This is a genomic window from Kitasatospora sp. NPDC029312, assembly GCF_055569215.1.
In genome coordinates, this window is sequence record NZ_JBVHXY010000037.1 from 34,137 (window position 1) to 77,709 (window position 43,573).

At 72.3% G+C, this 43,573-nt stretch carries 41 protein-coding genes and 1 pseudogene; 30 read left to right on the forward strand and 12 right to left on the reverse strand.

The features are described from left to right. Window positions 1–91: 91 nt before the first annotated feature. Both ACZ4WV_RS26420 and ACZ4WV_RS26425 read right to left on the reverse strand, forming a co-directional pair. Complete coding sequence (locus ACZ4WV_RS26420) at window positions 92–808, reverse strand: response regulator transcription factor (protein WP_350743285.1); 717 nt, start codon at window positions 806–808, stop codon at window positions 92–94. Window positions 809–1,128: 320 nt separating this feature from the next. Continuing rightward, a complete protein-coding gene (locus ACZ4WV_RS26425; protein WP_465750848.1) occupies window positions 1,129–1,791 on the reverse strand; it encodes a DUF3000 domain-containing protein in 663 nt (220 codons plus the stop codon). Between the two features lie 147 nt (window positions 1,792–1,938). On the opposite strand from ACZ4WV_RS26425, the gene hemE reads away from it, so the two are divergent. The 4 genes from hemE (at window position 1,939) to hemQ (ending at window position 5,886) form a co-directional block, all read left to right on the forward strand. Then, a complete protein-coding gene (gene hemE / locus ACZ4WV_RS26430) occupies window positions 1,939–3,042 on the forward strand; it encodes a uroporphyrinogen decarboxylase (protein WP_465750850.1) in 1,104 nt (367 codons plus the stop codon). Window positions 3,043–3,129: 87 nt separating this feature from the next. Then, the gene (locus ACZ4WV_RS26435; RefSeq protein ID WP_465750852.1) at window positions 3,130–3,699 is read left to right on the forward strand and encodes a Uma2 family endonuclease; all 570 of its coding nucleotides are present in this window, start codon (window positions 3,130–3,132) and stop codon (window positions 3,697–3,699) included. 34 nt (window positions 3,700–3,733) lie between these two features. Continuing rightward, a complete protein-coding gene (gene hemG, locus ACZ4WV_RS26440) occupies window positions 3,734–5,164 on the forward strand; it encodes a protoporphyrinogen oxidase (RefSeq protein WP_465750854.1) in 1,431 nt (476 codons plus the stop codon). Next, a complete protein-coding gene (gene hemQ / locus ACZ4WV_RS26445; RefSeq protein ID WP_465750856.1) occupies window positions 5,161–5,886 on the forward strand; it encodes a hydrogen peroxide-dependent heme synthase in 726 nt (241 codons plus the stop codon). Before hemG ends, hemQ begins: the two co-directional genes overlap by 4 nt. Before the next feature lie 87 nt (window positions 5,887–5,973). On the opposite strand, the gene ACZ4WV_RS26450 is transcribed toward hemQ, so the two are convergent. The 3 genes and pseudogenes from ACZ4WV_RS26450 to ACZ4WV_RS26460 all read right to left on the reverse strand — a co-directional run bounded on the left by ACZ4WV_RS26450 (window position 5,974) and on the right by ACZ4WV_RS26460 (window position 9,222). Beyond that, a complete protein-coding gene (locus ACZ4WV_RS26450) occupies window positions 5,974–6,756 on the reverse strand; it encodes a TIGR04222 domain-containing membrane protein (protein ID WP_465750858.1) in 783 nt (260 codons plus the stop codon). A gap of 69 nt (window positions 6,757–6,825) precedes the next feature. Further along, window positions 6,826–7,926 carry a TIGR04222 domain-containing membrane protein gene (locus ACZ4WV_RS26455; RefSeq protein WP_465750860.1) on the reverse strand — a complete coding sequence of 367 codons (1,101 nt, stop codon included), beginning with the start codon at window positions 7,924–7,926 and terminating at the stop codon, window positions 6,826–6,828. Window positions 7,927–7,954: 28 nt separating this feature from the next. After that, window positions 7,955–9,222: pseudogene (locus ACZ4WV_RS26460) on the reverse strand (MbnB/TglH/ChrH family RiPP precursor modification enzyme). A 270-nt stretch (window positions 9,223–9,492) separates the two neighbouring features. Here ACZ4WV_RS26460 and ACZ4WV_RS26465 point away from each other — a divergent pair. The 8 genes from ACZ4WV_RS26465 (at window position 9,493) to ACZ4WV_RS26500 (ending at window position 17,183) form a co-directional block, all read left to right on the forward strand. Next, window positions 9,493–10,416 carry a GNAT family N-acetyltransferase gene (locus ACZ4WV_RS26465; protein ID WP_465750861.1) on the forward strand — a complete coding sequence of 308 codons (924 nt, stop codon included), beginning with the start codon at window positions 9,493–9,495 and terminating at the stop codon, window positions 10,414–10,416. Window positions 10,417–10,529: 113 nt separating this feature from the next. After that, complete coding sequence (locus tag ACZ4WV_RS26470) at window positions 10,530–11,333, forward strand: hypothetical protein (RefSeq protein WP_465750863.1); 804 nt, start codon at window positions 10,530–10,532, stop codon at window positions 11,331–11,333. Window positions 11,334–11,453: 120 nt separating this feature from the next. Further along, window positions 11,454–12,464 carry an MBL fold metallo-hydrolase gene (locus ACZ4WV_RS26475; RefSeq protein WP_465750865.1) on the forward strand — a complete coding sequence of 337 codons (1,011 nt, stop codon included), beginning with the start codon at window positions 11,454–11,456 and terminating at the stop codon, window positions 12,462–12,464. A 162-nt stretch (window positions 12,465–12,626) separates the two neighbouring features. Further along, window positions 12,627–14,489 (forward strand): ATP-binding protein, encoded by a 1,863-nt coding sequence (locus ACZ4WV_RS26480; protein ID WP_465750867.1) that lies wholly within the window; start codon window positions 12,627–12,629, stop codon window positions 14,487–14,489. Beyond that, window positions 14,486–14,917 (forward strand): roadblock/LC7 domain-containing protein, encoded by a 432-nt coding sequence (locus ACZ4WV_RS26485; protein ID WP_465750869.1) that lies wholly within the window; start codon window positions 14,486–14,488, stop codon window positions 14,915–14,917. The genes ACZ4WV_RS26480 and ACZ4WV_RS26485 overlap by 4 nt, the downstream gene beginning before the upstream one ends. Before the next feature lie 25 nt (window positions 14,918–14,942). Continuing rightward, on the forward strand, window positions 14,943–15,305 hold the full coding sequence (locus ACZ4WV_RS26490) for a DUF742 domain-containing protein (protein ID WP_465750871.1): 363 nt from the start codon (window positions 14,943–14,945) through the stop codon (window positions 15,303–15,305). Then, window positions 15,283–15,990: a GTP-binding protein gene (locus tag ACZ4WV_RS26495; protein ID WP_465750873.1), complete on the forward strand. Its 708-nt coding sequence runs from the start codon at window positions 15,283–15,285 to the stop codon at window positions 15,988–15,990. The genes ACZ4WV_RS26490 and ACZ4WV_RS26495 overlap by 23 nt, the downstream gene beginning before the upstream one ends. Next, window positions 15,987–17,183 carry a cytochrome P450 gene (locus tag ACZ4WV_RS26500; RefSeq protein ID WP_465750875.1) on the forward strand — a complete coding sequence of 399 codons (1,197 nt, stop codon included), beginning with the start codon at window positions 15,987–15,989 and terminating at the stop codon, window positions 17,181–17,183. The genes ACZ4WV_RS26495 and ACZ4WV_RS26500 overlap by 4 nt, the downstream gene beginning before the upstream one ends. Window positions 17,184–17,308: 125 nt before the next feature. Here ACZ4WV_RS26500 and msrB read toward each other — a convergent pair whose 3' ends face one another. From msrB to ACZ4WV_RS26520, 4 genes are all read right to left on the reverse strand, one after another. Continuing rightward, entirely contained in the window at window positions 17,309–17,713 is a 405-nt protein-coding gene (gene msrB, locus ACZ4WV_RS26505) for a peptide-methionine (R)-S-oxide reductase MsrB (protein WP_465750877.1), read from the reverse strand. A gap of 22 nt (window positions 17,714–17,735) precedes the next feature. Beyond that, window positions 17,736–19,124, reverse strand: coding sequence for a UDP-N-acetylmuramate--L-alanine ligase (gene murC / locus ACZ4WV_RS26510; RefSeq protein WP_465750911.1), 1,389 nt, complete (start codon window positions 19,122–19,124; stop codon window positions 17,736–17,738). Window positions 19,125–19,295: 171 nt separating this feature from the next. Beyond that, on the reverse strand, window positions 19,296–19,757 hold the full coding sequence (locus ACZ4WV_RS26515) for an indole-3-glycerol phosphate synthase (RefSeq protein WP_350743251.1): 462 nt from the start codon (window positions 19,755–19,757) through the stop codon (window positions 19,296–19,298). A gap of 51 nt (window positions 19,758–19,808) precedes the next feature. Continuing rightward, on the reverse strand, window positions 19,809–20,600 hold the full coding sequence (locus ACZ4WV_RS26520) for a pyrimidine reductase family protein (protein ID WP_465750880.1): 792 nt from the start codon (window positions 20,598–20,600) through the stop codon (window positions 19,809–19,811). 112 nt (window positions 20,601–20,712) lie between these two features. On the opposite strand from ACZ4WV_RS26520, the gene zapE reads away from it, so the two are divergent. From zapE to ACZ4WV_RS26555, 7 genes are all read left to right on the forward strand, one after another. Then, window positions 20,713–21,759, forward strand: coding sequence for a cell division protein ZapE (zapE, locus tag ACZ4WV_RS26525; RefSeq protein WP_465750913.1), 1,047 nt, complete (start codon window positions 20,713–20,715; stop codon window positions 21,757–21,759). Between the two features lie 90 nt (window positions 21,760–21,849). Then, a complete protein-coding gene (locus ACZ4WV_RS26530; RefSeq protein ID WP_465750881.1) occupies window positions 21,850–22,200 on the forward strand; it encodes a type II toxin-antitoxin system RelE/ParE family toxin in 351 nt (116 codons plus the stop codon). Next, on the forward strand, window positions 22,197–22,505 hold the full coding sequence (locus ACZ4WV_RS26535) for a helix-turn-helix domain-containing protein (RefSeq protein ID WP_465750883.1): 309 nt from the start codon (window positions 22,197–22,199) through the stop codon (window positions 22,503–22,505). Before ACZ4WV_RS26530 ends, ACZ4WV_RS26535 begins: the two co-directional genes overlap by 4 nt. 44 nt (window positions 22,506–22,549) lie before the next feature. Then, window positions 22,550–24,646 carry an excinuclease ABC subunit UvrB gene (uvrB, locus tag ACZ4WV_RS26540; protein ID WP_465750885.1) on the forward strand — a complete coding sequence of 699 codons (2,097 nt, stop codon included), beginning with the start codon at window positions 22,550–22,552 and terminating at the stop codon, window positions 24,644–24,646. 277 nt (window positions 24,647–24,923) lie between these two features. Beyond that, a complete protein-coding gene (locus ACZ4WV_RS26545) occupies window positions 24,924–25,502 on the forward strand; it encodes a TerD family protein (protein ID WP_465750887.1) in 579 nt (192 codons plus the stop codon). A 194-nt stretch (window positions 25,503–25,696) separates the two neighbouring features. Continuing rightward, window positions 25,697–26,674, forward strand: coding sequence for a TerC family protein (locus tag ACZ4WV_RS26550; protein ID WP_465750889.1), 978 nt, complete (start codon window positions 25,697–25,699; stop codon window positions 26,672–26,674). A 65-nt stretch (window positions 26,675–26,739) separates the two neighbouring features. Continuing rightward, the gene (locus tag ACZ4WV_RS26555; RefSeq protein ID WP_465750890.1) at window positions 26,740–27,075 is read left to right on the forward strand and encodes a transcriptional regulator; all 336 of its coding nucleotides are present in this window, start codon (window positions 26,740–26,742) and stop codon (window positions 27,073–27,075) included. A 44-nt stretch (window positions 27,076–27,119) separates the two neighbouring features. On the opposite strand, the gene ACZ4WV_RS26560 is transcribed toward ACZ4WV_RS26555, so the two are convergent. The 3 genes from ACZ4WV_RS26560 to ACZ4WV_RS26570 all read right to left on the reverse strand — a co-directional run bounded on the left by ACZ4WV_RS26560 (window position 27,120) and on the right by ACZ4WV_RS26570 (window position 29,939). Continuing rightward, the gene (locus ACZ4WV_RS26560; protein ID WP_465750892.1) at window positions 27,120–27,875 is read right to left on the reverse strand and encodes a GntR family transcriptional regulator; all 756 of its coding nucleotides are present in this window, start codon (window positions 27,873–27,875) and stop codon (window positions 27,120–27,122) included. 627 nt (window positions 27,876–28,502) lie between these two features. Continuing rightward, on the reverse strand, window positions 28,503–29,156 hold the full coding sequence (locus tag ACZ4WV_RS26565; protein ID WP_465750894.1) for an MBL fold metallo-hydrolase: 654 nt from the start codon (window positions 29,154–29,156) through the stop codon (window positions 28,503–28,505). A gap of 48 nt (window positions 29,157–29,204) precedes the next feature. Continuing rightward, a complete protein-coding gene (locus tag ACZ4WV_RS26570; protein ID WP_465750896.1) occupies window positions 29,205–29,939 on the reverse strand; it encodes a maleylpyruvate isomerase family mycothiol-dependent enzyme in 735 nt (244 codons plus the stop codon). Window positions 29,940–30,206: 267 nt separating this feature from the next. Between ACZ4WV_RS26570 and uvrA the strand changes: the two genes are divergently transcribed. The 11 genes from uvrA to ACZ4WV_RS26625 all read left to right on the forward strand — a co-directional run bounded on the left by uvrA (window position 30,207) and on the right by ACZ4WV_RS26625 (window position 43,281). Beyond that, a complete protein-coding gene (uvrA, locus tag ACZ4WV_RS26575; RefSeq protein WP_465750898.1) occupies window positions 30,207–33,116 on the forward strand; it encodes an excinuclease ABC subunit UvrA in 2,910 nt (969 codons plus the stop codon). Window positions 33,117–33,232: 116 nt separating this feature from the next. After that, window positions 33,233–33,685, forward strand: coding sequence for a Rieske (2Fe-2S) protein (locus ACZ4WV_RS26580; RefSeq protein WP_465750900.1), 453 nt, complete (start codon window positions 33,233–33,235; stop codon window positions 33,683–33,685). 156 nt (window positions 33,686–33,841) lie between these two features. Further along, the gene (gene uvrC / locus ACZ4WV_RS26585; RefSeq protein WP_465750902.1) at window positions 33,842–35,887 is read left to right on the forward strand and encodes an excinuclease ABC subunit UvrC; all 2,046 of its coding nucleotides are present in this window, start codon (window positions 33,842–33,844) and stop codon (window positions 35,885–35,887) included. 118 nt (window positions 35,888–36,005) lie between these two features. Next, window positions 36,006–36,890 (forward strand): RNase adapter RapZ, encoded by an 885-nt coding sequence (rapZ, locus tag ACZ4WV_RS26590; protein WP_270143324.1) that lies wholly within the window; start codon window positions 36,006–36,008, stop codon window positions 36,888–36,890. 64 nt (window positions 36,891–36,954) lie between these two features. Next, window positions 36,955–38,040 (forward strand): gluconeogenesis factor YvcK family protein, encoded by a 1,086-nt coding sequence (locus ACZ4WV_RS26595; protein ID WP_465750915.1) that lies wholly within the window; start codon window positions 36,955–36,957, stop codon window positions 38,038–38,040. After that, window positions 38,031–39,011: a DNA-binding protein WhiA gene (gene whiA, locus ACZ4WV_RS26600; protein ID WP_350747551.1), complete on the forward strand. Its 981-nt coding sequence runs from the start codon at window positions 38,031–38,033 to the stop codon at window positions 39,009–39,011. The genes ACZ4WV_RS26595 and whiA overlap by 10 nt, the downstream gene beginning before the upstream one ends. Window positions 39,012–39,310: 299 nt before the next feature. Continuing rightward, window positions 39,311–40,318, forward strand: coding sequence for a type I glyceraldehyde-3-phosphate dehydrogenase (gene gap / locus ACZ4WV_RS26605; RefSeq protein WP_350747548.1), 1,008 nt, complete (start codon window positions 39,311–39,313; stop codon window positions 40,316–40,318). 152 nt (window positions 40,319–40,470) lie between these two features. Further along, window positions 40,471–41,673, forward strand: a complete 1,203-nt coding sequence (locus tag ACZ4WV_RS26610; protein ID WP_465750905.1) for a phosphoglycerate kinase — start codon at window positions 40,471–40,473, stop codon at window positions 41,671–41,673. 5 nt (window positions 41,674–41,678) lie between these two features. Continuing rightward, window positions 41,679–42,464: a triose-phosphate isomerase gene (tpiA, locus tag ACZ4WV_RS26615; RefSeq protein WP_465750907.1), complete on the forward strand. Its 786-nt coding sequence runs from the start codon at window positions 41,679–41,681 to the stop codon at window positions 42,462–42,464. Window positions 42,465–42,551: 87 nt separating this feature from the next. Then, window positions 42,552–42,788 (forward strand): preprotein translocase subunit SecG, encoded by a 237-nt coding sequence (secG, locus tag ACZ4WV_RS26620; RefSeq protein ID WP_465750909.1) that lies wholly within the window; start codon window positions 42,552–42,554, stop codon window positions 42,786–42,788. A 205-nt stretch (window positions 42,789–42,993) separates the two neighbouring features. Beyond that, window positions 42,994–43,281: an RNA polymerase-binding protein RbpA gene (locus tag ACZ4WV_RS26625; RefSeq protein ID WP_465750917.1), complete on the forward strand. Its 288-nt coding sequence runs from the start codon at window positions 42,994–42,996 to the stop codon at window positions 43,279–43,281. Window positions 43,282–43,573: the final 292 nt, after the last annotated feature.

Consider the following 43,573-nt stretch of genomic DNA (forward strand, 5'->3'; position numbering starts at 1 on the left):
AGCGGCGCGCTGGCTAGCCTAGCGCCTATGGGTACCAATACGCCTCCCTCCCTCCCCCCCCCCCCCCCCCCCCCGGTCCCGTCCGGTCGGCTCAGTGGATGATGCCGGTGCGCAGCGCGACCGCGACCATCCCGGCGCGGTCGCCGGTGCCGAGCTTGCGGGCGATCCGGGCCAGGTGGCTCTTCACGGTGAGGGCCGACAGGCCCATCGCCACGCCGATCGCCTTGTTGGACTGGCCCTCGGCGACCAGTCGCAGCACCTCGACCTCGCGGCCGGACAGCTCGCGGTAGGCGGCCTGCTGCGGGGTCGGCGCACCGGGGGCCCCGGGCGCACCCGGAGCGCCGGCGGCGCCCGGCATGCCCGGCATCCCGGGGCGGCGCATCCGTCCGGCGAGCCCGGCGGCACCGAGCGGCAGGCCCGGGCGACCGGGCATCGCGACGTTGGTGCGGGTACCGGTGACCACGTAGCCCTTGACGCCGCCGGCCAGTGCGGAGCGCACGGCGCCGATGTCGTCGGCCGCGGACAGCGCCAGACCGTTGGGCCAGCCCGCGGCGCGGGTCTCGGCGAGGATCGTCAGGCCGGAGCCGTCCGGCAGGTGTACGTCGGCGACGCAGATGTCGCGCGGGGTGGAGACCCGGGGGCGGGCCTCGGCGATCGAGGACACTTCGATGACGTCACGGACTCCGAGCGCCCACAGGTGGCGGGTGACGGTGTTTCGGACGCGGGGATCTGCGATGACCACCATGGCGGTGGGCTTGGTCGGGCGGTAGGCGACCACGTTTGCGGGGTGCTCAAGAAGGACCGACACCAGGCCTCCTGCGTGGAGTGGCGGACGGAACCCCGAGGGGGCGGTCGGAGTCTTCCGCGTTCGGAAAGGGTCACAGTCTGCTTCGGCAGCTACCGTGCCCGGCTTTAGCGAAAGATCACGATCTAGTGAGTAACAATACGGACAAATCGCGCATATGACTGATGAGACATGCCTTGAAATCGCACAAAATCGATCAGAATCGATGCCGAGTCGGTCGGTTTTGAGCGGTTAATTGACGCAGAGCGGGATCGAAGTCACACTCCGTCAGTCCTGGGGGTGGCGCCGGGCCAGGACGCGCCGTCCGGCCCCGGCGCCACTCGTCAGTGCGACCGCGGGCGTCGCCGGGCCGGCATCGGGACCACCCCACCGAGTGACGTGACCTCGGACGGCGACTGCGGGGCCGGAGCGGCCGGCGGCAGTCCGGCGCCGATGCAGAGCAGATCCCCCCAGGCGGCCAGGTGCCGCTCGAACCGGCCGTCGGCCGGCGTCCAGGAGGCCCGGATCTCGATCTCGGTCGAGGACGGGCGGTCCGCCAGTCCCCCGAAGTACTGCGACGCGCAGCGGGTCACCGTCCCGGACGGCTCCGCGTAGCCGGCGCCGTGCGCCTGCAGCGCGTCCAGCAGCCAGGCCCAGCCGACCTCGGAGAGCATCGGGTCCCCGGCCATCTCCGGCTCCAGCTCGGCCCGGGTCATGGTGACCACCCGGAACTCCCCGTTCCAGGCCTCCTGCCCCTCCGGGTCGTACAGCAGCACCAGCCGGCCGTCGGCCAGCTCGTCGCCGTCCACCTCCACGGTGGCGGTCAGCGCGAACGCGTGCGGGGCGAGCCGACGCGGGGCCGGCGCGGGGGAGAGTTGGACTTCCGGCCGGAGCCGCGCCCCGTTCAGGGCCTCCACGGCGGCCCGGAACTCACTCGGCGCCCCCTCCCGACCAGTTCCGCCACCTGCTCCGCCACCCTGCGCGGGGTGCCCGCCGACCGCTGCCATGACCCGAAGACTAGGTCGAAAACCCGGGTTATCGCCGCAACTTCCGTCCGAGCGGCGTGCCGGAACGGCAAACCCGGCCGGATGTCGGAGGAACCGACGAACCCCGCCCGAGGAGCACGGTCCGAGCCGCATGCGAAGATTTGACCCGTGAGCGAGACAACGGCAGACACCCCGGCGGCCCCCCGCGACGGCCGACCCACCCCCGCGCGCCGCGGCGCCGCGCACGACTCCGCGTTCCTGCGCGCCTGCCGGCACGAGCCGGTGCCGCACACCCCCGTGTGGTTCATGCGGCAGGCGGGCCGCTCGCTGCCCGAGTACCTGAAGGTCCGCGAGGGCATCCCCATGCTGGAGTCCTGCATGCGGCCCGAGCTGGTCAAGGAGATCACCCTCCAGCCGGTGCGCCGGCACAAGGTGGACGCGGCGATCTTCTTCAGCGACATCGTGGTGCCGCTCAAGGCCGTCGGCATCGACGTGGACATCAAGCCCGGCATCGGTCCGGTCATCGCCGATCCGATCCGGACCGTCGAGGACCTCAAGCGGCTGCGCCCGCTCGAGCCCGACGACGTCCCGTACATCACCGAGGCCGTCGGCCTGCTGGTGGACGAGCTCGGCGAGACCCCGCTGATCGGCTTCGCCGGCGCCCCGTACACCCTGGCCAGCTACCTGGTCGAGGGCGGGCCGTCCAAGAACCACGAGAACACCAAGGCCATGATGTACGGCCAGCCCGAGCTGTGGGCGGCCCTGGTGGACCGGCTCGCAGACATCACCTCGGCCTTCCTGAAGGTCCAGATCGAGGCGGGCGCCTCGGCGGTCCAGCTGTTCGACTCCTGGGTCGGCTCGCTCGCGCCGGACGACTACCGCCGCTCGGTCATGCCGGCCAGCACCAAGGTCTTCGACTCCGTCGCCCGCTACGGCGTGCCGCGGATCCACTTCGGCGTCGGCACCGGCGAGCTGCTCGGGCTGATGGGCCAGGCGGGCGCGGACGTCGTCGGCGTCGACTGGCGGGTGCCGCTGAACACCGCCGCCGAGCGGGTCGGCTCCGGCAAGGCGCTGCAGGGCAACCTCGACCCGGCGGTGCTGTTCGCGCCGACCAAGGTCATCGAGACCAAGGCCCGCGAGGTGCTGCACGCCGCCCAGGCACTCGGCACCAGCGGCCACATCTTCAACCTCGGCCACGGCGTCCTGCCGTCCATGGACCCGGACGCGCTCTCCCGGCTCGTCGCCTTCGTCCACGAGACCAGCGCGCGCTGACACCCGAACGCGGCGGTGGCGGGCGCGCCACCGCCGCGCCTCAGTGTGAGCGGACACGCAGCGCGGCGAACTCGCTACGCCGGCGTGGTGCGTGAGCTTCCCGACTGGATGTATGTGCCCCGAGAAGAGGGCTGGTTCGCCGACGACCTCGACCGTCTGCCGCAGGCGCCGTCGCACACCGAGCTCATGCACGGTGCGTTGGTGTTCCGGTCGGCGCCCCAGCGGTCGTGGCACCGAAGCGTTGTGGCGCGGCTGGCTGCCGCGCTGGAGGCGATCGCCCCGGACGACCTCCTGGTGGAGACCGGGATGGACGTGACGCTGGACGAGCGGAACCGCTTCGAGCCGGACGTGGTGGTGTGCGGCGCCGCCTTCGATCCCGATCGAACGGGGTACGCCGCAGCGGAGGTGGTGCTCGCCGTGGAGGTGGTCTCGCCGGAGTCGGAGTACCGCGATCGCACGGTCACGTTCCACAAATACGCAGAGGCGGGGATCCCGCACTACTGGATCGTGGACGAGGAGGACAGTCTGCCGGTGGTGCGCGTCTTCGAACTCGGGCGGGAGCCGTCGGCCTACGCGCCGAGCGGAATCTTCCGGGGGAGGCTCGAGCGGCGGGTGCCGTTCCCGATCGCCGTCGACCTCGGGCGGGCAGGGGATTGAGGGTTCGGCGTAAAGACCTGCGAGACTGCGGAGCATGTCGGATGCACGGGTCGTCGTCGTCGGTGGTGGGATCGCGGGGCTGGCTGCGGCCGCCTTCCTGAGCGGGGTGGCCGGGGGGCCGGCGCGGGCACGGGTGACGGTGCTGGAGGCGTCCGGGCGGGTCGGCGGGAAGCTGTGGGGCGGAGAGGTCGGCGGGGCCCGGGTGGACCTCGGGGCCGAATCGGTGCTGGCGCGGCGGCCGGAGGCCGTGGAGCTGGCGCGGGCCGTCGGGCTGGGGGAGGAGCTGGAGCCGCCGACCACCGCCAAGGCGGCGATCTGGACCCGCGGCGCGCTGCGGCCGCTGCCGGGCGGGCAGGTGATGGGCGTCCCCGGTGACCTGGCGGCGCTGGAGGCCTCCGGGGTGCTCACCGCCGAGGGCCTGGAACGGGCCCGCCACGAGCGGGCGACCGAGGTCGGCGCGGACGTCGCGATCGGCCGCTACGTCGCCGACCGGCTCGGCCAGGAGGTGGTGGACCGGCTGGTCGAACCGCTGCTGGGCGGCGTCTACGCCGGGCGCTCCGACGAGATCTCGCTGCGCGCCGCCGTGCCGCAGCTGCTGCCGATCGCCCGGGGCGGCGGGTCGCTGGTCGAGGGGGTGCACGAGCTGGCCTCCCGGCCGCAGGTGGTCGGCACCCCGGTGTTCCAGGGGCTGCGCGGCGGGCTCGGCACCCTGCCGGAGGCGGTCGCCGCCGCCTGCGCCAAGGCGGGCGTGGACCTGCGCACCGGCACCCCGGTGGACGAACTGCGCCGCACTCCCGAGGGCTGGCGGGTGGTCGCCGGCGGCGAGGTGCTGCACGCCGACGCCGTGGTGCTGGCCGTCCCCGCTCCCGCCGCGGCCCGGCTGCTGCGCGCGGACGCCCCGGCGGCGGCCGCCGAGCTGGACACCGTCGAGTACGCGGGCATGGCGCTGGTGACGCTGGCGTTCCGCCGGGCGGACCTCGCCGAGTTGCCCAGCGGCAGCGGCTTCCTGGTGCCGCCGGTGGACGGCCGGCGGATCAAGGCCTCGACCTTCTCCTCCAACAAGTGGGGCTGGCTGGACCGTTCCGCCCCGGACGCCTTCCTGCTGCGCACCTCACTCGGCCGCTACCGCGAGGGCGAGGTGCTGGAGCTGCCGGACGAGGAGCTGGTGGCCCGCTCCCTGGCGGACCTGGAGGAGGCGATCGGGCTGACCGCCCGGCCGTACGACACCTTCGTGTCGCGCTTCGCCGCCGGTCTGCCGCAGTACCCGGTGGGGCACCTGGACAAGGTGGCCCGGGTGCGGGGCGCGGTGGCGGCGGTCGGCGCGTTGGCGCTGTGCGGAGCCGCGTACGACGGGGTGGGCATCCCGGCCTGCATCGGGTCGGCGGCCGCCGCCGCGGCGGCCGTCGACGAACTGTTGACCCCGGCGACCGGGGAACGTGCCACGGAGAGGACAATGGGCGCATGACTGAGACCGTTGAGCGGCAGCCGGAGCAGCAGCCCGAGAAGAAGAAGGCGCGCGACCTGAACCAGGTCATCCGCTACACCATGTGGTCGGTGTTCAAGCTCAGGGGCGCCCTGCCCGAGGACCGCGCGGAGCTGGCGGCCGAGGTGGACGAGCTGTTCGCCCAGCTGGCCGCGAAGGACGTGACCGTGCGCGGCACGTACGACGTGTCCGGTCTGCGCGCGGACGCCGACATCCTCGTCTGGTGGCACGCCGAGGACTCGGACGACCTCCAGGAGGCCTACAACCGCTTCCGCCGCACCCGACTGGGCCGCGAGCTGGAGCCGGTCTGGTCGAACATGGCGCTGCACCGCCCGGCCGAGTTCAACAAGTCGCACATCCCGGCCTTCCTGGCCGACGAGCGCCCGCGCGACTACGTCTGCGTGTACCCGTTCGTCCGCTCCTACGAGTGGTACCTGCTGCCGGACGCCGAGCGGCGCGCGATGCTCGCCGAGCACGGCCAGATGGCCCGCGGCTACCCCGACGTGCGGGCCAACACGGTGGCCTCGTTCGCGCTCGGCGACTACGAGTGGCTGCTCGCCTTCGAGGCGGACGAGCTGCACCGGATCGTCGACCTGATGCGCGACCTGCGCCCCTCCCGGGCCCGGCTGCACGTCCGCGAGGAGGTCCCGTTCTTCACCGGGCGCCGCAAGCCGGTGAGCGAGCTGCTGAACGGCCTGGTCTGACCGCACGGCCGTGACGGCGGAGGCCGGCTTCCCCTTCGGCGGGGGAGCCGGCCTCCGGCCGTTGGCGGGGCCGCCGCTGTCCGGTCCTCAGGTCCGGTGGGGGCGGAGGGCGGCGCGCAGGCGGGGGTCGAGGAGGGCGGCGGGGCCGTTCATGGCGACGGCGGTGAGGAGCTCGCGCTCCTCGTCGTCGGCGAGCCCGCGCTGACGGGCCGGGCGGACCTCGCGCAGCACCTCCTGGCCGACGGGGGAGGCCCAGCGGGTGTACGGGTAGACGTCGACCCGGGCCATCAGCAGGGTGCCCGCCGTGAGCACCAGGGGCAGGGAGAACCAGGCGAGCGGGGCGACGGTGTCACCGCCGGTGAAGCCGCTGAGGGAGAGCGCGGCCGCGAGCAGAACCAGGGTCAGCAGCAGGGCGTGCCGGACCTGGCGGACCACCACCACGGTGTTGTGCTGCACCAGGGCCGGGGTGGCCAGACCGGCCACGGACAGCCGGGCGCCGATCTCCAGCACCGTGGGGTGCTCGGCCATCGCCCGGCGCAGCTCGTCCGTACGGCACTGGCCGTCGGGGCCGACGGTGGTGACGACCGCGCGCTCCAGGCGGCTGCGGCCCTTGGGATCGACCACGGTGGTCCAGCCGGTGTGCGCGAGGTGCAGGCGGCCCCGGCCGGCCATCAGGACGAGGGCGAGCTCCACCACCCGGGCCGGGCCGCCGGCCAGGTAGGCGGTCTCGTACAGGCCGATGCCGACGGCCTCGGGTGGACGCAGCCGCTCCTGGTCGACCAGGGCGTCGGCGGTGGCGGTCATCCGCACCAGCCGGAGGCAGGACAGCACCGCCGCGACGCAGGCCGGGATCAGGAACAGCAACCACATGGGCTTGTTCTATGCCGGGGCCGACGGCGCGGGGAACGGCTAGCCGGTCCGCGATACCGAACTGTGACGTCAGGAGCCGCCGCAGCTGGACCCGCAGCTGGAGGAGGAGCCGCAGCTGGACCCGCAACTGGAGGAGGAGCCACAGCTGCTGGAGTGCGAGGAGCCGCAGGAGGAGTGGTGCGAGGAGCCGCACGAGGAGTGGTGTGAGGAGCCGCACGAGGAGTGGTGCGAGGGGTGGTGCGAGGAACCGGAGTCGGGGGAGCCGCACCAGGTGGCGGAGCCGCCGCAGGAGGACGTGCTCGGCGAGTCGGAGAACGACGAGGACGAAGACGACGAGGACGAGGAGGAGAGGGAGGAGAACGACGACGAGGCCTGGTGGATCGCCTCCTCCTCGGCCGCCGCGGCCAGGATCGCGGCCTCCAACGGGTCGTCCAGGCCGGCCGCGGCCAGCCCGCCGAGGGCGACCGCGCCGAGCACCGTGATGCCCGTCAGCTTCGGTGCGACACCGGACTTGGGCGTCCACGGGCTGCCCTGCATCAAGGACAACTGGCGCTGACCGGCGGGGCTGATCCGGCCCTTGGGCGGGGCGGTCGCTGACAGCACGAGGGCTCCGGCGAACAGCAGGAAGGCCGGGAAGAACAGGTTGGGGCGGTCTGAGTGGAGGTCGTCGTGGTCCAGCAGCAGGGAGGCCGGGATGGCGGCCGCGCTGAGGAGCAGCGCCTGCCAGAGCAGCCGGCGGGCCTTGCGGGCGCGCTCCAGCCGCTCGGGGCGGCGCATCAGACCGCGATCGGCGAGCCGGTCGCCGATCTCCTGGACGGCGGCCGAGCGCTTCACCATGCGGCGCAGCGGGGCGAGTTCACGGCTGCCGGTCGGGCCGACGGCGTCGTGGATCGCCTGGTCGACGGCGTCGTACGGCTTGGTGCCGGTGAGGGTGACCAGGCCGGAGCGGCTGATCACGGCCTGCTCGCCGAGGTGCATCCGGACGATCGCGGTGTCGAAGACCCGGCCCGGGCCGCCGGCCAGGAACGCGGCGTCCAGCAGCGGCAGTCCGCGGCCGGGCAGGCCCTGCGGGTACGGGACGTGGCCGATCCGCTGCCGGGTCTGGACGGCGTACAGGATGGCGGCGGCCAGCAGGCCGGCCGGGATGAGGAAGTAGCTGTTGTGCCACATGGGCGGTTCCCCCGAGGTGACGTGAGGATCAGCGTCCGCGCAGTGCTCGGCGCAGACGGGTGAGCGGGCCGGTCGGCCGCTCGGGTGCCGGGTGGAGCCACTGCTCCAGGGCCCGGCGGCGGTCGGCGGCGAGTGGGCCGCCTTCGGTGCGCACCCACTCGGCGAAGGCCCGGGCGTCGGCGCGGTAGCCGCCGGTCTGCGGGTGGGTGCGGGCGTAGTCGAGGAAGAGCGGCCCGTACTGTGCCCCGAGCAGGCGGGGCAGGTCGGGGGCGACCTTCGCGGTGGTGTCGCGCCGTTTGGCGGTGAGGCCGGTGGACTGGGCGCGGACCTGGTCCGGGTCGAAGCCCGGCGGGACGGGCCCGCCGGCCACCAGCGCGGTCAGGAGCTCCTGCTGCCGCCGGGCGAGCCTCTCGCGGGAGGCGGACGCGGCTTCCAGGTCGTTCATCGCGGGGTGCTCCCCTCCAGCACCCGGCGGATGGCGTCCAGTTCACCGGCCAGCTCGGTGGGCGGCGGGAAGTCGGCGTCCCGTTCCAGCAGGACGCCGGGCGGTGCGACCCGCGCGCAGAGTTCGGCCAGCACTTCCAGCACCGGTTCGGTGACGGGGTGGGCGTGGGTGTCGTGCCAGACGCCGTCGATCAGGGTGCCGCCCGCGACGTGCACGTAGGCGAGCGCCTCCAGCGGCAGGCGGTCGAGTTCGGCGGCCGGGTCGATGCCCAGGTTGATCCGGTTGGTGTGCAGGTTGGCGACGTCGATCAGCAGCCGGACGCCGGTGCGCGCGACCAGCTCGGCGAGGAACTCGCCTTCGGTGAACTCGTCGTCTGGCCAGGCCAGTTGGGCGGCGATGTTCTCCAGGGCGAGCGGCACCGGCAGCTGCTCCTGGGCGATCCGGACGTTCTCGGCGATCACCCGCAGCGAGTCCCGGGTGCGGGGGACGGGCAGCAGGTGGCCGGCCTCCAGGCCGCCGGCCCGGACGAAGGCCAGGTGCTCGGTGACCAGGGGGGAGCCGAGCGCGAGCGCCGTCCCGGCGAGCTTGTCGAGCTGGCCCTGGTCGGGCAGGTCGGCGCCGCCCAGGCCGAGGCCGACGCCGTGCGGAACGACGGTGACACCGCGCTCCCGCAGGACGGTGAGCGAATCGGGCAGGTGGTCGGCGCAGATGTTCTCGGCGACCACCTCCACCCAGTCCAGGCCGGGTTGGCGCTCGACCACGGTGTCGATCTCGGCGCGCCAGCCGAGGCCCACACCGAGCCGGGTGGTGGCGGGAGCGGAGCCTGGTGGGTCCAGGGCAGCGGAAGTCATCGGTTCGCCCCCTTCGGAGGGCTGGGCGGGGAGGCCGTCGGGCGGTGCGGGCGTCGTCGCCGGGAACCGCGCGGCCGTGCTGCTGAGGATGTCCCCGGGCGGGGTGGCTGCCAAGCCTCAACCGGTCTTCTCAGAGCATTATTTGAGCTTGCCGTCCGGGCGGTCGGTGACGTCGGTCCGCGACTCGGAACGCTCCCCCGCCGGATGGGCCGGCCCGGTGCGGCAAAACCGGAGGCGGCGGCGGGGGCTGAGCGGATAGCGTGCGAACCCATGATGTCGGATGAATTGACGGTACGACGCTTCCGGCCCGCGGACGGCGAGGCGGTGGCGGCCGCGCACCGGGCCGGGCGCGAGCACCTGGTGATGAGCGCCGAGGCCCTGCTGTGGCTGAACGGCCGGCCGAGCCCGGACGAGCACTTCCGCACCTTCGTCGCCGAGTCGGACGGCCGGGTGGTCGGCGCGGTGCGCTGCGGGGTGGTGAACGGGACGACGGCCACGGGCGTCGGCTACGCCAACGGCAGCGTGCTGCCGCGGTTCCGGCGGCGCGGCGCGGCCACCGCACTGCTGGCCGCGGCCGAACGGCACCTGACCGGGCACGGGGTGACCGAGCTGCACACCTGGCTGGACGACGTGCCCGGCTCGCTCGCCTTCGCCACCGCCCGGGGCTACGAGCTCGGGCGCGCGGCGCAGTTCGGCGGGAGGGACCTGACGCTGCCACTGCCCGCGGCGCCGCCGCGCCCGGCCGGTGTCGAGCTGCGCCCGGCCGCCGAGTGGGCGGGCGATCCGCGCCCGCTGTTCCTGGTCGAGGCGGATGCCATCCGGGACGAGCCGGGGGAGGTGCCGATGGACGCCCTGGAGTACGAGGAGTGGCTGCGGGGCGACTGGGCCCGGCCGGACCTGGACCTCGGGTTGTCCGTCGTCGCCGTGGTGGACGGCGAACCGGCCGCGTTCACCATGGCGCAGACCGACGGGGACCGCTACTGGTCCGCGTTCACCGCCTGCCGCCGGGAGTTCCGCGGCCGAGGCCTGGCCGGGCTGGCCAAGCTGGAGTCGCTGCGGCTCGCGGCCGCGGCGGGCTACCGGCGCGCGTACACCAGCAACGACACGACCAACGCGCCGATGCTGGCGATCAACAGCCGACTGGGCTACGAGCGCTGCGCGGGGGAGCGCAAGGGGATCAAGCGGCTGGAGTGACGCTGCGCACGAACCTCCTGACGCTCCGCGTCGGCGGGAGGGGTATTTTCGGCCATGAGCGGGGACTTAACCAGAGCGCACAGTTCGTGGTCGAGCCTTCCTCGGGGGACGATATGGAGATCCTGCTCCAGGTACTGATCGCATCCGTTCCAGCGGTGATCGGGTTCCTCGCGGCCCGGTTCCTCGCCCGGACCAGACTCTTCCTGCGCTACGGCTTCCTGCGGGTGCTGCTGGCGCCGTACAGCCGGGTGCAGATCATCACGCCGAGCCTGGAGTTCGCGGAGCTCGCGTTGACCGCGGACGGCTGCCAGTTGACCCGCCGTGGGCCGAAGAACGTGCTGTTCATGCCGATGGCCGAGGCCAGGGCGATAGCGGAACTGACCGACCTGCTGCGGAAGGTCAACCGGAAGGCGACCATCGAGCTGGTGGTGGCGGGCGCGCAGGACCCGCGGATGCCGACCTTCTCGATCGGCGGCCCGGGCGTCAACCCGTACTCGGCGGGCGTGCTGGACGCGGTGTTCCCGGACTTCGCCATCGAGTACCCGGACGAGGCGCGGGCGCGCTGGGGCGGGATGACCTTCGAGGCGCTGTACAACCCGGCCGGGGAGTTGATCCGCGACCACGGCTTCATCTTCGTCACCCGCACGCCCCGGCAGGCGCCGTGCATCGTGCTGTGCGGGGTGTTCGCCTTCGGCTCGGCGATGGCCGTGGAGGCGCTGACCACGGCGAGCCGCAACTCGCCGCTGGCGGCGCTGTTCCGCTCGGGGGAGAAAGGATTCGTCGCGGTGGAGGGGCGGGTGATCGGCCTGGACACCGTGGACGTCACCGTCGAGGTCTGCCGGCTCCTGCCCGCGCCGAGGACCGACGTCCCGTCGGGTTTCCGGGGCGAGGTGTCCACCGTCCATCCCGAGGTCTGAGACGGCTGGTCTCGACCACACGGAATGAAACCGGACAGCCCGGGAGGGACTGGGCACGAAGTCCGGCCGTTCGTGCAGGTTCCGCCCCACTCCTGACACGATGTGGGCATAATCGCGCGCATGACGATCAACCGTGCGAACGTGAGCGCGATTGCCGAGGACCTGTACGTATGGCTCCCCCCGAAGCGGGGCTGGGGCCTGGCCAACTGCGGCCTGCTGGCCTCCGATACCACCGCGCTCTGGATCGACACCCCGTATGACCCCTCGCTGGCCGGGGAGTTCCTCGCCGCGAGCCGGCGCCTGCTGCCGCCCGGGGTGGAGATCGACCGGGTCGTCGTCACCCACGCCAACGGCGACCACCTGTGGGGCGCCGGGGTGCTCCCCGACGCCGAAGTGATCGCCACCCGCGAGGCGCTGGACCACATCCACTGGGAGCCCTCCCCGCAGCAGCAGCACGCGCTGATCACCAACAGCGACCCGGACTCCCTGCTCGGCGGCTACCTGAGGGAGCACTTCGGCGGCTTCGACTGGTCCGAGACCGAAGCCGTCCACCCGGACACCGTCTTCACCGGGGAACTGGAACTCAAGGTCGGCCGCTACCCCGTGCAGATCACCAGCCTGCCGGCCGCCCACACCGGCGGCGACCTGCTGGTCCACCTCCCGCACCAGCGCACGGTGTTCACCGGCGACGTGATCTTCTCCTCGACCCCCGAGCAGCCCGGCGACCACCCCTCGCACTGGGCCGGCCCGCTGGCGAACGTCATCGGCGCCTGCGAACAGGCCCTCGCCACCGGCGCCGAGATCTTCGTCCCCGGCCACGGCCCGGTGCTCGACCGCGACGGCGTCCGGGAACACATCGGCTACCTCGACTACGTCCGCGAGCGCGCCCACGCCCTGCACGGCGCCGGGATACCCGCGCTGGACGCCGCCCGCCGGGTGATCGCCGAACAGCGCCACCCCGAACTCGGCCTGCCGGAACGGCTGGTGCTCACCGTCGCCGCCGAGTACCGGCACCTGGACGGCTCCGCCAAGCCCGGCGTCCTGGAGGCGATGGGCCAGGTCGCCCTGGTCGCCCGCGAACTGGCCGAGGAGACCGCCCGCATCCCGCACCCGCGCAGCGGCGGGAACTGACCCCTGCAGCCGCCCGCCGGCCGGAACCGACCTCCGACGGCGGGCACGGCCGGAAGCGAACACCGCAGCCGGGGCACGGCCGGAACCGATCACAACGGCCGGGCCCTGCCGGAACCCATCCCAGCCCAGGTACGAGCCGGCAAAGGACACCCGAGGACTCCGATGCAGATCGCGCTGATCGCCCTGGCGCTGGTCGCCGCCGCGGCCACGGTCGTGCTCGCCCGCGGCCGGGCCCGGGCCGTCGCCCGGGCCGCGGCCGCCGAGACCGCCCACGACCACGGCGAGGCCCGCGCCCGCGCGGCCGAGGCCCGACTCGCCCGCGCCGACCACGAGTTGCGCGAGGCCCAGGAGGCCGCCCGGCGCTCCGCCGAGGAGACCCGGCAGGCCGAGGAACGCCACCGGGCCGCAGACGAGCGCCACCGCGCCGCCGAACAGCGGGCCCGGGAGGCCGGGGAGGCCGCCCGGGAGGCCGACCGGCGGACCGAGGCCGCCACCGCCCGGGCCGAGGAGGCCGAACGCCGGCTCGCGGCGGCCGAGCGACACGCCACCGCCCTGCTCGCCGAGATCGGCCACCTCGCCCAGGAGCGGGTCGCCGCCACGGCCGTACGGCTGACCCACGCCAACGCCCCGCTGGTCGGCCCGCTCGACCCGGAGGCCGTCGGAACCGAGGCCGTCCGGGCCCTGCAGTCCGTCCTGGACGCCGCCACCGCCGCCCTCGCCGACGAGCGCGAACGCGTCGACGCCGCCGCCCGGGCCGCCATGCGCGGTGCCACCTCCCGGATCCAGACCCTGCTGTACCAGATCCAGAGCCTGGTCCAGCAGCTCCAGCACGACAACGACGATCCCCGGCTGCTGGAGGTCGACTTCCGCAACGAGGTCGCGCTACGCCGGATCCAGACCGTGGCCGTGCTCTGCGAGGCCTGGCCGGGCCTGGCCCGCACCGACTCCCCGCTCACCGAGGTGGTGGTCGGCGCGCTCTCCCGGGTGCCCGGCTACGCCCGGATCAAGGTCGCCAACCACCTGCGGGAGCAGCGGTTCGCCGTGGTCGCCCGAGCAGCCGAGCCGATCGCCGTCGCGATCGCCGAACTCCTCGCCAACGCCACCGCCTACTCCCACCCGGAGACGGAGGTCCCGGTCACCGTCCAGCAGGGCGGCCGGGGCGCGCTGGTGATCATCGACGACAGCGGCATCGGCATGGACGACGACCAGCTGCGCCGGGCCCGCCGACTGCTGGCCGGCCCGCCGGACGTCCTGCTCACCGAGCTCGGCAACCCGCCCAAGACCGGCTTCGCGGTCGTCGGCAAACTGGCCCGGCAGTACGGCTTCACCTGCCACATCGAGCCCTCGCCCTACGGCGGCATGCGGACCATCCTGCGGATCCCGGCCGCACTGGTGACGGTCGTGGACGACGAGCAGCCGCTGTCGGTGCTCACCCCGCTGCCGCTCCGGCCCGGCGGCGGCGCGGCCCCGGCACCCGGCGGTCCCGGCACGCCGGGTCGGATGCCGCCACAGGCGCTCCCGGTCCAGGCCGTACCGCCGATGCGGGACGCCGACGAGCAGGACACGCCGGTGCTCGCCGACCGCCACCACCAGCCCGGCCCGCTCCCGGCGCCGCCCATCCGTGTGCTGCCCGCCCCCGCTGCCGACCCCGACACGGCTGCCCCCGCCCCCGCCGCCGACGCGGCCGTCTCGGAGCCGACCGCCGTCCACCCGGACGACGGCAGCGGCCTGCCCACCCGGCGCCGCCGCCGTCCGCTCGCGTCCGGAGAACCCGCCGGACACCCCGCCGGACACCCCGCCGGAGACGCCGCCGACGAGCCCGCCGCGCAACCGGACCCACCCGGGGACGGGCCCGACCACCGCGCCCCCGAGCGGGCCGCCGCCCACTGGCAGGCGCTGCAGCAGGGCACCGACTCCGGCCGGGCCGCCGTGGCGCGGGCCGCCCGCGAGAGCGCCGCGGCAGACGGACCCGGCCCCACCGATGACCACCCCACCGGCCCGACCCTGGAAGGAACCGAGCAGTGAGCAGCTCGCCCAGCCCGACCGGCACCCACGAGATCAACTGGGTGCTGAACCCGCTGCTGGAGCTGCCGGGGGTGCTGCACGCGGTCATCGCCACCGGGGACGGCCTCGTCGAGGCGGCCTCCGAAGGCCTCGGTCGGGCCTCCGCCGAGCGGGTCGCCGCGATGACCGCCACCGTGCACGCCGCCGCCCGGGCCTTCACCGCCGCATTCACCGACACCGAGCGGCCGCGGCTGGCCCAGACCGTGGTGGAATCCGACCTCGGCTACGCCGTCGTCGTCCCGGCCGGCGATAACACCTCGCTCGCCGTGTTCACCGCCCCGGACGCCCAACTCGGCAACGTGGCCTACCAGATGCAGCTCCAGGTCGCCGCCCTGGGCCGCGCGCTCGCCAGCCCCTCCCGGCGGCAGGACCCCGCCGCGGGCGCATGAGCGAGCGAAGCACCGGGGTGGACGCATGAGTGCCGCTCCGCGCCGGCGGATGGTGCCCGCCTACCTGGCCACCGGCGGCCGCAGCCGCCCGGGCACCGAGGGCTTCGAGCGGCTGACCGTGCTGTTCGCCGACCGCTCCGACCGCGCCGAACCGCCGGCCGGACTCGAACCCGAACACCGCCGGCTCTGGGACCTGCTGCGCCCCGGGGCGCTGACCGTGGTGGAGGCCGCCGCGCACCTGCGCCTGCCGGTCAGTGCCACCGTCTTCCTCGCGGCCGATCTGGTCGAGGCGGGCTGCCTGCACGCCCGCGCGCCGATCCCGCGAGCCCAGCAGACCGACCGCTCCATCGTCGAGAGGCTCCTCGTTGGACTCCGTGCGCTCCGGTGACCGGGCAGGCTCGCCCGAAGGGCGGCCGAACCGGATCGGCTACCTGCCCGACCGGGACCAGACCCTGATGAAACTGGTGGTGGCCGGCCCGTTCGGGGTCGGCAAGACCACGCTGATCCGCACCCTCTCCGAGATCGCCACCCTGCACACCGAGGAGGCGATGACGGAGACCGGACGGCCAGTGGACGACCTGGCCGGCCTGCCCGAGAAGGCCACCACGACCGTGGCGGTGGACTTCGGCCGGCTCACCCTGCCGAGCAACGTCGTGCTCTACATGTTCGGTACCCCCGGCCAGCGCCGCTTCTTCCCGCTCTGGCAGGACATCGCGCGCGGCGCACTGGGCGCCCTGGTGCTCGCCGACACCCGCCGGCTGGCCGACTCCTTCGAAATCATGGACATGGTCGAGGAGCAGGGCCTGCCGTACGCCGTGGCGGTCAACCGCTTCCCGGACTCCCCGGACCACCCGGTCGAGGTGCTGCGCACCCACCTGGACCTGCACGCCGCCACCCCGCTGCTGCTCTGCGACGCCCGCGAGCGCGGAAGCAGCTTCGACGCGCTGATCGCCCTGGCGGAGCACGTCCTCGACACCCTGCCCGCCGCCGCCAGCGCCGCCACCGACACCACTGCCACCGACACCACTGCCACCACCACTGCCACCGCCGTCGCCGCCCAGGAGGGCCCGTGACCGTCGAGACCCGCCCGACCCCGATCTACGGCCCGGTCTTCGCCGCCGATCCGCAGCTGGTGTACGAGCGGCTGCGCGGCCACGGCGCCGTCGCCCCGGTCGAGATCGCGCCCGGCGTGGAGGCCCTGCTCGTCACCGACTACCAGGCGGCCCTGGACCTGCTGCGCGACACCGACACCTTCTCCAAGGACTCCCGCGCCTGGCAGCGGACCGTCCCCCCGGACTCGCCGCTGCTGCCGGTGCTCGGCTACCGCCCCACCGCCCTGTTCAGCGACGGCGCGACCCACGCCCGCTACCGCGCGGTGATCATCGACGCTCTCGCCCTGTTCGAGCCGCACCGGCTGCAGCGGCAGGTCGCGGAGGCGGCCCACCGGCTGATCGACCGGTTCGCGGCGGTCGGCCGCGCCGACCTGATCGCCGAGTACGCCCGGCAGCTGCCCGCCTTCGTGCTCACCACCTGGTTCGGCGTGCCCGAGGAGCAGCACGGCCGCGTGGTCGCCGCGATCACCGGGCTGATCGAGTCCACCGAACGGGCCGGCGCCGCCTACGGGGACCTCGTCGGGGTGGTCACCGCGATGGTCGCGGAGCGGCGCGAGCGCCCCCGGCACGACCTCGCCTCCTGGTTCACCACCCACCCGGTCGGGCTGGACGACGACGAGGTGATCCGGCAGATCACCCTGACCATGATCGCCGGGCACGAGCCGACCACCAACCTGATCGGCAACGCCCTGCTGCGCCTGCTCACCGACGCCCGCTACGCCGGTTCGCTGTTCGGCGGCGCGATGACCGCCCACCAGGCGATCGACGAGGTGCTCTGGCACGAACCGCCGCTGGCCAACCTCTCCGCCCACTACCCGCGCTACGACATCGTCTTCCACGGCCGGGAGATCAAGGCCGGCTCGCTGGTGCTGGTCTCGTACGCGGCCGCCAACTCCCAGGCGGCGCCGCCCACCGACGACGACGGCGCGCTCCGCAGCGGCGAGAGCGCCCACCTGGCCTGGGCGGCCGGCCCGCACGCCTGCCCGGCCCGCGACCCGGCCCTGCTGATCGCGATCACCGCGATCGAGCAGCTGGGCAGTCGGCTCAGCGACCTCGAACTCGCCACGCGGGCCGAGGAACTGCTCTGGCGCCCCGGCCCGTTCCACCGCGCCCTGGTGCACCTGCCGGTCCGCTTCGCCCCACTGGCCGGGTAGCCGGACAGCCCGACAGCCCGACAGTCCGGAGGCCGGCCAGCCCGAAGGCCCGGACGGTCACCGCCCGGTCCTTCCACCGGCCGTGCTGCTCAGTGCCACTCGGTGCTGCTCGGCGCCGCCCGGCGCTACTCGGCCGGCCGGAGCGTCAGCGAGACGCTGTTGATGCAGTACCGCTGGTCGGTCGGGGTGCCGTAGCCCTCGCCCTCGAAGACGTGCCCCAGGTGCCCGCCGCAGCGGGCGCAGCGCACCTCGACCCGGCGCATGCCGAGCGAGTCGTCCTCGATGTACTGGACCCGGTCCCCGGCCAGCGGCGCGTAGTACGAGGGCCAGCCGCAGTGGCTGTCGAACTTGGTCTCGGAGCTGAACAGCTCGGCCCCGCAGGCCCGGCAGCTGTAGACGCCGACCGTCTTGGTGTCGGTGTACTCGCCGGTGAACGGGCGCTCGGTGCCCGCCTCGCGGAGCACGTGGTACTCCTCGGGGCTGAGCTGGGCGCGCCACTCGGCCTCGGTCTTCTGGATCTCGTAGCTCATCACGACTCCCGCTCGGCTCGGATCAGACGTTGGAGGCAACGTTCGCGAGGTGCTTGAGAATTTCTGGCCCCAGGTTGGTGACGTCGCCCGCGCCCATGGTGAGCAGGAGGTCCCCCGGGCGGGCCAGGCCGGCCAGCAGGGCGGGGGCGGCCGCGAAGTCGTGCTCGGCGGTGACGTCGGCGCCGGCCCGGCGGGCGGCGTCGATGATCAGCTCGCTGGTGATGCCCGGGATCGGGTCCTCGCGGGCCGGGTAGATGTCCAGCACCACCGAGGCGTCGGCCAGCGCCAGAGCCTGGCCCATCTCCTCGGCGAGCTGCTGGGTCCGGCTGAACAGGTGCGGCTGGAACACCACCAGGACGCGGCCGGCGCCGTCCAGGCCCTCGCGGATCGCCTCCAGGTCGGCGGTCATCTCGGTCGGGTGGTGGGCGTAGGAGTCGATCACCTGCACGCCGGCCGCCTCGCCCTTGAGCTGCAGCCGGCGGCGCACGCCGGTGTAGGCGCCGATCGCCTTGGCCAGGTCGGCGGCGGGCACGCCCAGCGCGACACCGGCGGCCAGCGCGGCAACGGCGTTGTGGGCGTAGTGCCGGCCGGGGACGGAGACGGTGAAGGTCAGCTCGGAGCCGTCCAGCAGGACGGTGACCTCGCTGGTCATGCCGCGGGCGACCACGGACAGGACGCGCAGGTCGGCGTCCTCGGCCGAACCGACGGTCACCACGGTGAGCCCCTCGCGCCCGGCCACCCGGGAGGTCAGCTCGCGGGCGCCGTCGTGGTCGGCCGAGACCACCAGGGTGCCGCCGGGGGTGATCCGGGCGACGAAGGCCTCGAAGGACTCGTAGATCTCCTCGATCGAGGCGTAGTTGGCGTGGTGGTCCAGTTCCACGTTGAGCACGATCGCCACCTCGGGCGCGTACTTGTGGAAGCTGCGGTCGCTCTCGTCGGCCTCGGCGACGAAGATCTCGCCGTCGCCGTGGTGGGCGTTGGAGCCGGGCGCGTCGAGGTCGCCGCCGATCGCGTAGGACGGGTCCAGACCCAGTTCGCCGAGGGCGACGGCGAGCATGCTGGTGGTGGTGGTCTTGCCGTGGGTGCCGGCCACCGCCAGCGCCCGGCGGCCGCCCATCAGCGCGGCCAGCGCGTCGGAGCGGTGCACCACCGGGATGCCGCGCTCGTGGGCGGCGGCCAGCTCGGGGTTGTCGGCGCGGATGGCGCTGGAGACGACCACGCTGCTGGTGCCGTCCGGCACGTGCTCGGCGGCGTGGCCGACGTGCACCGTCGCGCCGAGGGCGCGCAGCGCGAGGACGGTCTCGGACTCCTTGGAGTCGCTGCCGGAGACGCTGGCGCCGCGCACTGCGAGGATCTTCGCCAGGCCGGACATCCCGGCGCCGCCGATGCCGATGAAGTGCGGGGCGTGCAGGTCGTGCGCGGCGTCGTTCAAGGCGTGGCTCCGTACGGGCGATGGGCCCCTCGCGCCCGGCGGCGGGCGGGGAGGGGATGGCGGGCAGGTGGGTCCGCGGTGCGCGGGAACGTGCGAACCGTCCCCGCGGGCGGGACCGCAAGGACGATTCTGCACCACGGGCGCGCGGAGCTAGGAGTCGCTGGCGAACAGCCTCAGCACCGGGACCCCCACCTTGTGCCGGGCCTGGGAGGCCCAGTCGCGGTGGAAGAACTCCTCCACGAAGTGCGGGGAGGTGAGCACCACCACCTCGTCCGCCCGGTGCTCCTCGACCACCGCGCGCAGCCGCTCCAGCGGCTTGTCCGCGACCAGTTCACCGACCGCCTCGGCCCCGGCCCGGCGCAGGTGGCGCAGGCTGTGCTCGAGCGATTCACCGGCCACGGTGGGGGCGCTCTCGGACTCGTCGTGCTCGCGCACCACCTTGTCGAGGTGGCCGAGGGCGACGTCGTCCAGCGCCCGGAGCAGTTCGTCCTGCTTGCCGCGCGGCTGCATCAGGACGACGAAGGACACCTTCTCGTCGCCGTGGAGCGTCGTGACGAGCTCCACGTCCGCGTCCGAGAGAGCCTTTTCGATCATCAGTACCGTCTTGAACACGTGAGTCCCTTCCAGTGGCCGGCCCCCGGGCCCCGGCATCGCATAACGGGATCACGATCGGGGGGTCACGGGGTCGTCCGAGCCCAGGTGACGCAGGTAGCGGGTGAAGAGGAATCCTTTCTGCTCGATCAATGAGACCAGCCGCATCCGTTGCACGTCAGGCATTTGCGCATCGCGGAGGATGCGCGGCGCGTCGCCGCCCGTGAGCAGCGGGGCCAGCGACAGGCACAGCTCGTCCACCACGTCCGCCGCCGCCAGCTGCCCGAGCAGCCGCGGGCCGCCCTCGGTCAGCAAGCGCGTCCAGCCCCGCTGCGCCAGGGCCGCCACGGCCGCCCGCATGTCCACCGACGTCCGCCCGGCCACCACCAGGTCGGCCACCTCGGCGACCGCCCGACGGCGCTCCTCGGCGGCGTCCTCCACGGTGATCACCACCGTGGGGACCATCGGCTCCGTGAACAGCGGCGCGCCCAGGTCGAAGTCCAGCGAGCGGCTGACGATGGCGATCGCCGGCGCCGGGGCCTGCCCCGCCGCCGCCCGGGCCGCCGCGAACTCCTTCCGGGCCCGGGCCGGCCGGTAGCCCTCCACACGGACCGTCTCGGCGCCCACCAGCACCACGTCCGCCAGGGCGCGCAGCACCCCGAAGATCCGCTTGTCACCGTCGCCGGACAGGCCCTCGGACTGGCCGTCGAGCCGCGCCGCGCCGTCCAGTCCGGCCACCATGTTGGCGCGCAGCCACGGGCGGCCCCGATTCACCTGGTCGGGGTACGCGTAGACGGCGGCGAGCGATTCCAGCGCGGCCGGATCGGCGACCGGCTCACCCAGCGGGCTGATCAACTGTTGCATGTCCTCAGTGTTCCACCGGGGCCGCCCGGAGGCGGTGCGAAGGCCGCGGGGACCAGGCGTACCCTCTACTGATGTGCCCGCAGCCTCCCACCCCGCCACCGCGACCGAGTCCATAGCCGCCGCGAGCCCCGCCGGCGACCCGATCGCACTCACCGAACGCCGCCCCGTCGTGCCCGCGGAGCGGCTGGTCGCCGAGATGGTCCCGCCGCCCCGGTTCGCCGACGTGAGCTTCGGCACGTACATCCCGGACCCGACCCAGCCCAGCCAGTACGAGGCCGTGCAGGTCCTGGAACAGTTCGCCGGCACCCTCGCGGGAGGAAACGGTTCCGCGCCCAAGCGCAGCTGGTTCCGCCGCTCCGCCCCCGCGCCCACCGGCCCGGCCGGGGTCTACCTCGACGGCGGCTACGGCGTCGGCAAGACCCACCTGCTCGCCTCGCTCTGGCACTCCGCCCCCGGGCCCAAGGCCTTCGGCACCTTCGTCGAACTGACCAACCTGGTCGGCGCGCTCGGCTTCCAGCAGGCCGTCCAGACCCTCTCCGGGCACAAGCTGCTCTGCATCGACGAGTTCGAGCTGGACGACCCGGGCGACACCGTGCTGGTCTCCACCCTCCTCGGCCGCCTGGTCGACAACGGCGTCAAGCTGTGCGCGACCTCGAACACCCTGCCGGAGAAGCTCGGCGAGGGCCGCTTCGCCGCCGCCGACTTCCTGCGCGAGATCCAGGGCCTGTCCGCGCACTTCCGCCCGATGCGGATCGACGGCCAGGACTACCGCCACCGCGGCCTGCCGGACGCCCCGCCGCCGTACCCCGACGAGACCGTCGAGGCCGTCGCCACCCGCACCCCCGGCGCCTCGCTCGACGACTTCGACACCCTGCTGGCCCACCTCTCCGCCGTCCACCCCAGCCGCTACGGCGCGCTGCTGGACGACGTCACCGCCGTCTGCCTGCGCGGCGTGCGCCAGGTCGACGACCAGTCCACCGCGCTGCGCCTGGTCGTCCTGGCCGACCGGATGTACGACCGCGAGCTCCCCATCACCGCCTCCGGCCTGCCCTTCGACCAGGTCTTCCCCGAGGACATGCTGCGCGGCGGCTACCGCAAGAAGTACCTGCGCGCCATCTCCCGTCTGGTCGCCCTGGCCCGGGACAGCGCGAAGAGCTGAGTCCGAAACCTTCGCCCCGGCCGCTCGTTGCCTGCTTGCGGGGCAGAAGGAGGGGCACATGGCCGGTGGCGGAGCCCGGGCGCGAAGTACGTGATCGAGATCGAGCCGGAGGTCCGGGAATGGCTCCGTGGCTGCTCGTCCGCCGAGTACCGGGCGGCCGAGCGGGCCGCCGACCGCCTCGCCGAGGACGGCGAGCTGCTGCCCTTCCCGCTGGCCAGCCACCTCGGCGGGCCGGTGCGAGAGCTGCGGATCGGACCGATGCGGATCACCTACTGGCTCGCCCCCGGGCGGCGGGCTGTGCTGCTGACGGTCTTCCGCAAGACTAGGAACCGCGAGACCGACGAGGTCGAGCGGGCTCACCGAGCCCAGAAGGTCTGCGAGGCCGAGCACGGGCCGGCCGGCGATCACCAGCTCTACGACAGGGACGAGGAGCAGCGATGAGCAGCGGCTACCACACCCGTTGGGTCGTGCCGTCGGAGCACCGCGAGAGCGAGGAGTACCGTGCGGCCGGGCGCCGGATGGCACTGGCCGAGGCCGTGTACGCCCGCCGCTCCGCGCTCGGGTGGACGCCGGCTGAACTCGCGGCGCGCGCCGGCATGGATGAGGAGACCGTCGAGAGCATCGAGGAGAGCGGGGTCGACCCGACCCTGCCGTTGATCGAGCGGCTCGCCGCGGCCTTCGACTCCGTGGTGCGCATCGACCCCGCCCAGGAGCCGACCATAAGGTTCGAGGCGCACGCGGCCTGACCCGAGCGGCACCGCTTGTCGGTGGTGGGTCGTACGGTGGATGCGTGCGTCCCATCACGAGTATTGAGCGGTCCGTGGCGCCTTTCGAGGTCGTCAGCCCCTTCCAGCCGAACGGTGACCAGCCGGCGGCGATCGCCGAGCTGGAGCGGCGCATCAGGGGAGGGGAGAAGGACGTCGTGCTGCTCGGTGCCACCGGCACCGGCAAGTCGGCCACCACGGCCTGGATGATCGAGAAGCTGCAGCGCCCCACCCTGGTGATGGCGCCGAACAAGACGCTGGCCGCGCAGCTGGCGAACGAGTTCCGCGAACTGCTGCCCAACAACGCGGTCGAGTACTTCGTCTCGTACTACGACTACTACCAGCCCGAGGCGTACGTCCCGCAGACGGACACCTACATCGAGAAGGACTCCTCGATCAACGAGGAGGTCGAGCGGCTGCGGCACTCGGCGACGAACTCGCTGCTCACCCGCCGCGACGTGATCGTGGTCGCCTCCGTCTCCTGCATCTACGGCCTCGGCACGCCGCAGGAGTACGTGGACCGGATGGTCCCGCTCAAGGTCGGCCAGGAGATCGACCGCGACGTGCTGCTGCGCCGCTTCGTGGACATCCAGTACGCGCGCAACGACGTGGCCTTCACCCGGGGCACCTTCCGGGTCCGCGGCGACACCATCGAGATCTTCCCGGTCTACGAGGAGCTCGCCGTCCGGATCGAGATGTTCGGCGACGAGATCGAGGCGCTCTACACCCTCCACCCGCTCACCGGCGAGATCATCAGCCAGGACGAGCAGATCTACGTCTTCCCCGCCTCGCACTACGTGGCCGGCCCCGAGCGCATGGAGCGGGCGATCACCGGCATCGAGCAGGAGCTGGAGCAGACGCTCGCCAAGCTGGAGAAGCAGGGCAAGCTGCTGGAGGCCCAGCGGCTGCGGATGCGCACCACCTACGACATCGAGATGCTGCGCCAGATCGGCACCTGCTCCGGCGTCGAGAACTACTCGATGCACTTCGACGGCCGCGAGCCCGGCTCCCCGCCGAACACCCTGCTGGACTACTTCCCGGAGGACTTCCTCCTGGTCATCGACGAGTCGCACGTCACCGTCCCGCAGATCGGCGCGATGTACGAGGGCGACGCCTCGCGCAAGCGCACCCTCGTCGAGCACGGGTTCCGGCTGCCGTCCGCGATGGACAACCGCCCGCTGAAGTGGGAGGAGTTCCTGGGGCGGATCGGCCAGACGGTCTACCTGTCGGCGACGCCCGGCCCGTACGAGTTGTCCCGCGGGGACGGCCAGGTCGAGCAGATCATCCGTCCGACCGGCCTGATCGACCCCGAGGTGGTCGTCAAGCCGACCGAGGGCCAGATCGACGACCTGGTGCACGAGGTCCGCAAGCGGGTCGAGCGGGACGAGCGCGTCCTGGTCACGACGCTGACCAAGAAGATGGCCGAGGACCTCACCGACTACATGCTCGGCCTGGACATCCGGGTCCGGTACCTGCACAGCGACGTGGACACCCTGCGCCGCGTCGAGCTGCTGCGCGAGCTGCGCGCGGGCCGGTACGACGTGCTGGTCGGCATCAACCTGCTGCGCGAGGGCCTGGACCTGCCCGAGGTGTCCCTGGTGGCGATCCTGGACGCCGACAAGGAGGGCTTCCTGCGCTCCGGCACGTCGCTCATCCAGACGATCGGCCGCGCCGCCCGCAACGTGTCCGGCCAGGTGCACATGTACGCGGACCGGATCACCCCCTCCATGGAGAAGGCGATCGAGGAGACCAACCGCCGCCGGGCCGTGCAGCAGGCCTACAACAAGAAGCACGGGATCGACCCGCAGCCGCTGCGCAAGAAGATCGGCGACATCCTGGACACCCTCGCCCGCGAGGACGTGGACACCGACCAGCTGCTCTCCACCGGCTACCGCGGCGCGGGCCAGAAGGCCGGCAAGGCCCCGGTGCCGATGCTCGGCTCGGACCGCAAGCCCGCCAAGTCGCTGCCGGCCGCTGAGCTGGCGGAGCTGATCCAGGAGATGACCGACCGGATGCACACGGCCGCCGCCGACCTCCAGTTCGAGGTGGCGGCGCGGCTGCGCGACGAGGTCAAGGAGCTGAAGAAGGAGCTGCGGCAGATGCGCGAGGCCGGTGTGGCGTGATCGGCGCCCCGGTCGGGCCGGGTCGCGCCGGTCGGGTCGCCGCTCTTCCCCCCGGCGCGGGGGGCAACCGCCCGGCGGTGTCTCATCCTTGCCACAAATCGGGTAACTCGGAGGAGTCGGGGGTGCCGCAGGGCCTAGGCTGGCCTGCGGCATCGCGCCTCCGGGACGGGGTGGCGGGCCGTCTTGCAGAGGGGGCCTCAGCCGGGGGACGGCGACGGGGTGTTCCACCGGGGAGCCGCGCGGATCTGACCGCGCGGTCGGCAGAGAGGACAACGTCGTGTCGGTGAATCTTGCCAAGGGGCAGCGGGTCAGTCTCCAGAAGGGCGCGGGCGACAGCCTGACCGTGGTCCGGATGGGGCTCGGCTGGCAGGCCGCCCCGAAGCGGGGCCTGTTCGGCGCCCGGACCAGGAAGATCGACCTGGACGCCTCGGCGCTGCTGTACGCCGAGCGGACCCCGTCTGACGTGGTGTTCTTCCAGCACCTGGAGTCGACCGACGGTTCGGTGCGGCACACCGGGGACAACCTGGAGGGCGGCTCCGGCGCCGAGGACGACGAGGCGATCCTGGTCGACCTGATGCACGTGCCGGCGCACATCACCCAGGTGGTGTTCACGGTCAGCTCGTACACCGGGCAGACCTTCGCCGAGGTGAGCCGGGCGCACTGCCGGCTGCTGGACGAGACCACCGGGGTGGAGCTGGCCCGGTACGAGCTGGCGGGCGGCGGGCCGCACACCGGGCAGATCATGGCGAAGGTGGTCCGGGACGGCAACGGCGGCTGGGAGATGCAGGCGATCGGGGCCCCGGCCAAGGGGCGGACCTTCCAGGACCTGCTGCCGGCGATCGAGCCGTTCCTCTAGGAGAGGCCCTTTACCTTCTTTACCTTTCCTTGCCTCCCCTGTTACTCTCGATGGCAGCGGAGGGGAGTATTCCTCGACAGCCGACCCCGTCATCACGGGTGCCCGTCGCGGCACCCCGGGGCGCTGGCCCAGCGGGCGGAAGAGACCTCCGGCAGTGACGATGACCGTCTCGCCTAGCTGCCGGAGGAGCAGTCATGGACGTTTCCGTAACCATGTGGGTCACCACGATCGGTGTGCTGATCGCACTGATCGCGGCCGACTTCTTCATCGGGGGCCGCAAGCCGCACGAGGTCTCGGTCAAGGAGGCCGGGATCTGGACGGCCGTCTGGGTCGTGCTGGCCGCGGTCTTCGGCGGGTTCCTCTGGTGGCACGCCGGCGGACAGCCGGCGGGCGAGTTCTTCGCCGGCTACATCACCGAGAAGTCGCTCAGCGTCGACAACCTCTTCGTGTTCATCCTGATCATGGGCAAGTTCGCGGTGCCCAGGGTCTACCAGCAGCGCGTGCTGATGTTCGGCGTGATCATCGCGCTGGTGCTCCGGGCGGTGTTCATCGCCGGCGGCGCGGCGCTGGTCGCGCAGTTCTCCTGGGTGTTCTTCATCTTCGGAGCCTTCCTGATCTGGACGGCCTGGAAGCTGATCAAGGAGGCCCGGGCCGAGGAGGAGGACGACGAGTTCGAGGAGAACCGACTGCTGAAGTCGATCACCCGGCGCTTCCCGTCGACCGACACCTACCACGGCACCAAGCTGTTCATCCGGGAGAACGGCCGCCGGCTGATCACCCCGATGCTGATCGTCATGCTGGCGATCGGCACGACGGACGTCCTGTTCGCCCTGGACTCGATCCCGGCCATCTTCGGCCTCACCCAGGACCCGTACATCGTCTTCACCGCCAACGCCTTCGCCCTGATGGGCCTGCGCCAGCTCTACTTCCTGATCGGCGGCCTGCTGAAGAAGCTGGTCCACCTGAGCTACGGCCTGTCCCTGATCCTCGGCTTCATCGGCGTCAAGCTGGTCCTGCACGCGGCGCATGAAGCCGGCGCCCACGTCCCGGAGATCGGCATCCCGCTCTCGCTCGGCTTCATCGTGGTGGTGCTGGCGGTGACCACGGTGACCAGCCTGATCGCCTCAAAGAAGCAGCAGGAGCAGGCCGAGCCCGAGAAGCTCGCCGCCTGACCGGAACCGAGCAGTTCGAGGCCCCGCCGCCGGATCGCGATCCGGCGGCGGGAGATGATCGGCGCATGAGCGGCGCCCCTGCGGACAGCAGGGTCGCGCAACTCGCCGAACGCCTACCAGCGTCGTTGGACGCGCTGACCGGGCCGGAGGGCGGCACGGTGGAGCTGCCGCTGCACCTGGGTTGGTCGGGACTGCGAGCCTTCGACCTCGACCGGCCCCGGCTGCGGATGGGTTTGTACCGGATCGTCCTCGCCGAAGGCATGCGGGATGACCTCATCCGCTACCTGAACTCGCGCCTGCTGGTGGAGCAGTGGCCGGCCCTGCGGACTCTGGTAGGTCCGGCGGTCCGCAGCGTCTGGGAGTCGGCGTTCGACGAGCTTGCAACTGCCGCCCAGGCCTGAGCGAGTTCGAGGCCCCGCCGCCGGATCGCGATCTGGCGGCGGGCTCAGTTCTGCGGGCGTCGACCGTACTCCGTGACCCAGCGTGAGCCGAGCAGCACGATGTCGGCAGTCTCGACCGGGCGGCTGGTGGCCTGATCGTAGTAGGTGCGCTCGATCGCCATCACCGGCACGGCGGGTGCGACGCCGAGTGCCTGGGCCTCGGAACGGCTGGCTTGACGAGCCGAGACCCGTTCGACCGGCATGCCGACCTCGATGCCGATGAGCGCCATCCGGTCAGCGACGCCCATCCCGGCGTGGGGCCCGGCCTCCGGCAGGACGATCAGGCTGCCGCCGGTGACGGCCATGGGCTCCCAGCTCTCGGCAAGCTGAGCGGGCTCGCCGTCGGCCAGGTAGACGTAGCTGGTGTGCATGACCGGATCGCCCGGCTGGATCTCCAGACGGGCTGCGATCCGCGCATCGGCGGCACGAGGCTGCGATTCGTGCCGCCAGGTGCCGACCACGCCCTGCCGGGCGAGGGCGGCCTCGGTAGGGGAGCCGTCGCCTGGGGCCACGCGCTGGCGCCGCACCAAAACGGCTGGCGGCTCCTGGGACTTGACGTAGTAGCCGGCGCCGGGACGCGCGAGGACGAGCCCCTCATCGATCAGTACGGCGTAGGCCCGCTGGACCACGCCGGTCGAGACCTTGTGCTCGCGCTGGAGTTCGCTGATGGACGGCATTCGATCGCCTGGCTGAAGTCGCCGGGAGGTGATGTGGCCGCGCAGGGCGTCCGCTACGTGCAGGTAAGAGGGTGTGTCGCTCACGCCTCGGCCTCCTCGCTCCGAATGGTGCGTTGCGGCTGACACCGTAACGCTCATGCGGCTACTCTATCGATACGACTCCACCGTGCCGATAAGGGGAACGTCGGTGCAGATCAGCATGCGTACGAGTCTGTTCAGGGCGTCTCTCGGTCAGGCTGCTGGGGCTCCCGTGCGAATCACCAAGGGAAAAGCGGGTCGGGTGCGGCTTTCGACGACCGCGCCGGCCGATACGTCGTCCACGCAGTGGAGAGAGGTGCTCGACATTCTCCGGTCCGGCTGCGAGTGGGGTTCCACCGACGCCACGGGTGAGGTCGTCGTCTGGGTCGAACTGGAGGACTTCAACATGATCGACATGGGTGCCTGGTCGTGACGGCTGCCGCCCGCAGGCCGGACCTGCCGACCGGCCTCGTGATCCGCTTCGACGTGGGCAGGGCCGGACGGTACGTCAGCGCCGAGTGCCAGCTCAAGGCCCATTGGGCCTGTCCCGGCGGAATCCGGGAGGTGTCCGGAGCCGTTGCCCTGGTGTGCCTTTGCATGGAGCCGTCGTGTGCGTGCGCTCGGCATCTCTCAGGATGGAAGCCGTGATCCGGGCCGGTCGGCTCCGGCTGGAGCCGACCGACCCGGGCGTCCTCACCAGCCGCGTTCGCGCCACTCCTCGAGGTGGGGGCGTTCGGTGCCGAGGGTGGTGTCGTTGCCGTGGCCGGGGTAGACCCAGGCTTCGTCGGGGAGGGCGTCGAAGAGCTTCTCGTTGACGTCCCGGAAGAGGGTCCTGAAGGCCTCCGGGTCGCCCCAGGTGTTGCCGACGCCGCCCGGGAAGAGGCAGTCGCCGGTGAAGACGTGGGGGTGGCCCTGGGGGTCGTCGTAGATGAGCGCGATCGCGCCCGGGGTGTGGCCGACGAGGTGGCGGACGGTCAGCTCGACCTCGCCGACCCGCAGCTTGGCGCCGTCCGCGAGGAGCAGTTCGGTGGGGACGTCGATGCCCTCGGCGTCGTACTCGCCGGCGGCGGTGCGGGCGCCGGTGGTGGCGACCACCTCGGCCAGTGCGCCCCAGTGGTCGTGGTGCCGGTGGGTGGTGACCACCGTCTCCAGGTCGTCCCCGACGGTCTCCAGCAGCACCGGGGCGTCGGCGGCCGCGTCGATCAGCAGCTGCTCGTCGGTGGCCCGGCAGCGCAGCAGGTAGGCGTTGTTGTCGTACGGGCCGACGGCCACCTTGGTGATGATCAGGTGGGCCAGCTCCCGCACGTCCGGCGGCCCGCCGACCTTGACCGCTCCGTGGTACGTCATGCGTCCGCTCCTCGATCGATTGCAGGGGTCAGGATCATCGTCCCGCCGTCAGCCGAGCGGGGGAAGCTGGGGGAGCGCGGCGTCGGGGGTGCGGCGCAGGTCCGCGCCGTCGGAGCGGCCGGAGAGCCAGGCGAGCAGGGCGCGGACGGTCCCCTGGACGGTCAGGGCGGGCTCGCCGGTGCCGATCAGGCCGCGGTCGCCGGTGTCCTCGGCGATCAGCTCGGCGGCGGGCAGACCGGTGCCGTCCAGTCGGAGGGCGAGCTTGTGGAACTCGGTGACGGCGAACTCCTGCGGCCAGTCGGCCGGGGTGTAGCCGGCGTCGAGGTCGACCAGGTGGTACTCGAGTTCGCAGAGGCGCTTCCAGGGGAGCTCGCAGGCCGGGAAGACCGCGCCGGAGCGGTGCCGCACCTCGGCGGCCCAGTCCTCGGCGGTCATCAGGGCGGCGGCCGCGGCGAAGCGCTCGTGGGACTCGCGCAGGTCGGCGAGCTGGGCGTCCAGCGGGCGACCGGCGCCGTCCTCGATGCCCTGGTCGCGGGCCTCCTCGCTGGGGTACTGGGGGATGTCGGTGCCGGTGCGGACGCCGGTCAGCAGGTTGACCAGGGAGTCGGCGTTGCGGGCGAGGTGGGCCAGCACGTGGCCGCGGGTCCAGCCGGGGAGCGCGGAGGGCTCGGTGACGGCGTCCGGCTTCACGCCCGAGACGGTGTCCAGCAGGCGCCGGGTGCCGTCCTGGACCAGGCCGAGGTGCTCGGCGGCTCGAGCGGCGGCGGAGTGCGGGTCGGTCATCGAATCTGCCTTCTGTGCGGGGCGGCGCGTTGCCCGGAGCGGGCTCCGCTCGTTGACCAGGCGACGCTACCGCCGAACCCGCGCTCTGAGCAGGGCCTTTTTCGGTCCGGGTGCGGACGGTCCGGGTGACGCTCTCACTCGTTCGGGTGGTCTCCACTGGACGAAGTCGATATTCGAACGTCTGAGCTATAGGCTGGCTGCCGCATCCTGGAAGAAGAACACCTCACACCGCAAGCCCTCTCGCCCCGGAGAAAGGCGCCAGAAGCAGTGGCCGACCGCCTCATCGTCCGCGGTGCTCGCGAGCACAACCTCAAGAACGTCTCGCTCGACCTGCCCCGCGACTCCCTCATCGTCTTCACGGGCCTCTCCGGCTCCGGCAAGTCCTCGCTCGCCTTCGACACGATCTTCGCCGAGGGCCAGCGCCGCTACGTCGAGTCGCTGTCGTCCTACGCCCGCCAGTTCCTCGGGCAGATGGACAAGCCCGACGTCGACTTCATCGAAGGCCTCTCCCCGGCCGTCTCGATCGACCAGAAGTCCACCAACCGCAACCCCCGGTCGACCGTCGGCACCATCACGGAGGTCTACGACTACCTGCGCCTGCTGTTCGCCCGGATCGGCAAGCCGCACTGTCCGCACTGCGGCCGCCCGATCGCCAAGCAGTCGCCGCAGGCGATCGTGGACAAGGTGCTGGAGCTCGCCGAGGGCACCCGGTTCCAGGTGCTCAGCCCCGTGGTGCGCGAGCGCAAGGGTGAGTTCGTCGACCTCTTCGCCGACCTCCAGTCCAAGGGCTACTCCCGCGCCCGGGTGGACGGCGAGACGGTCCAGCTCGCCGAGCCGCCGAAGCTGAAGAAGCAGGAGAAGCACACCGTCGAGGTGGTCATCGACCGCCTGACCGTCAAGGAGAGCGCCAAGCGGCGGCTCACCGACTCGGTGGAGACGGCCCTGCGGCTGTCCGGCGGGATGGTCGTGCTCGACTTCGTCGACCTCCCGGAGGGCGACCCGGAGCGCGAGCGGATGTACTCCGAGCACCTCTACTGCCCGTACGACGACGTGTCGTTCGAGGAGCTGGAGCCGCGCTCCTTCTCCTTCAACTCGCCGTTCGGCGCCTGCCCGGACTGCTCGGGCCTGGGCAACCGGATGGAGGTCGACGCGGAACTGGTCGTGCCGGACCCGGAGCGCTCGCTGGACGAGGGCGCGATCCACCCCTGGTCGGCCGGGCACGCCAAGGAGTACTTCCAGCGCCTGATCGACGCGCTCGCCGAGGAGCTCGGCTTCCGCACCGACATCCCCTGGGCCGGGCTGCCCGCCCGCGCCAAGAAGGCGCTGCTGTACGGCCACAAGCACCAGGTGCAGGTCCGCTACCGCAACCGCTTCGGCCGCGAGCGCTCGTACAGCACCGGCTTCGAGGGCGCGGTGCCGTTCATCCAGCGCCGGCACACCGAGGCGGAGAGCGACAGCAGCCGCGAGCGCTTCGAGGGCTACATGCGCGAGGTGCCCTGCCCGACGTGCCAGGGCACCCGACTCAAGCCGGTGGTGCTCGCGGTCACCGTCGAGGGCAGGTCGATCGCCGACGTCTCCTCGATGTCGATCAGCGACTGCGCCGAGTTCCTGGGCGCGATGCGGCTCAACGACCGGGACAAGCAGATCGCCGAGCGGGTCCTCAAGGAGGTCAACGAGCGGCTGCGCTTCCTGGTCGACGTCGGCCTGGACTACCTCTCCCTGGACCGCGCGGCCGGCACCCTGTCCGGCGGCGAGGCCCAGCGCATCCGGCTGGCCACCCAGATCGGCTCCGGCCTGGTCGGCGTGCTGTACGTGCTGGACGAGCCGTCCATCGGCCTGCACCAGCGGGACAACCACCGGCTGATCGAGACGCTGGTGCGGCTGCGGGACATCGGCAACACCCTGATCGTGGTCGAGCACGACGAGGACACCATCAAGACCGCGGACTGGGTGGTGGACATCGGCCCGGGCGCCGGCGAGCACGGCGGCAAGGTGGTGCACTCCGGTTCGCTGAAGCAGCTGCTCGGCAACAAGGAGTCACTGACCGGCCAGTACCTCTCCGGCAAGCGGTCCATCCCGATCCCGGCCGCCCGGCGCGACCGGGACAGGAAGCGCCAGTTGACCGTCCACGGCGCCCGCGAGCACAACCTCAAGGACGTCACGGTCGGCTTCCCGCTCGGCACCCTGACCGCGATCACCGGCGTCTCCGGCTCCGGCAAGTCGACGCTGGTCAACGACATCCTCTACACCCACCTCGCCCGGGAGCTGAACGGCGCCCGCAGCGTGCCCGGCCGGCACACCCGGATCACCGGCACCGACCTGGTGGACAAGGTGGTCCACGTCGACCAGTCGCCGATCGGCCGCACCCCGCGGTCCAACCCGGCGACCTACACCGGGGTGTTCGACCACGTCCGCCGGCTCTTCGCGGAGACGCAGGAGGCCAAGGTCCGCGGCTACCTGCCCGGCCGGTTCTCCTTCAACGTCAAGGGCGGCCGCTGCGAGAACTGCACCGGCGACGGCACCATCAAGATCGAGATGAACTTCCTGCCGGACGTCTACGTGCCGTGCGAGGTCTGCCACGGCGCCCGGTACAACCGGGAGACGCTGGAGGTGCACTACAAGGGCAAGTCCATCGCCGAGGTGCTGGACATGCCGATCGAGGAGGCGCTGTCCTTCTTCGAGGCCGTCCCGGCGATCGCCCGCCACCTCAGGACGCTCAACGACGTCGGCCTCGGCTACGTCCGGCTCGGCCAGTCCGCGCCGACGCTCTCCGGCGGCGAGGCGCAGCGCGTCAAGCTCGCCTCGGAGCTGCAGAAGCGCTCCACCGGGCGGACGGTCTACGTGCTGGACGAGCCCACCACCGGTCTGCACTTCGAGGACATCAGCAAGCTGATCAAGGTGCTCAGCGGGCTGGTCGACAAGGGGAACACGGTGATCGTCATCGAGCACAACCTCGATGTGATCAAGACCGCCGACTGGGTCGTCGACATGGGCCCCGAGGGCGGCTCCGGCGGCGGCACGGTGGTCGCCGAGGGCACCCCGGAGCAGATCGCGGCCGTCGCGGAGAGCCACACCGGCAAGTTCCTGCGGGACATCCTGCCGGGCGACTTCGCGGACGCCCCGGTCGCCGCTCCCGCCAAGAAGGCGCCGCGCAAGCGGGCCGCCGCCAAGAAGTAGTCCGCACCGCGCCCCGCCGCTCCCACGCTGGGAGCGGCGGGGCGCGTGCCGCATAGACTTCCGTCGGCCCACCAGCCGGGGCCCGTCCCACAGCCGAACCCGCCAGGAGCGCACCGATGTCCGAGGCCCCCGAGACCAGCCCCGCCACCTCCCGCCGCACCCTGCTCTGCGGGGCCGCCGCCGTCCTGGCGGCCGGCGGCGCGGTGACCGTCACCGGCTGCGGCTCCTCCTCCGGTTCGTCCGGCTCCTCGGGCTCCGGCAGCGCCGCCAAGGGCCCGGTGGACCTCGGTCCGGCCTCGGCCGTCCCGGAGGGTGGCGGCACGGTCTTCCGGGAGCAGAAGATCGTGATCACCCAGCCGACCGCCGGCCAGTACAAGGCCTTCAGCGCCAAGTGCACCCACGCCGGCTGCATCGTGGACCAGGTCAAGAACGCCCAGATCCAGTGCCCCTGCCACGGCAGCCGGTTCGGCATCACCGACGGCGCGGTGCAGGACGGTCCGGCCCCCAGCCCGCTGCCCGCCTACACCGTCACGGTCGACGGCGGGAACCTCAAGGTCACCCCGAGCTGACGCAGTTGAGCGCCTTCCCTCCGATCCCGTCCGCTCCGATCCCGTCCGCTCCGATCCCGTCCGCTCCGATCCCATCCGCTCCGATCCCGTCCGCTCCGATCCCCTCCCCTTCGATCCCGTCCCCGCGGCCGCGACCGCAATCGGTACGGTGGACCCATGGCTGACCCGAGCACCTACCGCCCGGCGCCGGGCGCGATCCCGACCTCCCCGGGCGTCTACAAGTTCCGTGACGCCCACGGCCGGGTCATCTACGTCGGCAAGGCCAAGAGCCTGCGGCCGCGCCTGTCGTCCTACTTCCAGGACCTGGCCGGCCTGCACCCGCGCACCGCGACCATGGTCACCACCGCCGCCTCGGTGGAGTGGACCGTCGTCGCCACCGAGGTCGAGGCGCTCCAGCTGGAGTACTCCTGGATCAAGGAGTTCGACCCGCGGTTCAACGTCAAGTACCGCGACGACAAGAGCTATCCGGAACTCGCCGTCACCCTCAACGAGGAGTTCCCGAGGGTCCAGGTGATGCGCGGGGCGCACAAGAAGGGCGTGCGCTACTTCGGCCCGTACGGGCACGCCTGGGCGATCCGCGAGACGGTCGACCTGCTGCTGCGCGTCTTCCCCGTCCGCACCTGCTCCAACGGCGTGTTCAAGCGCGCCCGGCAGGTCGGCCGGCCCTGCCTGCTGGGCTACATCGGCAAGTGCGCGGCGCCCTGTGTCGGCAAGGTCACGGCGGACGAACACCGGGCGCTGGCCGAGGACTTCTGCGACTTCATGGCCGGGCGCACCGGAAACTACCTGCGCCGGCTGGAGGAGCAGATGCAGGAGGCCGCCGCCGACCTGGAGTACGAGCGGGCGGCACGGCTCCGGGACGACATCGGCGCCCTCAAGCGCGCGATGGAGAAGAACGCCATCGTGCTCGCCGACGCCACCGACGCCGACCTGCTGGCCCTCGCCGAGGACGAACTCGAGGCGGCCGTGCAGATCTTCCACGTCCGCGGCGGCCGGGTGCGCGGCCAGCGCGGCTGGGTCACCGACAAGGTCGAGGACGTGGACACTGCCGGCCTGGTCGAGCACGCCCTCCAGCAGCTCTACGGCGGCGGCGAGTCCGTCCCGCGCGAGGTGCTGGTCCCGGCCGTGCCCGAACCCGCGGGCCCGATAAGGGAGTGGCTCAGCGGCCTGCGCGGCAGCCAGGTCGACCTGCGCATCCCGCAGCGCGGCGACAAGAAGGACCTGATGGCCACCGTGCAGCGCAACGCCCAGCACGCGCTGGCACTGCACAAGACCAAGCGCGCCTCCGACCTCACCACCCGCAGCCGCGCCCTCCAGGAGATCGCCGACGCGCTGGAGCTGGACTCCGTCCCGCTGCGCATCGAGTGCTACGACATCTCCCACCTCCAGGGCGAGGACGTGGTCGCCTCCATGGTCGTCTTCGAGGACGGCCTGGCCCGCAAGAGCGAGTACCGGCGCTTCCAGATCAGGGGCTTCGAGGGCCAGGACGACGTCCGCTCGATGCACGAGGTGATCGGCCGCCGCTTCCGCCGCTACCTCCAGGAGCGCGAGCAGACCGGCGAGTGGGCCGTCCCCGAGGAGGACGAGCCCGGCGCCCCCGAGCCGGTCGCCGGCGCCCGGGACGAGGAGGGCCGCCCCAAGCGCTTCGCCTACCCGCCGCAGCTGCTGGTGGTCGACGGCGGTCAGCCGCAGGTCGCCGCCGCCAAGCGGGCCCTGGACGAACTCGGCATCGACGACGTCGCGCTCTGCGGCCTGGCCAAGCGGCTGGAGGAGGTCTGGCTGCCCGGCGAGGACGACCCGGTGGTGCTGCCGCGCTCCAGTGAGGGCCTCTACCTGCTCCAGCGGATCCGCGACGAGGCCCACCGCTTCGCGATCGGCTACCAGCGCACCAAGCGTTCCAAACGACTCACCGCCGGGGAACTGGACTCCGTCCCGGGCCTCGGCGAGACTCGCCGCCAGGCGCTGCTCAAGCACTTCGGCTCGCTGAAGAAGCTCCGGGCCGCCACCGTCGACGAACTCTGCGCGGTCCCCGGCATCGGACGCCGCACCGCGGAGACTGTTGCGGCGGCGTTGTCCTCCCGTACACCCGCCGCACCCGCGGTCAACACCGCGACCGGCGAGATCATCGAGGACGGGGCCGACCAGGTCGCCGAGCCGGTGGCCGCAGCACCCCAGACCGCACCATCCCAGGAGACGCCATGACGGCCGACGCCGCCCGTCCGCCGGCGCGCCCCGATCCCGCCCGCCTGTCCGCGGCGGGGAAGGGCGGCCGTGCCCTGCGCGTTCTCCCCAGCAGAAAGACCGAGAGCGGGGAACCGAAGTGACCGTGTCAGACGTGGCCGAGAACGCGCCGGAGCTGGTGATCATCTCCGGCATGTCCGGAGCCGGCCGCTCCACCGCCGCGAAGTGCCTGGAGGACCTCGGCTGGTTCGTGGTGGACAACCTGCCGCCGGCCCTGATCCCCACCATGGTCGACCTGGGCGCCCGCTCCCAGGGCAACGTCGCCCGGATCGGCGTGGTCGTGGACGTCCGCGGCCGCCAGTTCTTCGACGACCTGCTCACCTCGCTGGACGAGTTGGAGAAGCGCGGCGTCCGCCTCCGGGTGGTCTTCCTGGACTCCTCCGACGAGGCGCTGGTCCGCCGCTTCGAGAGTGTGCGCCGCCCGCACCCGCTGCAAGCCGACGGCCGGATCGTGGACGGCATCGCCCAGGAGCGGGACCTGCTGCGCGACCTGCGCGGCGAGGCCGACCTGGTGATCGACACCTCCAACCTCAACGTGCACCAGCTGCGCGCCAAGCTGGACGCCCAGTTCGCCGACCACGACGAGCCCGAACTGCGCGCCACCGTGATGTCCTTCGGCTTCAAGTACGGCCTGCCGGTCGACGCCGACCTCGTGGTGGACTGCCGCTTCCTGCCCAACCCGCACTGGGTGCCGGAGCTGCGGGCCCGCACCGGCACCGACGCGGACGTCGCCGACTACGTCTTCCAGCAGCCCGGTGCCAACGAGTTCCTGAACGGCTACGCCGAGCTACTCCGGATCGTTACCGAGGGCTACCGCCGCGAGGGGAAGCGCTACATGACGCTTGCCGTAGGCTGCACCGGTGGCAAGCACCGGAGCGTCGCCATGTCCGAGCGTCTGACCAAGCGTCTCATCGCCGACGGAGTCGAGACGGTGCTCGTCCACCGTGACATGGGACGGGAGTAACCGCCGCCTCCCTGCCGGGCCCCCGGCGGAGCCGGGTGGCGGGGCTGAGGAACGCGAGGTGAGTGTGGCGGGATACGTGCCCGGGCGGCAGCCGCAGAGCAGGTCCGGCGAACGGGCGGGCAGCCCGCTGCCGGGCCGTCCGCGCAGCAGCCCCGCCCGGGCCAATCCGGCACCCCGGATCACCGCGCTCGGCGGCGGCCAGGGCCTCTCGGCCTCGCTGTCCGCGCTGCGCCGGCTCACCAGCGACCTCACCGCCGTGGTCACCGTCGCCGACGACGGCGGCTCCAGCGGCCGGCTGCGCGAGGAGCTGGGCGTGCTGCCGCCCGGGGACCTGCGCAAGGCGCTGGCCGCGCTGTGCGGGGACGACGACTGGGGCCGCACCTGGTCCGAGGTGATCCAGCAGCGCTTCACCGGCAACGGCGAGCTGGGCGGGCACGCGGTCGGCAACCTGCTGATCGTGGCGCTCTGGGAGAAGCTCGGCGACCCGGTGGCGGCGCTGGACTGGGTCGGCCGGCTGCTGAACGTCCAGGGCCGGGTGCTGCCGATGTCGGCGGTGCCGCTCGACATCGAGGCGAGCGTGCGCGGCCACGACCCGGCGCGCCCCGCCGAGGTCACCGCCGTCCGCGGCCAGGCGAACGTGGCCGCCACGCCCGGCACCGTCCAGTCGATCCGGCTGCTGCCGGACGGGCCGCCGGCCGTTCCGGAGGCGGTCACAGCGGTCCGCGAGGCGGACTGGGTGGTGCTCGGCCCCGGCTCCTGGTTCACCAGCGTGCTGCCGCACCTCCTGGTGCCCGAGCTGGCCAAGGCGCTGGTCGAGACCCGCGCGCGCCGGCTGCTCACCCTCAATCTCGCCCCGCAGCCCGGTGAGACGGAGGGCTTCACCCCGCAGCGTCACCTGGAGGTCATCGCCGACCACGCTCCGGAGCTCGCCGTGGATGCGATCCTGGTGGACGAGCGCGCCGTCACCGGCGGCGCCTTCGGCCAGGCGGACCTGGCCGGTCTGGAGAAGGCCGCCGAACGGATGGGTGCCGCTCTGGTGCTCGGCACGGTGGCCCGCACCGACGGCACCCCGCGACACGACCCGGAGCTGTTGGCCGCCGCGTACGACCGGATTTTCCGGACACATGGAAGGATCGGGCCATGGCGATGACTCCAGCGGTGAAGGACGAGATCAGCCGGCTCCCGGTCACCCGGGCCTGCTGTCGCAAGGCTGAGGTGTCGGCGATCCTGCGGTTCGCGGGCGGACTGCACATCGTGAGCGGCCGCATCGTGATCGAGGCGGAGCTGGACACCGGGTCGGCGGCGCGGCGGCTGCGCAAGGACCTCCTGGAGATCTTCGGGCACTCCTCCGACCTCGTGGTGATGGCCCCCGGCGGTCTGCGGCGCGGCAGCCGCTTCGTCGTGCGGGTCGTCAAGGACGGCGAACTGCTCGCGCGCCAGACCGGCCTGGTGGACGGGCGCGGGCGCCCGATCCGCGGCCTGCCCCCGGCGGTCGTCTCCGGGGCCACCTGCGACGCCGAGGCCGCCTGGCGCGGGGCCTTCCTGGCGCACGGCTCGCTCACCGAGCCGGGCCGCTCCTCCTCGCTGGAGATCACCTGCCCCGGCTCCGAGGCGGCGCTCGCCCTGGTCGGCGCGGCCCGCCGGCTCGGCATCCCGGCCAAGGCCCGCGAGGTGCGCGGCGTGGACCGGGTGGTGATCCGGGACGGTGACGCGATCGGCGCGCTGCTGACCCGCCTGGGGGCGCACGAGTCGGTGCTCGCCTGGGAGGAGCGCCGGATGCGGCGCGAGGTCCGGGCCACCGCCAACCGCCTGGCCAACTTCGACGACGCCAACCTGCGCCGCTCGGCCCGGGCTGCGGTGGCCGCCGGTGCCAGGGTCGCCCGGGCGCTGGAGATCCTCGGCGACGAGGTGCCGGAGCACCTGGCCGCGGCCGGTCAGCTGCGGATGCAGCACAAGCAGGCCTCGCTGGAGGAGCTGGGTGCGCTCGCCGACCCGCCGCTGACCAAGGACGCGGTGGCCGGCCGGATCCGCCGCCTGCTGGCGATGGCCGACAAGCGCGCAGCCGAGCTGGGCCTGCCGAGCACCGAGGCCAACCTGACCGACGAGATGGCGATGAACTGACGATCACATTGCGTGAGCGTGACGCGGCCGGTGCCCGGATGACGGGCACCGGCCGCCGGCGTTCGCGGACCGGCCCGGCGCTCCCGATTGGTAGAGACCATTGCCCCGGCGACCAACTGCCCGCCGCCCCAGGGTGGGACGGCCTGAAATCGGGTTTGCGGCACGCCACGCCAAGTCTCACGAGGTGGCGCGATGTGCCCTCCCCGCGTCCGGAGGGGTAGGGTCGTAGGCGGTCGGGGACTTCCCAAATCTCACCCCCGTCGGCCTCGCGCCGGCGTACCTAACGAGGAGATCGGTTCGTGACGATCCGGGTAGGCATCAACGGCTTCGGCCGCATCGGCCGCAACTTCTTCCGCGCGGTCAAGGCCCAGGGCGCGGACATCGAGATCGTCGGTGTCAACGACCTCACCGACACGAAGACCCTGGCTCACCTGCTCAAGTACGACACCACCCTGGGCACCTTCCCGGGCGAGGTGTCGCACACCGAGGACAGCATCACCGTCGACGGCCACACCTTCAAGGTGACCGCCGAGCGTGACCCCGCCAATCTGCCGTGGGCCGAGCTGGGCGCCGACATCGTCGTCGAGTCCACCGGCATCTTCACCAAGGCCGAGGCCGCGAAGAAGCACCTCACCGCCGGCGCGAAGAAGGTCATCATCTCGGCGCCCGCCACCGACGAGGACGTCACCATCGTCCTGGGTGTCAACGACGACAAGTACGACGCCGCCAACCACCACGTCATCTCCAACGCCTCGTGCACCACCAACTGCGTGGCGCCGATGGCCAAGGTGCTGAACGAGAGCTTCGGCATCGTCAAGGGCCTGATGACCACGGTCCACGCGTTCACCAACGACCAGGTGACCCTGGACTTCCCGCACAAGGACCTGCGCCGCGCCCGCGCCGCGTCGCAGAACATCATCCCGACCTCGACCGGCGCCGCCAAGGCGACCGCCCTGGTCCTGCCGGAGCTGAAGGGCAAGCTGGACGGCACCTCGCTGCGCGTCCCGGTCCCGACCGGCTCCATCACCGACCTGGTCGTCACCCTGGAGCGCGAGGTCACCAAGGACGAGGTCAACGCCGCTTTCCAGAAGGCCGCGCAGGAGGGCCCGCTCAAGGGCATCCTGGCCTACACCGAGGACCCGATCGTCTCCTCGGATATCGTCAACGACCCGGCCTCCTGCATCTTCGACTCCAGCCTGACCATGGTCCAGGGCAACCAGGTCAAGGTGCTCGGCTGGTACGACAACGAGTGGGGCTACTCGAACCGCGTCGTCGACCTGGTCACCCTCGTCGGTGGGCAGCTCTGACGCGGTGGGAGCTGACGTGAGGTAGGGGCGAGGGCCCGGACGGCGAAACGCAGCCGGCCGGGCCCTCGCTCCGCGTACATGCACTCCTCAGGCGGCCCCTGCGCCGTGCCGCCTCTGCGCATCAACCATCTCCCCGGGAGACCGAAGAACCAGTGAAGACCATCGAAGACCTGGACGTCGCCGGCAAGCGCGTCTTCGTGCGCGCCGACCTGAACGTTCCCCTGGACGGCGAGACGATCACCGACGACGGCCGGATCCGCGCCGTCGCGCCGACCATCGCCAAGCTCCTCGAGCGCGGCGCCAGGGTCGTCGTCGCCTCCCACCTCGGCCGCCCCAAGGGCGCGCCGGACCCGCAGTACTCGCTCGCCCCGGCCGCCAAGCGCCTGGGCGAGATCCTCGGCAAGGACGTCGCCTTCGCCACCGACACCGTGGGGGAGAGCGCCGCCGCCACCGTCGCCGCGCTGGCCGACGGCGAGGTCGCGCTGCTGGAGAACCTGCGTTTCAACGCCGGTGAGACCAGCAAGGACGACGCCGAGCGCACGGCCTTCGCCGAGCAGTTGGCCGCCCTGGCCGACCTGTACGTCGGCGACGGCTTCGGCGCCGTGCACCGCAAGCACGCCTCGGTGTACGACCTGCCGAAGCTGCTGCCGCACGCGGCCGGCGACCTGATCGCCACCGAGGTCGGCGTGCTGAAGAAGCTCACCGAGGACGTCAAGCGCCCGTACGTCGTCGTGCTCGGCGGGGCCAAGGTGTCCGACAAGCTCGGCGTGATCGACAACCTGCTGAAGAAGGCCGACCGGATCCTGATCGGCGGCGGCATGGCGTACACCTTCCTCAAGGCCAAGGGCCACGAGGTCGGCATCTCGCTGCTGCAGGAGGACCAGGTCCCGACGGTCCTCGGCTACCTGGCCGAGGCCGAGCAGCGCGGCGTCGAGTTCGTCCTGCCGGTGGACGTCCTGGTGTCCGCCGAGTTCCCGGACCTCAAGGGCAAGACCCCGGCGAACCCCGACACCGTCGCCGCGGACGCGATCCCGGCCGACCAGGAGGGCCTGGACATCGGCCCGAAGACCCGCGAGCTGTACGCGGCGAAGCTGGCCGACGCGGGCACCGTGTTCTGGAACGGCCCGATGGGCGTCTTCGAGCACCCGGACTACGCCAACGGCACCAAGGCCGTCGCGCAGGCCCTGGTCGACAGCAGCGCGTTCACCGTGGTCGGCGGCGGCGACTCCGCCGCGGCCGTCCGCATCCTGGGCTTCGACGAGAAGAAGTTCGGGCACATCTCGACCGGCGGCGGCGCGAGCCTCGAGTACCTGGAGGGCAAGACCCTCCCCGGTCTCGCCGCCCTGGAGGACTGAAACACATGACCGAGCGTCTCCCGCTGATGGCGGGCAACTGGAAGATGAACCTCAACCACCTTGAGGCCATCCAGCACACCCAGAAGCTGGCCTTCGCGCTGGCCGACAAGGACTACGAGGCCGTCGAGGTCGCCGTCCTGGTGCCGTTCACCGACCTGCGGTCGGTGCAGACCCTGGTCTTCGGCGACAAGCTGAAGATCAAGTACGGCGCGCAGGACATCTCGCAGCACGACGGCGGCGCCTACACCGGCGAGGTCTCCGGGCCGATGCTGGCCAAGCTCCAGTGCAGCTACGTGGTGATCGGCCACTCGGAGCGCCGCCAGTACCACGGCGAGAACGAGGAGATCGTCAACGCCAAAGTGAAGGCCGCCTACCGGGCCGGGGTCACCCCGATCCTGTGCATCGGCGAGCCGCTGGACATCCGCAAGGCCGGCACCCACGTCGAGTACACCCTGGCCCAGCTGGACGGCGCCCTGGAGGGCGTCCCGGCCGACCAGGCCGAGTCGATCGTGGTCGCGTACGAGCCGGTCTGGGCGATCGGCACCGGCGAGGTGGCCACCCCGGAGGACGCCCAGGAGGTCTGCGCGGCCATCCGCCGGCGGATCGCCGAGCTGTACGACGCCGAGCTGGCCGACAAGGTCCGGGTGTTGTACGGCGGTTCGGTCAAGTCGTCGAGCGCGGCCGGCCTGATGGCCAAGCCCGACATCGACGGCGGCCTGATCGGCGGTGCCTCGCTGGACGCCGACGAGTTCGTCAAGATCGTGCGCTACCGTGAGCAGGCAGTAGGCTAACGCCGCTGCAGCAACGTAGGCTTTGGGGCCGGACCGCCGTACGCGGCCCGGCCCCTTCGCCGAAGATACGAGAGAGTTGGTCCCGTCGTGGTTCTCGGGTTCTCGATTGCCCTGATCATCTTCAGTCTGCTGATGGTCCTGCTGGTGCTGCTGCACAAGGGGAAGGGCGGCGGCCTGTCGGACATGTTCGGCGGTGGCGCGATGTCGACCGGCGGGGGCTCGGCGGTGGCCGAGCGCAACCTGGACCGCATCACCATCGTGGTCGGCCTCGGCTGGTTCGCCTGCATCATCGTGCTGGGCCTGGTCCTCAAGTACAAGAGCTGACGCAACCCTGACGCCCCGTCGCCCGAGCGCCTATCCTGGGACGGTCGGGGGCAGAGGCGATGGTGGCTGATCCTTAACTCCTGCTTACACTAGGACGACTTTCGCCACCGACGCGCACCGCGGCGGGTCGGCGCACCAGCACGCAGGGAGTCAGACCGTGGCAAGTGGCAACGCCATTCGTGGCAGCAGGGTCGGGGCCGGCCCGATGGGGGAGGCGGAGCGCGGCGAGTCCGCCCCGCGCAACCGGATCTCCTTCTGGTGTGCCAACAAGCACGAGACCCGGCCCAGCTTCGCCGCCGACGCCGTGATCCCGGACACCTGGGACTGCCCGCGCTGCGGCTTCCCCGCCGGGCAGGACGAGCAGAACCCGCCGGCGCCCTCGCGCAACGAGCCGTACAAGACCCACCTCGCCTACGTGCGCGAGCGGCGCACCGACGCCGACGGCGAGGCGATCCTCGCCGAGGCGCTGGCCAAGCTGCGCGGCGAGATCTGACGCGGAACCCCGACCTGCGAGCGAGTCGGACGCGAGCGAGCCGGACGCGAGCGAGCCGAAGGGGCGCGCCGGTGCCGAAAGGGAGAAGCGAGGAGGCCCCGAGGAACGAGGGGCATCGGAGCGCCGACCGTCGGCACCGGGCCGGAAGCGCCACGGAGGCGAGCCGAGCGCCAAAAAAGCGGAGGGGGGCCCCGTCGAGGTAGGGTGGGGGTCTCCCCCTTTTTTGTGCTCGTCGCGGTTGCGCCTAGGTCGGGGGGTGGGGGTGCTGCGGGAGTCGCTCCCCGGCGGGGCG

What these genes read in the sequence shown, in the direction of transcription:
- ACZ4WV_RS26455 (WP_465750860.1), bottom strand. Translation starts at nt 7,926, where the DNA reads ATGTGGCACAACAGCTACTTCCTCATCCCGGCCGGCCTGCTGGCCGCC.
- hemG (WP_465750854.1), top strand. Translation starts at nt 3,734, where the DNA reads ATGTCGGATGCACGGGTCGTCGTCGTCGGTGGTGGGATCGCGGGGCTG.
- ACZ4WV_RS26490 (WP_465750871.1), top strand. Translation starts at nt 14,943, where the DNA reads ATGAGTGCCGCTCCGCGCCGGCGGATGGTGCCCGCCTACCTGGCCACC.
- ACZ4WV_RS26470 (WP_465750863.1), top strand. Translation starts at nt 10,530, where the DNA reads ATGGAGATCCTGCTCCAGGTACTGATCGCATCCGTTCCAGCGGTGATC.
- ACZ4WV_RS26625 (WP_465750917.1), top strand. Translation starts at nt 42,994, where the DNA reads ATGGGGGAGGCGGAGCGCGGCGAGTCCGCCCCGCGCAACCGGATCTCC.
- ACZ4WV_RS26550 (WP_465750889.1), top strand. Translation starts at nt 25,697, where the DNA reads ATGGACGTTTCCGTAACCATGTGGGTCACCACGATCGGTGTGCTGATC.
- ACZ4WV_RS26425 (WP_465750848.1), bottom strand. Translation starts at nt 1,791, where the DNA reads ATGGCAGCGGTCGGCGGGCACCCCGCGCAGGGTGGCGGAGCAGGTGGC.
- uvrC (WP_465750902.1), top strand. Translation starts at nt 33,842, where the DNA reads ATGGCTGACCCGAGCACCTACCGCCCGGCGCCGGGCGCGATCCCGACC.
- ACZ4WV_RS26520 (WP_465750880.1), bottom strand. Translation starts at nt 20,600, where the DNA reads ATGCAACAGTTGATCAGCCCGCTGGGTGAGCCGGTCGCCGATCCGGCC.
- ACZ4WV_RS26465 (WP_465750861.1), top strand. Translation starts at nt 9,493, where the DNA reads ATGATGTCGGATGAATTGACGGTACGACGCTTCCGGCCCGCGGACGGC.
- ACZ4WV_RS26580 (WP_465750900.1), top strand. Translation starts at nt 33,233, where the DNA reads ATGTCCGAGGCCCCCGAGACCAGCCCCGCCACCTCCCGCCGCACCCTG.
- ACZ4WV_RS26555 (WP_465750890.1), top strand. Translation starts at nt 26,740, where the DNA reads ATGAGCGGCGCCCCTGCGGACAGCAGGGTCGCGCAACTCGCCGAACGC.
- ACZ4WV_RS26450 (WP_465750858.1), bottom strand. Translation starts at nt 6,756, where the DNA reads ATGTGGTTGCTGTTCCTGATCCCGGCCTGCGTCGCGGCGGTGCTGTCC.
- hemQ (WP_465750856.1), top strand. Translation starts at nt 5,161, where the DNA reads ATGACTGAGACCGTTGAGCGGCAGCCGGAGCAGCAGCCCGAGAAGAAG.
- whiA (WP_350747551.1), top strand. Translation starts at nt 38,031, where the DNA reads ATGGCGATGACTCCAGCGGTGAAGGACGAGATCAGCCGGCTCCCGGTC.
- ACZ4WV_RS26565 (WP_465750894.1), bottom strand. Translation starts at nt 29,156, where the DNA reads ATGACGTACCACGGAGCGGTCAAGGTCGGCGGGCCGCCGGACGTGCGG.
- msrB (WP_465750877.1), bottom strand. Translation starts at nt 17,713, where the DNA reads ATGAGCTACGAGATCCAGAAGACCGAGGCCGAGTGGCGCGCCCAGCTC.
- ACZ4WV_RS26570 (WP_465750896.1), bottom strand. Translation starts at nt 29,939, where the DNA reads ATGACCGACCCGCACTCCGCCGCCGCTCGAGCCGCCGAGCACCTCGGC.
- ACZ4WV_RS26480 (WP_465750867.1), top strand. Translation starts at nt 12,627, where the DNA reads ATGCAGATCGCGCTGATCGCCCTGGCGCTGGTCGCCGCCGCGGCCACG.
- ACZ4WV_RS26475 (WP_465750865.1), top strand. Translation starts at nt 11,454, where the DNA reads ATGACGATCAACCGTGCGAACGTGAGCGCGATTGCCGAGGACCTGTAC.
- tpiA (WP_465750907.1), top strand. Translation starts at nt 41,679, where the DNA reads ATGACCGAGCGTCTCCCGCTGATGGCGGGCAACTGGAAGATGAACCTC.
- ACZ4WV_RS26535 (WP_465750883.1), top strand. Translation starts at nt 22,197, where the DNA reads ATGAGCAGCGGCTACCACACCCGTTGGGTCGTGCCGTCGGAGCACCGC.